Source organism: Pseudomonas agarici, assembly GCF_900109755.1.
GTDB lineage: Bacteria > Pseudomonadota > Gammaproteobacteria > Pseudomonadales > Pseudomonadaceae > Aquipseudomonas > Aquipseudomonas agarici.
On record NZ_FOAR01000012.1, the window covers coordinates 112,556 to 164,231 of the forward strand.

The 51,676-nt window shown below is 61.5% G+C and carries 55 protein-coding genes and 1 riboswitch (1 of these 56 only partly in view); of the genes, 26 read left to right on the forward strand and 29 right to left on the reverse strand.

The window, feature by feature from the left end:
• A protein-coding gene (rpoH, locus tag BMX68_RS13260; RefSeq protein ID WP_017124869.1) for an RNA polymerase sigma factor RpoH crosses the window boundary here: on the forward strand, positions 1 to 32 show its 3' end. Its footprint begins 823 nt before the window's first position; only the last 32 of its 855 coding nucleotides appear in the window; its start codon lies off the left edge, out of view; its stop codon occupies positions 30 to 32.
• A 63-nt stretch (positions 33 to 95) separates the two neighbouring features.
• Here the strand turns inward: rpoH and mtgA are convergent, their stop codons facing one another.
• The gene (gene mtgA / locus BMX68_RS13265; protein WP_026013019.1) at positions 96 to 818 is read right to left on the reverse strand and encodes a monofunctional biosynthetic peptidoglycan transglycosylase; all 723 of its coding nucleotides are present in this window, start codon (positions 816 to 818) and stop codon (positions 96 to 98) included.
• 70 nt (positions 819 to 888) lie between these two features.
• Here mtgA and BMX68_RS13270 point away from each other — a divergent pair, with 70 nt between their 5' ends.
• From BMX68_RS13270 to trmB, 4 genes are all read left to right on the forward strand, one after another.
• Complete coding sequence (locus BMX68_RS13270) at positions 889 to 1,260, forward strand: DUF423 domain-containing protein (RefSeq protein WP_017130488.1); 372 nt, start codon at positions 889 to 891, stop codon at positions 1,258 to 1,260.
• A gap of 90 nt (positions 1,261 to 1,350) precedes the next feature.
• The gene (gene thiS / locus BMX68_RS13275) at positions 1,351 to 1,551 is read left to right on the forward strand and encodes a sulfur carrier protein ThiS (RefSeq protein WP_017130487.1); all 201 of its coding nucleotides are present in this window, start codon (positions 1,351 to 1,353) and stop codon (positions 1,549 to 1,551) included.
• 211 nt (positions 1,552 to 1,762) lie between these two features.
• Entirely contained in the window at positions 1,763 to 2,557 is a 795-nt protein-coding gene (locus BMX68_RS13280; RefSeq protein ID WP_017130486.1) for a thiazole synthase, read from the forward strand.
• A gap of 9 nt (positions 2,558 to 2,566) precedes the next feature.
• Complete coding sequence (gene trmB / locus BMX68_RS13285; protein ID WP_017130485.1) at positions 2,567 to 3,292, forward strand: tRNA (guanosine(46)-N7)-methyltransferase TrmB; 726 nt, start codon at positions 2,567 to 2,569, stop codon at positions 3,290 to 3,292.
• 196 nt (positions 3,293 to 3,488) lie between these two features.
• On the opposite strand, the gene BMX68_RS13290 is transcribed toward trmB, so the two are convergent.
• The 9 genes from BMX68_RS13290 to BMX68_RS13330 all read right to left on the reverse strand — a co-directional run bounded on the left by BMX68_RS13290 (position 3,489) and on the right by BMX68_RS13330 (position 10,158).
• Complete coding sequence (locus tag BMX68_RS13290) at positions 3,489 to 3,812, reverse strand: DUF3392 domain-containing protein (RefSeq protein ID WP_017130484.1); 324 nt, start codon at positions 3,810 to 3,812, stop codon at positions 3,489 to 3,491.
• 9 nt (positions 3,813 to 3,821) lie between these two features.
• Positions 3,822 to 5,021, reverse strand: coding sequence for a radical SAM family heme chaperone HemW (hemW, locus tag BMX68_RS13295; RefSeq protein ID WP_017130483.1), 1,200 nt, complete (start codon positions 5,019 to 5,021; stop codon positions 3,822 to 3,824).
• Positions 5,018 to 5,614: an RdgB/HAM1 family non-canonical purine NTP pyrophosphatase gene (gene rdgB, locus BMX68_RS13300; RefSeq protein WP_017130482.1), complete on the reverse strand. Its 597-nt coding sequence runs from the start codon at positions 5,612 to 5,614 to the stop codon at positions 5,018 to 5,020. The genes hemW and rdgB overlap by 4 nt, the downstream gene beginning before the upstream one ends.
• Entirely contained in the window at positions 5,611 to 6,045 is a 435-nt protein-coding gene (locus tag BMX68_RS13305; RefSeq protein WP_017130481.1) for a DUF4426 domain-containing protein, read from the reverse strand. The genes rdgB and BMX68_RS13305 overlap by 4 nt, the downstream gene beginning before the upstream one ends.
• Positions 6,046 to 6,071: 26 nt before the next feature.
• Positions 6,072 to 6,692 (reverse strand): methionine biosynthesis protein MetW, encoded by a 621-nt coding sequence (gene metW / locus BMX68_RS13310; protein WP_017130480.1) that lies wholly within the window; start codon positions 6,690 to 6,692, stop codon positions 6,072 to 6,074.
• Between the two features lie 7 nt (positions 6,693 to 6,699).
• Positions 6,700 to 7,839 (reverse strand): homoserine O-succinyltransferase MetX, encoded by a 1,140-nt coding sequence (gene metX, locus BMX68_RS13315; protein ID WP_017130479.1) that lies wholly within the window; start codon positions 7,837 to 7,839, stop codon positions 6,700 to 6,702.
• 171 nt (positions 7,840 to 8,010) lie between these two features.
• On the reverse strand, positions 8,011 to 8,601 hold the full coding sequence (locus tag BMX68_RS13320; protein WP_017130478.1) for a YggT family protein: 591 nt from the start codon (positions 8,599 to 8,601) through the stop codon (positions 8,011 to 8,013).
• Positions 8,602 to 8,619: 18 nt separating this feature from the next.
• A complete protein-coding gene (proC, locus tag BMX68_RS13325) occupies positions 8,620 to 9,438 on the reverse strand; it encodes a pyrroline-5-carboxylate reductase (protein WP_074862265.1) in 819 nt (272 codons plus the stop codon).
• Positions 9,439 to 9,471: 33 nt separating this feature from the next.
• On the reverse strand, positions 9,472 to 10,158 hold the full coding sequence (locus tag BMX68_RS13330; protein ID WP_017130477.1) for a YggS family pyridoxal phosphate-dependent enzyme: 687 nt from the start codon (positions 10,156 to 10,158) through the stop codon (positions 9,472 to 9,474).
• Between the two features lie 56 nt (positions 10,159 to 10,214).
• On the opposite strand from BMX68_RS13330, the gene BMX68_RS13335 reads away from it, so the two are divergent.
• The gene (locus BMX68_RS13335) at positions 10,215 to 11,249 is read left to right on the forward strand and encodes a type IV pilus twitching motility protein PilT (RefSeq protein WP_017130476.1); all 1,035 of its coding nucleotides are present in this window, start codon (positions 10,215 to 10,217) and stop codon (positions 11,247 to 11,249) included.
• 64 nt (positions 11,250 to 11,313) lie between these two features.
• Here the strand turns inward: BMX68_RS13335 and BMX68_RS13340 are convergent, their stop codons facing one another.
• Positions 11,314 to 11,970: a C40 family peptidase gene (locus BMX68_RS13340; RefSeq protein ID WP_060781991.1), complete on the reverse strand. Its 657-nt coding sequence runs from the start codon at positions 11,968 to 11,970 to the stop codon at positions 11,314 to 11,316.
• 251 nt (positions 11,971 to 12,221) lie between these two features.
• Between BMX68_RS13340 and BMX68_RS13345 the strand changes: the two genes are divergently transcribed.
• Positions 12,222 to 12,641 carry a TM2 domain-containing protein gene (locus BMX68_RS13345; RefSeq protein WP_017130474.1) on the forward strand — a complete coding sequence of 140 codons (420 nt, stop codon included), beginning with the start codon at positions 12,222 to 12,224 and terminating at the stop codon, positions 12,639 to 12,641.
• A gap of 69 nt (positions 12,642 to 12,710) precedes the next feature.
• Here BMX68_RS13345 and BMX68_RS13350 read toward each other — a convergent pair whose 3' ends face one another.
• The 7 genes from BMX68_RS13350 to gshB form a co-directional block, all read right to left on the reverse strand.
• Positions 12,711 to 13,982 (reverse strand): dihydroorotase, encoded by a 1,272-nt coding sequence (locus tag BMX68_RS13350; RefSeq protein WP_017130473.1) that lies wholly within the window; start codon positions 13,980 to 13,982, stop codon positions 12,711 to 12,713.
• Positions 13,979 to 14,983 (reverse strand): aspartate carbamoyltransferase catalytic subunit, encoded by a 1,005-nt coding sequence (locus BMX68_RS13355; RefSeq protein ID WP_017130472.1) that lies wholly within the window; start codon positions 14,981 to 14,983, stop codon positions 13,979 to 13,981. The genes BMX68_RS13350 and BMX68_RS13355 overlap by 4 nt, the downstream gene beginning before the upstream one ends.
• A 23-nt stretch (positions 14,984 to 15,006) precedes the next feature.
• Positions 15,007 to 15,513, reverse strand: coding sequence for a bifunctional pyr operon transcriptional regulator/uracil phosphoribosyltransferase PyrR (gene pyrR / locus BMX68_RS13360; protein WP_017130471.1), 507 nt, complete (start codon positions 15,511 to 15,513; stop codon positions 15,007 to 15,009).
• 68 nt (positions 15,514 to 15,581) lie between these two features.
• Complete coding sequence (gene ruvX / locus BMX68_RS13365; RefSeq protein ID WP_017130470.1) at positions 15,582 to 16,019, reverse strand: Holliday junction resolvase RuvX; 438 nt, start codon at positions 16,017 to 16,019, stop codon at positions 15,582 to 15,584.
• The gene (locus BMX68_RS13370; protein WP_017130469.1) at positions 16,019 to 16,588 is read right to left on the reverse strand and encodes a YqgE/AlgH family protein; all 570 of its coding nucleotides are present in this window, start codon (positions 16,586 to 16,588) and stop codon (positions 16,019 to 16,021) included. Before BMX68_RS13370 ends, ruvX begins: the two co-directional genes overlap by 1 nt.
• A 330-nt stretch (positions 16,589 to 16,918) precedes the next feature.
• A complete protein-coding gene (locus BMX68_RS13375) occupies positions 16,919 to 17,812 on the reverse strand; it encodes an energy transducer TonB (protein WP_017130468.1) in 894 nt (297 codons plus the stop codon).
• Positions 17,813 to 17,889: 77 nt separating this feature from the next.
• Positions 17,890 to 18,846 carry a glutathione synthase gene (gene gshB, locus BMX68_RS13380; protein ID WP_017130467.1) on the reverse strand — a complete coding sequence of 319 codons (957 nt, stop codon included), beginning with the start codon at positions 18,844 to 18,846 and terminating at the stop codon, positions 17,890 to 17,892.
• A 251-nt stretch (positions 18,847 to 19,097) separates the two neighbouring features.
• Between gshB and pilG the strand changes: the two genes are divergently transcribed.
• The 15 genes from pilG to madM all read left to right on the forward strand — a co-directional run bounded on the left by pilG (position 19,098) and on the right by madM (position 36,624).
• Positions 19,098 to 19,505, forward strand: coding sequence for a twitching motility response regulator PilG (gene pilG, locus BMX68_RS13385; RefSeq protein ID WP_017130466.1), 408 nt, complete (start codon positions 19,098 to 19,100; stop codon positions 19,503 to 19,505).
• Positions 19,506 to 19,551: 46 nt separating this feature from the next.
• On the forward strand, positions 19,552 to 19,917 hold the full coding sequence (pilH, locus tag BMX68_RS13390) for a twitching motility response regulator PilH (RefSeq protein ID WP_017130465.1): 366 nt from the start codon (positions 19,552 to 19,554) through the stop codon (positions 19,915 to 19,917).
• Between the two features lie 12 nt (positions 19,918 to 19,929).
• A complete protein-coding gene (locus BMX68_RS13395) occupies positions 19,930 to 20,469 on the forward strand; it encodes a chemotaxis protein CheW (protein WP_017130464.1) in 540 nt (179 codons plus the stop codon).
• A gap of 50 nt (positions 20,470 to 20,519) precedes the next feature.
• Positions 20,520 to 22,577 carry a methyl-accepting chemotaxis protein gene (locus tag BMX68_RS13400; protein WP_060781988.1) on the forward strand — a complete coding sequence of 686 codons (2,058 nt, stop codon included), beginning with the start codon at positions 20,520 to 20,522 and terminating at the stop codon, positions 22,575 to 22,577.
• A gap of 7 nt (positions 22,578 to 22,584) precedes the next feature.
• Complete coding sequence (locus BMX68_RS13405) at positions 22,585 to 28,503, forward strand: Hpt domain-containing protein (protein WP_017130463.1); 5,919 nt, start codon at positions 22,585 to 22,587, stop codon at positions 28,501 to 28,503.
• Positions 28,496 to 28,951 carry a chemotaxis protein CheW gene (locus BMX68_RS13410; protein ID WP_017130462.1) on the forward strand — a complete coding sequence of 152 codons (456 nt, stop codon included), beginning with the start codon at positions 28,496 to 28,498 and terminating at the stop codon, positions 28,949 to 28,951. Before BMX68_RS13405 ends, BMX68_RS13410 begins: the two co-directional genes overlap by 8 nt.
• A 251-nt stretch (positions 28,952 to 29,202) precedes the next feature.
• Positions 29,203 to 30,879, forward strand: coding sequence for a malonate decarboxylase subunit alpha (mdcA, locus tag BMX68_RS13415; RefSeq protein WP_017130461.1), 1,677 nt, complete (start codon positions 29,203 to 29,205; stop codon positions 30,877 to 30,879).
• A complete protein-coding gene (locus BMX68_RS13420) occupies positions 30,880 to 31,872 on the forward strand; it encodes a triphosphoribosyl-dephospho-CoA synthase (protein ID WP_060781986.1) in 993 nt (330 codons plus the stop codon).
• Positions 31,872 to 32,171, forward strand: a complete 300-nt coding sequence (locus BMX68_RS13425; RefSeq protein WP_017130460.1) for a malonate decarboxylase subunit delta — start codon at positions 31,872 to 31,874, stop codon at positions 32,169 to 32,171. The genes BMX68_RS13420 and BMX68_RS13425 overlap by 1 nt, the downstream gene beginning before the upstream one ends.
• The gene (locus tag BMX68_RS13430) at positions 32,164 to 33,015 is read left to right on the forward strand and encodes a biotin-independent malonate decarboxylase subunit beta (protein WP_017130459.1); all 852 of its coding nucleotides are present in this window, start codon (positions 32,164 to 32,166) and stop codon (positions 33,013 to 33,015) included. The genes BMX68_RS13425 and BMX68_RS13430 overlap by 8 nt, the downstream gene beginning before the upstream one ends.
• Entirely contained in the window at positions 33,012 to 33,815 is an 804-nt protein-coding gene (mdcE, locus tag BMX68_RS13435; protein ID WP_017130458.1) for a biotin-independent malonate decarboxylase subunit gamma, read from the forward strand. The genes BMX68_RS13430 and mdcE overlap by 4 nt, the downstream gene beginning before the upstream one ends.
• A 6-nt stretch (positions 33,816 to 33,821) precedes the next feature.
• The gene (locus BMX68_RS13440) at positions 33,822 to 34,451 is read left to right on the forward strand and encodes a malonate decarboxylase holo-ACP synthase (protein ID WP_017130457.1); all 630 of its coding nucleotides are present in this window, start codon (positions 33,822 to 33,824) and stop codon (positions 34,449 to 34,451) included.
• A complete protein-coding gene (mdcH, locus tag BMX68_RS13445; RefSeq protein ID WP_017130456.1) occupies positions 34,448 to 35,377 on the forward strand; it encodes a malonate decarboxylase subunit epsilon in 930 nt (309 codons plus the stop codon). The genes BMX68_RS13440 and mdcH overlap by 4 nt, the downstream gene beginning before the upstream one ends.
• A gap of 64 nt (positions 35,378 to 35,441) precedes the next feature.
• Entirely contained in the window at positions 35,442 to 35,858 is a 417-nt protein-coding gene (gene madL / locus BMX68_RS13450; protein WP_017130455.1) for a malonate transporter subunit MadL, read from the forward strand.
• Position 35,859: 1 nt separating this feature from the next.
• Positions 35,860 to 36,624 (forward strand): malonate transporter subunit MadM, encoded by a 765-nt coding sequence (gene madM / locus BMX68_RS13455; RefSeq protein ID WP_017130454.1) that lies wholly within the window; start codon positions 35,860 to 35,862, stop codon positions 36,622 to 36,624.
• A gap of 4 nt (positions 36,625 to 36,628) precedes the next feature.
• On the opposite strand, the gene BMX68_RS13460 is transcribed toward madM, so the two are convergent.
• The 3 genes from BMX68_RS13460 to BMX68_RS13470 all read right to left on the reverse strand — a co-directional run bounded on the left by BMX68_RS13460 (position 36,629) and on the right by BMX68_RS13470 (position 38,733).
• On the reverse strand, positions 36,629 to 37,543 hold the full coding sequence (locus tag BMX68_RS13460; RefSeq protein WP_017130453.1) for a LysR family transcriptional regulator: 915 nt from the start codon (positions 37,541 to 37,543) through the stop codon (positions 36,629 to 36,631).
• A 65-nt stretch (positions 37,544 to 37,608) separates the two neighbouring features.
• On the reverse strand, positions 37,609 to 38,151 hold the full coding sequence (locus BMX68_RS13465) for a chromate transporter (protein WP_017130452.1): 543 nt from the start codon (positions 38,149 to 38,151) through the stop codon (positions 37,609 to 37,611).
• A gap of 3 nt (positions 38,152 to 38,154) precedes the next feature.
• Positions 38,155 to 38,733: a chromate transporter gene (locus BMX68_RS13470; protein WP_017130451.1), complete on the reverse strand. Its 579-nt coding sequence runs from the start codon at positions 38,731 to 38,733 to the stop codon at positions 38,155 to 38,157.
• Between the two features lie 304 nt (positions 38,734 to 39,037).
• On the opposite strand from BMX68_RS13470, the gene trhA reads away from it, so the two are divergent.
• Positions 39,038 to 39,655, forward strand: coding sequence for a PAQR family membrane homeostasis protein TrhA (trhA, locus tag BMX68_RS13475; RefSeq protein ID WP_017130450.1), 618 nt, complete (start codon positions 39,038 to 39,040; stop codon positions 39,653 to 39,655).
• A gap of 28 nt (positions 39,656 to 39,683) precedes the next feature.
• Here the strand turns inward: trhA and BMX68_RS13480 are convergent, their stop codons facing one another.
• A complete protein-coding gene (locus BMX68_RS13480; RefSeq protein WP_017130449.1) occupies positions 39,684 to 40,403 on the reverse strand; it encodes a 16S rRNA (uracil(1498)-N(3))-methyltransferase in 720 nt (239 codons plus the stop codon).
• Positions 40,404 to 40,495: 92 nt separating this feature from the next.
• Entirely contained in the window at positions 40,496 to 41,902 is a 1,407-nt protein-coding gene (locus BMX68_RS13485; RefSeq protein ID WP_017130448.1) for an adenosylmethionine--8-amino-7-oxononanoate transaminase, read from the reverse strand.
• A 342-nt stretch (positions 41,903 to 42,244) separates the two neighbouring features.
• Between BMX68_RS13485 and BMX68_RS13490 the strand changes: the two genes are divergently transcribed.
• Positions 42,245 to 42,796 carry a cytochrome b gene (locus tag BMX68_RS13490; protein WP_017130447.1) on the forward strand — a complete coding sequence of 184 codons (552 nt, stop codon included), beginning with the start codon at positions 42,245 to 42,247 and terminating at the stop codon, positions 42,794 to 42,796.
• A gap of 31 nt (positions 42,797 to 42,827) precedes the next feature.
• Positions 42,828 to 43,415: a YceI family protein gene (locus BMX68_RS13495; protein ID WP_017130446.1), complete on the forward strand. Its 588-nt coding sequence runs from the start codon at positions 42,828 to 42,830 to the stop codon at positions 43,413 to 43,415.
• Between the two features lie 196 nt (positions 43,416 to 43,611).
• Here the strand turns inward: BMX68_RS13495 and rhlE2 are convergent, their stop codons facing one another.
• From rhlE2 to ahcY, 5 genes are all read right to left on the reverse strand, one after another.
• Positions 43,612 to 45,471, reverse strand: a complete 1,860-nt coding sequence (rhlE2, locus tag BMX68_RS13500; RefSeq protein ID WP_017130445.1) for an RNA helicase RhlE2 — start codon at positions 45,469 to 45,471, stop codon at positions 43,612 to 43,614.
• Positions 45,472 to 45,769: 298 nt separating this feature from the next.
• Complete coding sequence (locus tag BMX68_RS13505; RefSeq protein WP_017130444.1) at positions 45,770 to 46,561, reverse strand: substrate-binding periplasmic protein; 792 nt, start codon at positions 46,559 to 46,561, stop codon at positions 45,770 to 45,772.
• Between the two features lie 46 nt (positions 46,562 to 46,607).
• Positions 46,608 to 47,690 carry a hypothetical protein gene (locus BMX68_RS13510; protein ID WP_017130443.1) on the reverse strand — a complete coding sequence of 361 codons (1,083 nt, stop codon included), beginning with the start codon at positions 47,688 to 47,690 and terminating at the stop codon, positions 46,608 to 46,610.
• 61 nt (positions 47,691 to 47,751) lie between these two features.
• A complete protein-coding gene (gene metF, locus BMX68_RS13515; protein WP_017130442.1) occupies positions 47,752 to 48,597 on the reverse strand; it encodes a methylenetetrahydrofolate reductase [NAD(P)H] in 846 nt (281 codons plus the stop codon).
• Between the two features lie 156 nt (positions 48,598 to 48,753).
• Positions 48,754 to 50,163: an adenosylhomocysteinase gene (gene ahcY, locus BMX68_RS13520; protein WP_074862268.1), complete on the reverse strand. Its 1,410-nt coding sequence runs from the start codon at positions 50,161 to 50,163 to the stop codon at positions 48,754 to 48,756.
• 21 nt (positions 50,164 to 50,184) lie between these two features.
• Positions 50,185 to 50,291: riboswitch (S-adenosyl-L-homocysteine riboswitch) on the reverse strand.
• A 362-nt stretch (positions 50,292 to 50,653) separates the two neighbouring features.
• On the opposite strand from ahcY, the gene BMX68_RS13525 reads away from it, so the two are divergent.
• On the forward strand, positions 50,654 to 51,061 hold the full coding sequence (locus BMX68_RS13525) for an acyl-CoA thioesterase (protein ID WP_017130441.1): 408 nt from the start codon (positions 50,654 to 50,656) through the stop codon (positions 51,059 to 51,061).
• Positions 51,062 to 51,193: 132 nt separating this feature from the next.
• Here BMX68_RS13525 and BMX68_RS13530 read toward each other — a convergent pair.
• The coding region (locus BMX68_RS13530; RefSeq protein ID WP_256218789.1) for a DUF6396 domain-containing protein at positions 51,194 to 51,676 on the reverse strand (483 nt) is incomplete at its 5' end.

Sequence of the window (51,676 nt, forward strand, 5' to 3'; positions counted from 1 at the left end):
TGAACAAACTCAAACTGTCGATTGCCGCGTAGCCGACGCAATAATAGTTGTGGCGTTCCGACAAGCGCGCTCGCCACACGCTGGCTGGCGCTCGGTTATAGCGCCCAGGGCGTCTTGCGTGAAGTGTTCAGTCCCGTTAGGTGGCTACTGCCACCCAACTGGCTCATTTGTTGGCGAATCCAGCCGGCACGCCGTGCCACGTAGGTGCTTGGATGGCTCGCACTCCATTTGCGGGGATTGGGCAGCACTGCCGCCAGCAAGCTGGCCTGCTGACGCGACAAGGCCGCCGCACTGACGCCGAAGTGGTGCCGCGCCGCCGCTTCGGCGCCAAACACCCCGTCATCCCATTCAGCGCTATTGAGGTACACCTCGAGAATCCGCTGCTTGGGCCACATGACTTCGATCAGCATGGTAAACCAGGCTTCCAATCCCTTGCGCAGGTAACTGCGACCGGACCAGAGAAACAGGTTCTTCGCCACCTGCTGACTGAGGGTGCTGGCGCCCCGGATCGAACCGCCACGTTCGTTATGGGCCAAAGCAGCCTGGATCGCGCCGAAATCGAAGCCCCAGTGCTCGGGAAACTTCTGGTCCTCGCCGGCCATCGCCGCTACCTTGAGGTCGTCGGAGATCTGGTTCCAGGGTTTCCAGGTGCGTTGCAGGTCGATCGGCTCGCCCTCGGTCCATGACTCGATCTTGCGCTCGATCATCAGCGCGGTGCCTGGCGGCGGCAGCCAACGCAATAGCAACACCAACAGCACGCTCGCAATAGCGAACCACTTCAAGACGATGGTGAGGCGACGGAAAAGAAAACTCAGCATGGAGATGGCTTGGCCGGGGCGTTGGAGCGGGCCATTATACAGACCCTGTGTCCCCTGAATGGAGTTCGTCATGTTGCGTGCTTTTCTGCTGCTCGCCGGATTTTTCGGCTTCACCGGTGTCGCCCTCGGCGCCTTCGCCGCCCACGGCCTGAAGAACCGCCTGAGCGCGGACTACCTGGCGATCTTCCATACCGGCGTCAGTTACCAGTTGATCCATGCCTTGGCATTGTTCGGCGTCGCCTTGCTGGCTGCGCATATCCCTGGGCGGCTGGTGACGTGGGCTGGCGCGGCGTTTACGGCAGGCATCCTGCTGTTCTCCGGCAGTCTGTACCTGTTGACCCTGACGGGTGTGAGTAAGCTTGGCCTCATCACTCCATTGGGTGGCCTGGCGTTTCTCGGGGGATGGTTCTGCCTGGGTCTGGCCGCTTGGCGTCTGGCTTGACTGCCAGGTCCATTTGAAGACGAATGGCTTGGGTCGCCCTGGCTGATCGGGCTAGAATGCGGGCCCCTAAAAATGATGGCAGCCCGGCGCATGCACATTCAATTGAACGGCGAATCCTTTGAACTGCCCGACGGCGAAACCGTCGCGGCATTGCTGGCCCGGCTTGACCTGACCGGGCGGCGAGTGGCGGTGGAGCTGAACCTGGATATCGTCCCGCGTAGCCAGCATGGCGAGACCGCCCTGCAGGAAGGCGATCAGGTCGAAGTGGTGCAGGCCATTGGCGGCGGCTAGTGGCTTGTACGGTGAGTTCGTTAGCTCAAGTTCGGATGCCATAAGTCCATGGCCAAGGCGCTGTGACGAGTCATAGCCGGGCTATGGCGAGGAACAGCAACGCAAGCCAGGGATTTAGGGCGCCGAAATGGACTCATAGAACTCACCACACAGGCCACTAGTTGTCCCTGACCCACTCTGCAAACCCTCAACCCTTCAAGAGGATTCCCGAATGAGCACTGTTCGCAGCGACAAGCCCTTCGTGCTGGCCGGTCGTACCTTCCAGTCCCGCCTGTTGGTCGGTACCGGCAAATACCGCGATATGGAAGAAACCCGGCTGGCCATCGAGGCCTCGGGTGCCGAGATCGTTACGGTGGCCGTGCGCCGCACCAACCTGGGCCAGAACCCCGGTGAACCGAACCTGCTGGATGTCCTGCCGCCGGATCGCTACACCATCTTGCCGAACACTGCCGGTTGTTATGACGCCATCGAGGCCGTGCGTACCTGCCGTCTGGCCCGTGAGCTGTTGGACGGTCACAACCTGGTGAAGCTGGAAGTCCTGGCCGACCAGAAGACCCTGTTTCCCAACGTGATCGAAACCCTCAAGGCCGCCGAAGTGCTGGTCAGGGAAGGCTTCGATGTGATGGTCTACACCAGCGACGACCCGATCATCGCTCGTCAACTGGCGGAAATCGGCTGCATTGCGGTCATGCCGCTGGCGGGCTTGATCGGCACCGGCCTGGGGATCTGTAACCCGTACAACCTGCAAATCATCCTGGAAGAAGCCAAGATTCCCGTACTGGTGGATGCCGGTGTCGGCACCGCCTCCGACGCCACCATTGCCATGGAGTTGGGCTGCGAAGCGGTGCTGATGAACTCGGCCATCGCCCATGCCCAGCAACCGATCCTGATGGCCGAGGCGATGAAACATGCCATCGTTGCCGGTCGCCTGGCCTACCTCGCCGGTCGCATGCCGAAAAAACTTTATGCCAGCGCCTCCTCGCCGCTGGATGGTCTGATCAAGTAAGAGCCATTGATGACTGAATCGAACGACACGCCAATCCAGACGGAAGAAGGCGAAGAGCGCCAGCACCGCCGCATCAAGAGTTTCGTGATGCGCGCCGGACGCATGACCGAAGGTCAGCAGAAAGGGCTGGAGCAGGGCACGCCGCTGTTCGTCCTGCCGCTGGCCGAGGCACCGGTAGATTTTGACCAGGTGTTTGGTCGCTCGGCGCCACGCTCGCTGGAAATCGGCTTCGGCATGGGCCATTCCCTGTTGGAGATGGCGGCGGCGGCACCGGAGCAGGACTTTATCGGCGTTGAAGTGCACCGTCCGGGTGTCGGTGCGTTGCTCAATGGCGTATTGACCCAGGGCCTGAAAAACCTGCGAGTCTACGACTGCGATGCGATCGAAGTGCTCAACCGCTGCGTGGCGGACAACAGCCTGGATCGGCTGATGCTGTTTTTCCCGGACCCTTGGCACAAGAGTCGTCATCACAAGCGGCGCATCGTCCAGGCGTCCTTTGCCGAGCTGGTGCGCAGCAAGTTGAAGGTCGGCGGGATTCTGCACATGGCCACCGACTGGGAGCCGTATGCCGAATACATGCTGGAAGTGATGAATGTCGCGCCGGGCTATCGCAACCTGGCCGCAGATGGCCAATACGTACCGCGTCCGGCCGAGCGTCCGATCACCAAGTTCGAACGTCGTGGCGAGCGTTTGGGGCATGGGGTGTGGGATTTGAAGTTCGAGAAGCTGAGCTGAGGTGCTGAACTGGGTTTGGACCGAGTGCCTACCCAGATCGCGACTCTGTAGGAGCCGATAAGCCGATTCCTACGGTGACCAGGCTTTAACTTTTTGCCCGTTAGGGGCTGTACGAAATGTTTTCGAGCGAAGGCCAGGCAAGGCGATCCGGTTTTCAACGCCGCATGAGCGAGCGCAAACACATTTCCTACAACGCCTAGCGCCGATCCGCCACCACCCCGATCAACACCAGAACCACCAACAACACCGGTGCCAGGCTGTAGTTGTTGAACTGGCTCAGGCCTCGCACCACCCAGGGCGTGGCGTAGATCAGCGCCGCGCCGCTGCCGATCATGCACAACAGCGCCAGCAGCGGTACACGCAGGGCGCCGGCGATGCTGCCCAGGCGTTGATCGATCCAACCCTTGATATCGGCGCCAAACAGCACCAGCAGGCAGCCCACCAACGCCAGGGCAATTTCCGACAGGTTGCTGCGGCTCCAGCGTGACACCGTGGCGAGCAGGTCGAGTAGCAGGTCCATGGGGTTTCCTTAGGTCAAGAAGTATTGCAGCAGGTCGTTGAGAAATAGCTGGCCACGGGCGGTCGCCGCCAGGCGTGTGGGTTCGACCTGCAACAGGCCGTTTTGTTCTGCTTCGGCCCGCCCTTCGTGCAAACGGTCGAGACTCAGTCCGGTGCGTTGCGCAAACAAGATCGCATCGACGCCCTCGGTCAGCCGCAGGGCATTCATCAGGAACTCGAACGGCAACTCGTCGTTACTCAGGGCTTTCTCCCCAGCCTGGAAACTTTTGGCCGGGTTCAGGTAGTCCTTGGGCAGGCGGGTTTTCCAGGTGCGAACGATGCGCCCGTCCGGGTGGCTGAGTTTGCCGTGGGCTCCGGCACCGATGCCGATGAAGTCGCCGAAGCGCCAGTAATTGAGATTGTGCCGCGCCGCACGCCCCGACTGGGCATAGGCCGAGACCTCGTATTGGGTATAGCCGTGTTCGGCCAGCAGGGCCTGCCCAGCTTCCTGGATATCCCACAGGGTGTCGTCCTCCGGCAGCGTCGGCGGCTGGTTCCAGAACACGGTGTTGGGCTCCAGGGTCAACTGGTACCAGGACAGGTGCGTCGGCTTCAGCGCGATGGCCTGGCGCAGGTCGCCGAGGGCGTCTTCCAGGGACTGGTCGGGCAAGCCGTGCATCAGGTCCAGGTTGAAGTTGTCAAAGCCGGCCCGGCGCGCCATGTCCGCCGCTCGCATGGCTTCGTCGCCGGTGTGGATGCGACCCAGAGCCTTGAGTTTTGCTGCCTGGAAGCTCTGGATACCAATCGACAGGCGATTGATCCCCAACTGCCGGTAGGCGACGAATTTCTCCTGCTCGAAGGTTCCCGGATTGGCTTCCAGGGTGATTTCGATATCGCTGGCGAACGGGATGCGCGCCTCGACACCCTTGAGCAAGCGCCCCAGTGCCTGGGCGCTGAACAGGCTCGGCGTGCCGCCGCCGAAGAAGATCGAACTCAGTTCACGGCCATGGACGGCCAACAGATTCTGGTCGAGGTCGGCCAGCAGCGCGTCGACATACGCTTGCTCCGGCAATACCGGGCTGGCGGCGTGGGAGTTGAAGTCGCAATACGGGCATTTGCGCACGCACCAGGGGATATGGATGTACAGCGCCAAGGGCGGCAGTTGCGCCAGGGGCGCCCGAGGAGGTTGCGCACCGCCATGGATCAGCGGTAGCGAGGAGGTCCGAGTCATTGCAGGCCCAGGCGTTGGCGCAGCAGGACCATGGCGCGGGCGCGGTGACTGAGTTGGTTCTTTTCCACGGGGTTCAGCTCGGCGCTGGAGCAGTCGCGCTCCGGTACCCAGAACAGCGGGTCATAGCCAAAGCCCCGTTCACCGCGCGCGGCAGTCAGAATACGGCCGTGCCACAGGCCTTCACAGAGAATCGGCAGTGGGTCGTCGGCGTGTCGCACCAGCGCCAGGACGCAGACGAACTGGGCGCCACGCTCGGCCTGCGGGACATCCCTGAGGGCCTCCAGCAGCTTGGCATTGTTCGCCGCGTCGCCCTGACCGTCGGCATAACGGGCCGAGTAGATCCCTGGCGCACCGCCGAGGAAGTCCACCGCCAGGCCAGAATCGTCGGCCAGCGCCGGCAAACCGCATATACGTGCGGCATTGCGGGCCTTGAGGATGGCGTTCTCGACAAACGACAGACCGGTTTCTTCCGGCTCGACACTGCTGAACTCGCCGATCGAGCGCAGTTGCACCGAATCACCGAGCATGGCCTGGAGTTCTTTGAGTTTGCCAGCGTTGTGGCTGGCCAGTACCAGTTGAGTGAAGTTCATCATTCGCCAGGGAAGAGCTCTTGGTTGAAGCTGAATTTATGCGGTTGGCCGCCGGTGGTGACGCTGATTTCGAAGGTCCGGGTTTCCTGCTGGGGAACCGGGTACTGGGCGATATAGTAGACCGCGCCCTGCTCGGTGATCTGTTTGAAGGTCAGCGGCAGGCTGGCGCTGGTCAAGTCCTTGATGGTGCCGCTGACCTGAGCGACCACGGGCTTGTTGCCCTTGAGCACCGAAATATTGATCACGCCCATCTGCTTGCCGCGCAGCAACTTCGCCGCCTTGGCAATATCCGGCTGCAGGTAGGTGGAATTGAAGGTGTTGTAGTGTACGGCGATGTCACCGAACACTTCCCGGCGCTCGCCCTTGATGATGTCCGCGGCCATGGCCGAGACGCCCAGGCAGGCAGTCAGCAGGAAAATCGCTAGACGACTCATGATCATGCTCCTTGAAGTCAGGTGATTCATACCGCGATCTTGTGTTCCAGCCTGCTGGGGCTGCTGACGCGGTAGATGCCAATCTCACCTAATAGATTAGGCCATAGCTTGCTTGCCCACCCGTGGCGGTGCTGTTGATCCACCGCCAACCGATCAATGACCTTGGCGGCACGTTCGCGACACAGCTCTTCAAAGTCCTCGAACGTGCAAAAGTGGATATTCGGCGTGTTATACCAAGTGTACGGCAGGAATTCCGAAACCGGCATCCGTCCCTTGCTCGCCAGGTACCAGCGGCAGCGCCAATGACCGAAGTTGGGGAAGGTGATAATGCACTGGCGTCCGACCCGAAGCATTTCGTCGAGGATCTTGTCCGGGTAATGCACGGCCTGCAAGGCTTGGGTCATGACCACGATGTCGAAGCTGTTGCTGGCGAAATTGCCCAGACCTTTGTCCAGATCCTGCTCGATGACGTTAATGCCGTTGGCCACGCACTCGGCAATGTTGTCGGGGTCGTTTTCCAGGCCGTAACCGGTGACTTGCTTGTTGTCGCGCAGCCAGGTCAGCAGTTCGCCGTTGCCACACCCGAGGTCGAGCACGCGGCTGCCGGCGGGGATCCACTCTTGGATGATTTCCAGGTCGGCTCTCATGGCGTTCTCACACTTCAACTCGGTTCATGTAGTTAGCGAATGCCTGCAGATAACGCGGGATCGGAATCAGGAAGGCGTCGTGGCCTTGCGGGGCGTCGATTTCCAGGTAACAGACGTCCTTGCGGGCCGCCATCAGCGCGTCGACCAGTTCCCGCGAACGGGCCGGGGAAAAGCGCCAGTCGGTGGTGAAGGACATCACGCAGAACTTGGCGCGGGCGTTGGCGAAGGTCTTGGCCAGGTCGTCGTCGAAGTTCGCCGCCGGATCGAAGTAATCCAGGGCCTTGGTCATCAGTAGGTAGGTGTTGGCGTCGAAGCGCCCGGAAAACTCTTCACCCTGATAGCGCAGATAGCTTTCGACCTGGAATTCGACGCTATGGAAGTCGTAGTTGAGCTTCTCGCTCTTGAGCCCGCGACCGAATTTCTCGCCCATGGAGTCGTCGGACAGGTAAGTAATGTGCCCGACCATCCGCGCCAGCATCAGGCCGCGCTTGGGAATCACCCCACGCTCCTGGAAGGAACCCCCATGGAACTCTGGGTCGGTGAGGATCGCCTGGCGTGCCACTTCGTTGAAGGCGATATTCTGTGCCGACAATTTCGGTGCCGAGGCGATAGCCAGACAATGGCGCACGCGATCCGGGTAGGTGATGGTCCATTGCAGGGCCTGCATGCCCCCCAGGCTGCCGCCGATCACCGCGGCCCATGAGCCGATGCCCAGGCGATCGGCGAGACGGGCCTGGCTGTGGACCCAGTCTTCCACGGTCAGCACCGGGAAGTCGGCGCCGAACGGTTTGCCGGTCTCGGGGTTGATGCTGCTTGGGCCGGTGGAACCGTTGCAGCCGCCGAGATTGTTGAGGCTGACGACAAAGAACTTGTGGGTGTCGATGGGCTTGCCGGGGCCGATGCAGCTATCCCACCAGCCGGGTTTGCGCTCGTCGGCGCTGTGATAGCCCGCTGCGTGATGATGGCCGGACAGGGCATGGCAGATCAGTACGGCGTTGCTCGCCGTGGCATTGAGGCTGCCGTAGGTTTCGTAGATCAGGTCGTAGGCGGGCAGGGAGCGACCGCAGGCCAGGGCCAGGGATTCGCTGAAATGCGCCGTTTTCGGCACGACCAGCCCGACGGAATCGTGGGGAAAGACAGTGGACATCAACCCTGCTCGCGCTTAAATGAGGCGTAAGTCTAATGAGCGGGGGAGTCAGCGGCAAGCAAAGGTCGGACTGGAGGTTATTAGGCGCCAAACAGGGGCTTGTGGCGCAGAGCTTGTGCGGCGATCCGACAAGCTCCGCTCCGACAATAAGCGCCACACTTGGGCGCCCGATCAGATCAGCCGAAACAATACTTCCGGCATGCCGCTCATCACCGCCAATGGGGGAATCACGTAGCTCTGCAGCAGCTGGATGACCAGGAACGCGAGGATCGGCGAGATATCCAGTCCGCCCAGGTTTGGCACGATCTTGCGAAACGGTGCCAGGGCCGGCTCGCTGATTTGGAACACCAGCTCAGCGGCGGGACTGTGGCTGTTCGGGGCCACCCAGGAGAGGATGACGCTGATGATCATGGCGAAGAAGAACACCTTGAGGAACAGCGAAGTGACGCCGATGATCGCCCAGATCAACAGGAGACCGATATGGCCGGTCACGCCGTAGCTCAACAGCAGGATCACCGCCATCAGCAGCATCTGGACGATGATCGCCAGCACCAGCGAGGACATGTCCAGGCCGAACAGGCTCGGAATGACCCGGCGCAGCGGCTTGAGCAGCGGTTGGGTGGCTTTGACGGTGAACTGGCAGAGCGGGTTGTAGAAGTTCGCGCGCACCAGTTGCAGGATGAAACGCAGCAGAACCACCAACAGATAGAGGCTGCCCAGGGTCTGGATGACAAAAATAGCAGCGCTATTGAGTGCAAACATTAAGTGTTTCCTCGAGGATTACTGACCGAGTTGCTCGGCCATTTCAGCCGAACGCCGGGCGGCGGCGCCGAGCGCCTGTTCTACCAGGGCTTCGAAGCCACCGGCCTGGAATGTCTTGATCGCGGCTTCGGTGGTGCCGGCTGGCGAGGTCACCCGACGGCGCAGCTCGCCTGCGTCGACGTCGCTGGCGACGGCCATGTGAGCCGCACCGAGGGCGGTCTGCTGGCTCAGTTGGACGGCGACTTCACGCGATAGGCCGAGTTTCTCGCCGGCGGCGCTCATGGCCTCGATCAGCAGGAAAAAATACGCCGGGCCGCTACCGGATACTGCCGTGACCGCATCCAGTTGCTGTTCTTCGTCCAACCACAGGGCGGTGCCGACGGCGCCGAGCAAGGTCTGTGCCTGCTGGCGTTGCTCGGCGGATACTTGCCCGGTGGCGAACAGGCCGCTCACGCCCTGGCGCAGCAGTGCTGGGGTGTTGGGCATGCAGCGCACGATCGGCTGGGCGCCGAGCCAGTTGTTCATGCTCGCGCAGGTGATGCCGGCGGCAATGGACACCACCAGTTGTTGAGGTTTCAGGTTCGGGCGCAAGGCTTCGCACACGGCTTTCATGGCCTGTGGCTTGACCGCCAGCACTACCACGTCAGCGCCTTCGATGGCTTCGGCGTTGTCGGCGAACACTTCGATGCCGTGCTCGGCCTGGACCCGTGCGCGGGCCTCGGCGCCCGGATCGCTGGCGCGAATCAGCGCGGCGTCCAGACCTTCGGCCCGCAGGCCGCCAATCAGGCTGGCAGCCATGTTGCCAGCACCGATGAAGGTGATTCGATTATTGCTCATGACGGATCCTTTGAACGAGTGTGTAAGGCCATTTCAGCCCTGGCCGTAGTCGCGGGCACCAAACAGCGCGGTACCGATCCGCACCCAAGTGGCACCCTGGGTAATGGCCGACTCAAGATCATGGCTCATACCCATGGAAAGTGTGTCGAGCGGCAGGTGGAGGCTGTCCTGCAACGTCCGCACCGTGGCGAACGCGGCGTCTTGGGCTGCGCGCTCCTCGGTGGGCTCGGGAATCGCCATCAGTCCACGCAGCACCAGGTTCGGCAAGGCGCCGATGGCGGTGGCCAGGGCCGGTAAGTCCGCTGGCGTGCAGCCGGATTTGCTGGCTTCGCCGCTGACATTGAGCTGAATGCAGATATTCAACGGTGGCAGGTTGGCCGGGCGCTGTTCGGACAGGCGCTGCGCGATTTTCAGGCGATCCACGGAGTGTACCCAGTCGAAATGCTCGGCGATGGCGCGAGTCTTGTTCGATTGAATGGGGCCGATAAAGTGCCAACACAAGGGCAGATCGGTCAATTCGGCCTGTTTGCCGAGGGCTTCCTGCAGATAGTTCTCGCCGAAATCGCGCAGGCCCGCGGCATGGGCTTCGCGCACGGCGCCGGCGGGCTTGGTCTTGCTCACGGCGAGCAGGCGAATGTCGGCGGCGTTACGGCCACAGGCTTGAGCAGCAGCGCTGATACGGGCTGCAACGCAAGTAAGGTTGTCTGCTATCGTGGTCATTGAATTTCGCCAGCAGGTCAAAAGTCTGCGGCATTCTACCTGTATTGGGGAGTCTCATGGATATCACCGAGCTGCTAGCTTTTAGCGCCAAACAGGGAGCGTCGGACTTGCACCTCTCGGCCGGGCTGCCGCCGATGATCCGGGTCGATGGCGACGTGCGCCGGATCAACCTGCCGGCACTGGACCACAAACAGGTCCACGACCTGATCTACGACATCATGAATGACCGCCAGCGCAAGGACTTCGAGGAGTTCCTGGAAACCGATTTTTCCTTCGAGGTGCCGGGTGTGGCGCGTTTTCGGGTCAACGCTTTCAATCAGAACCGTGGTGCGGGCGCGGTATTTCGCACCATCCCGACGAGAGTCCTGACCATGAGCGACTTGGGCATGGGTGAGGTGTTTCGCAAAATTACCGAGGTCCCCCGTGGTCTGGTACTGGTGACCGGGCCTACCGGTTCGGGCAAGTCGACCACCCTGGCGGCGATGATCGACCACCTGAACAACAACAAGCATCACCATATCCTGACCATCGAAGACCCGATTGAATTCGTTCACGAGTCGAAGAAGTGCCTGGTCAACCAGCGTGAAGTGCACCGCGACACCCAGAGTTTCTCCGCTGCCCTGCGCTCGGCCCTGCGGGAAGATCCGGATGTGATTTTGGTGGGCGAGATGCGCGACCTGGAAACCATTCGCTTAGCGCTGACCGCCGCCGAAACCGGCCATTTGGTGTTCGGTACGCTGCACACTACCTCCGCGGCGAAGACCATCGACCGGGTGGTCGACGTGTTCCCGGCGGAGGAGAAATCCATGGTCCGTTCGATGCTTTCCGAATCCCTGCAAGCGGTGATTTCTCAGAGTCTGCTGAAAAAAGTCGGCGGTGGGCGGGTCGCGGCCCATGAAATCATGCTTGGCACCCCGGCGATCCGTAACCTGATTCGCGAGGATAAGGTGGCGCAGATGTATTCCTCGATCCAGACCGGCGGATCCCTCGGCATGCAGACTCTCGACATGTGCCTCAAGGATCTGCTGACCAAAGGGTTGATCACTCGCGATAACGCACGCGAGAAGGCGAAGATTCCGGACAATTTCTAGTGCGGTGTTTCTGAAGCACCACACCAGGCCTGACGAAGACTGCCCGCTCGCCAAACCGATACGATCAGCGCTGGACAACCCGCAGGTGGTTGTTCTGTTCTTTCGGGATCACTCGTTTGGCGATCGTGTAGTGGCTGTCCCAGTAGGGTTTCTTCAGCGTGTCGATAGTCACGGCCTTGCCCCGGCGCGGCGCATGGATGAATCGGTCGTTGCCCAGGTAGATGGCGACGTGGTTGACTTTGCGGCTCTTGATGTTGAAGAACAGCAGGTCGCCCGGCTTCAGGTCCTTGCGATCGACTTTCAGCCCATGGCCGGTAGCCATGGCGTTGGAGGTGCGCGGCAGATCTGCGGCGGCCACGCCGTTGAAGGCATACTTGACCAGCCCGCTGCAATCGAAGCCCTTGCTCGGACTGCTGCCGCCCCAGCGATAAGGCGTGCCCAGCACATTCACCGCACGGCTCAGCACGGTACTGCTCTGCTCGGCGTTCGGTGCTGCGGCGACAGCCGTGGTGAGCACGCTGTGGCGCACTTTGAGCGAGTTGTTGCGCTTGCCAGGCTGCCTGCTGATTGGCGCGCTGATCTCGGATAATTTGGCAACGGTTGCAGGTGACTTTGCAGTATGACCGTTGATGGATGGAAGACGTTGTTCACGATTAGTGGCCTGAGCGGCCAATGGCATCAAAAGGCAAAGGGTCAGCCATGTCTTGAAAAATGATCGCATTAAGCAAGGCTCGTATAGGATAGCGCGCAACTTTATAACAGCTTTTAGGTCATTTCTGAGGCCGTTTGTCGATTCTATACAGCGGTCAAAACTGCTTCGAGACCGCAAAAGCCGACCCATGAGTCACGTGCAGCTCAGGCTCCACAAGGCTTTCAGCGATTTTCAGTAAGAGTCTGTTACACGTTTTGAGGCAGTAAAAAAGTCACACGAAATGACGAAAAATTTATCTATCGAGCTCAAGGAGGTCATTTATGAATAGCTATCGGCAGGATGGAGCGACGGTAGGTACCCACAATGTTCTACTCGGGTATTTGCTGTGGATTTTCGGCTTTACCGGTTCTCACCGCTTTTATTACGGTAAGCCGATCACTGGCACGATCTGGTTTTGTACCCTGGGGCTTTTGGGAATCGGTTGGCTGATCGATGTGTTCCTGATTCCGGGCATGGATCGTGATGCTGATCTGCGATTTACCACCGGGCCACTCAGCTATAACGTCGCCTGGCTGCTGTTGACATTCCTCGGCATCCTGGGTGTCCATCGGATGTACCAGGGCAAATGGTTGACCGGGCTGCTTTACCTGGTGACGGGTGGGCTGCTGGGGTTGGGCGTGCTGTATGACTTCTGGACGTTGAATGACCAGATATCGCTGAAGAACAGCGGGCGAGTCTGAAACGCACACGGGTGGCGAGCGGGTCGGAACGCCACTCGCCACGGTTGTGGTGATAGCCACGCGACAGTGTCACGCCCGGTGAGTGATCCGCCCATCCATCAAGGTATAACGCACCGTTCCCGGCAACGTATGGCCGATGAACGGGCAGTTCTCGCCACGGGACAACCAATGCTCGCCAGCCACGGTGCAGGCGCCTGGATCGAACAGCACCAGGTCCGCCGCTACCCCCACCGCCAGCTTGCCCGCCGGCAGACGCAGGGCATCGGCCGGGCCGGCGCTCAGGCGCGCGAGCAGGGTCGGTAGGTCCAGCAGGCCATCCTCTACCAGGGTCAACGCCAGCGGCAGTAGCAGCTCGACGCTGCTGATACCCGGCTCGGTCGCGCCGAAAGGGGCCAGCTTGGCGTCCCGTTCATGCGGCTGGTGATGGCTGGAAATCGCCTGTATCACCCCGGATTTCAGCGCTGCACGCAGGCCGTCGCGGTCGGCGCGGGTGCGCAGCGGCGGCTGCACGTGATAGAGGCTGGAGAAATCGATCAATGCTTCGTCGGTCAGGATCAACTGGTACAGCGCCACGTCGGCGGTAACCCGCAGACCCCGCGCCTGCGCCTGCGCGATCAGCGCCACGCCACGGGCGCTGGTCAGTTGGCTGAAATGTGCGCGTACACCGGTTTGCTCCACCAACAGCAGGTCGCGGGCCAGGGCCACCGTTTCGGCGGTTTCCGGGATGCCCGGCAAACCGAGGAAGCTGGCGGTCGCGCCTTCGTGGGCCAGGCCGCCTTCGGCCAGGTCATGGTCCTGGGAATGGAACACCACCGTCAGGTCGAAGGTCGCCGCATAATCCAACGCCCTGCACAAGGTGCGACTGTTGCGAAAACTGTCCAGGCCGTTACTGAAAGCCACGCAACCGGCATCACGCAGCGCAACCAGTTCCGCCAGTTGTTCGCCGTCCAGGCCCTTGCTCAGTGCACCGATGGGGAACACCTTGGTATTACCGGCCTCGCGGGCACGGTCGAGGATCAGTTCGGCCACGGCCGAAGTGTCCAACACCGGTTTGGTGCGTGGTGGACAACACAGGCTGGTGACACCGCCAGCGGCGGCGGCACGGGTTTCGCTGGCGATATTGCCTTTGCGGCTGTAACCGGGTTCGCGCAGGGCCACGTTGAGGTCGACCAGCCCAGGGGCGGCAACCAGGCCCTTGGCGTCGATGGTTTCACTGGCCGCGAAACCCACCGGGGCGGCGCCGATGGCAATGATCTTACCGGCCTCCAGGTGCAGATCGGTCACTTGATCCAGGCCGCTGCTTGGATCGATGACGCGGGCGCTGAGAATGCTGAGCTTCACTGGGCGTTCTCCTGCTCGAATTGGCGCTGGGCGGTCTGCCCGCTCATGGCCATGGACAGCACGGCCATGCGCACGGCGATACCATAGGTGACTTGATTGAGGATGACCGAGCGCGGACCGTCGGCCACCGCCGACTCGATCTCCACGCCGCGGTTGATTGGACCTGGGTGCATCACGATGGTATCCGGCCTGGCGCCGGCCAGGCGTGCGGTGGTCAGGCCGAACAAGCGGTAGAACTCACCTTCGCTGGGCAGCAGGCCGCCGGTCATGCGTTCACGCTGTAGGCGCAGCATGATCACCACGTCGACATCCTTCAGACCCTCGGCCATGTCGGTGTAAACCTTCACGCCGAATTGCTCGATTCCGATGGGCAGCAGGGTTTTTGGCGCGATCACGCGGATATCCGGGCAGCCCAGGGTCTTCAGCGCCAGCATGTTCGAGCGGGCGACCCGCGAGTGCAGGATGTCGCCGACAATGGCCACGGAGAGGTTTTCGAAGCCACCCTTGTGGCGACGGATGGTCAACATGTCGAGCATGCCCTGGGTCGGGTGTGCGTGCCGGCCATCGCCGCCGTTGATGATCGCCACCCGTGGGCAGACGTGCTCGGCGATGAAGTGCGCGGCGCCGGAATCGCCGTGGCGCACCACGAACATGTCGGCGGCCATGGCCTCGAGGTTGCGCAGGGTGTCGAGGAGGGTTTCACCCTTGCTTGCGGACGAGGTCGACACGTTCAGGCTGATCACGTCCGCCGACAGCCGTTGGGCCGCCAGTTCGAAGGTGGTCCGGGTGCGAGTGGAATTCTCGAAGAACACGTTGCACACGGTCTTGCCGCGTAGCAGCGGGACCTTCTTCACCGCCCGAGCGCCGACCTCAAGGAAGGAGTCGGCGGTATCGAGGATCTCGGTGAGCAACTCGCGAGGTAAACCGTCAAGTGACAGGAAGTGGCGCAACTGGCCCTGATCATTGAGCTGCAGGGGGCGCTTGGCGTCTGGAGGCGTCATCGCTAGGGACTCTTTTTAAGTGCTTAAAGGGCCAGGTCTTGAAGTTCAAGTTGGAACGGTGCAGGGCCGGACAACTTTACCCGTTCCGTGGGCGCCAGTGACAGGGTCGCGCCCACTACATTCGGTCGGATCGGCAATTCGGCGGCGTCCAGGTCCAGTAGACAGACAAGGGTCACGCTGGCCGGGCGACCATAGTCGAACAGTTCGTTGAGGGCGGCGCGAATGGTCCTTCCACTCATCAGCACATCGTCGATCAGCACCAGGTGCTGACCTTCGATCTCAAACGGCAGCTCGGAGGGGCGCACCTGTGGGTGCAGGCCGTTCTGACTGAAGTCATCGCGGTAGAAGGAGACATCCAGGATGCCTAGCGCCGAATCGCTGTCCAGCGCCTTGAGCAACGCCTGGGCGACCCACACACCGCCGGTACGGATGCCGATATAATGTGGGGTATCGATGGCGCGTTGTTCAAGGTGGGCCTTGAGACGGATGGCCATCTGGTCGATCAGTTCGGTGGGATTGGGCAGGCTCATGGTGGCTCCTTCAAGGCCCTCGCCCGGCAAGCGCGGCGGGGGCTGAAACGGTGGGGCGTCAAACGCCTTCAGAGTTGGGGTGCAGGGTTTTCTTCGATCCAGCTTTGCAGTAACAGCTTGGCGGCGATAGCGTCCACCGGGTTATCGCGATAGGTGCCTTTCTGCCCGCCCTTGGCCAGGCGCTCACCCTTGGCCTCGAAAGTGGTCAAGCGTTCATCCTGGGTGAAAAAAGGCACGTTGTAGCGACCGTTGAGCCGGCGGGCGAATTTTTCCGCACGAGCGCACATCTCACTGGGTGTGCCGTCCATGTTCAAGGGCAGGCCGACCACCACGGCATCGGGTTGCCACTCCTTGATAAGGGCTTCGACCTGACTCCAATCGGGAATGCCGTTCTGCGCCTTGAGGGTACACAGCTCGCGGGCTTGGCCGGTGATCATCTGGCCGACGGCGACGCCGATCTGCCGGGTCCCGTAATCGAAGCCCAGCAATAGGCGGATAGTGGTCATCAGGCGTGGCCCGCCTGACTGGTGAGCAGACTGAGGTTGACGCCCAACTGGGCGGCGGCGGCGGCCAGGCGGGCATCGCTGTCGGTTTCGAAAAGGATATCGGGGGAGAACGGGCAGGTCAGCCAGGCGTTATCGGTCAGTTCGGCTTCCAGTTGCCCAGCTTCCCAGCCGGCATAGCCAAGGGCGATCAGGCTGCGTGGCGGGCCGATACCGTCGGCGATGGCGAACAGCACATCCTGGGATGTCGACAGCGCCAGGCCTTCGAGTTCGACGGTGGCCTGATAGGTCTTGCCGATTGGGTGCAGGACAAAACCGCGATCGGTCTGCACCGGACCGCCGGAGTAGATCGGCACATGCTGGCAGAGTCCTGGCGGATCGATATCCGGGCGCAACTGTTCGAGAATATCGGCCAGGTTCAGGGACTGTGGACGGTTGATAACCAAGCCCATGGCACCGTTCGCGGTGTGCTCGACGATATAGGTCAAGGTCTGCGCGAAATTCGGGTCGGCCATATGCGGCATGGCGATCAGGAAGTGATGCTTGAGGTAAGTCGGGGTGAGATTTTTCATGAACTCTAGTGTGGCGTTGGGCGGGCGAGCTGACAAGCCCGCTCACCACCGGGGCAGTGGGGACCTTGGACATAATAAAAAGAAAAGAACAGCCAAAGTGAAAAATACCGAAACAGAATGTGGTGGTTTAATTTTCCCGGACACCCCGATGGGTGGAAAATGCACCTATCGCGGCGTTTTTCATGACCGACAAGCTCAGGATGATTACCGATTGTGGCGAGGGCATTTAGGTTGCTCAAACGCTCGCCAAGTGGGGTTCGCTCTAATAACCACGGATGTCGGTGATTCAACATTCCGTACCCCGGCACGCGGACAAACAGTACTGATGCATCAATTGCTGGACAGCTTGTCGCCTCGGGCAAAACGCCAGGTGCGGATGATTTCCAGGCGGTCGATGTCCGCTAGATCGCCGGTAAAGGGCGCGAAGGGCGCCGCCAGCCTCACGATGCGCTGGGCCGCCTGGTCCAGCAGGGGTTGCCCGGACGACTCCAGCACCAGCACCTCATACAGCGAACCGTCATGGTTGATCGAGACCATCAGCCGCAGGTTGCCGTAGATCTGCTGACGCCGCGCTTCTTCGGGGTAGTTGAGGTTGCCGATCCGCTCGACCTTCTTGCGCCATTCGTCCTTGTACCAGGCTCCCTTGTCGCGCATGGTAGAAGCCGCGCTCAGGCGATGGATACGCGGACGCTTGGCGTACAACTGCTGTTCCTGGGCCAGTTCGGCTTCCAGGCTGGCGATATCGTCGGACAGTTGTGAGCTGTCGAACGTTGGCGTCTGGGCCTTGGGCGCGGCTTGCACCTTGGCTTCTTCGCGGGTGACGGTTTTTTTCGGCTTCGGCGTGACGGTGGCGACAGCCGCCTTGGGGGTGGCTTTCTCGACTTGCTGCTTGACCGGCGGCGGAGTTACCTGGTTGACGGTGTTGTCCTGGAACGGCGCGACCGAGGTGGTAGTGGGGATTGCCTTCTTGTCCAGGGTGCCGCTGCCTTGCTGGTTCTCCTGGGCGATAAAGTCGGCCTTTTTGGGCTGGGTCTCGCTCTTGAACGTGGCCAGGGTGATTTCCAGGGTCCGGCTGATCTGTTTGGGCTCGACGAAGCTGAAGCCGATGCCGAGAATCAGCGCGAGGTGGATCAAGGCCGCGATAAACAAGGTAAAACCCAGCCGATCGGCTGGACGCACGCCGGTGCGGGAGAGTTCGGAGGGCAGATCGGCGGGGAGTGTCATGACCAGAAAACCAACATCACGCGTATCAGGGCCGATGCATGATAACGCAATGTTGGTTTCATCTCGGCGGTTCTATATCAACGGCTTTTGAGCTTCTGCTCGATGGCATCCATCAGCAGGCCGCCGATGTTGGTGCCGAAGGCATTGTCGATTTCGCGAATACAGGTGGGGCTGGTGACGTTGATTTCCGTCAGGTGCTCGCCGATCACGTCGAGGCCGACGAATAGCAGGCCTTTTTCGCGCAAGGTCGGGCCGACCTGGGCGGCGATCCAGCGGTCGCGGTCGGTCAACGGGCGGGCTTCGCCACGACCGCCAGCGGCCAGGTTGCCGCGGGTTTCGCCGGCAGCCGGGATCCGTGCCAGGCAATACGGCACCGGTTCGCCATCGATCATCAGGATGCGCTTGTCACCGTCCTTGATCCCTGGCAAGTAGGCCTGGGCCATGATCTGTTGAGTGCCGAGGACGGTCAGGGTCTCGAGGATCACCGACAGGTTCGGGTCGCCAACCCTGTGGCGGAAGATCGAGGTGCCGCCCATGCCGTCCAGCGGCTTGAGGATCACGTCGCCGTGCTGGGCGGCAAACTCGCGCAGGACATCCGCCCGACGGCTGACCAGGGTCGGCGGCGTGCAGTGCGGGAACTGGGTGGCGAACAGTTTTTCGTTGCAGTCGCGCAAGCTTTGGGGCTTGTTCACCACCAGTACACCGGCGCGCTCGGCCTGTTCCAGCAGATAGGTGGAGTAGACGAATTCCATGTCGAACGGCGGATCCTTGCGCATCAGGATCACGTCCAGCTCGCCCAGGGCTGCGTCGGTCTCGGCTTCCAGCTCAAACCAGTGCTCGGGGTTGGTAAACACCTTCAAGGGTTTCATCCGCGCCCGGGCCACGCCGCCGGCATCCTGATAAAGGTCTTGCTGTTCCATGTAGAACAATGTCCAGCCGCGCTCCTGGGCAGCCAGTAACATGGCCAGCGAGCTGTCCTTCTTATAGGAAATGCTGGCGATGGGGTCCATGACAATCCCGAGACGAACGCTCATGGGCTATATCCTCTGTTGGCCGCGACGGCCGCAATGGCTTGAAAAAGGGCTGTCAGAGTGGCGCTCCGGCTGTTTGCGGTCAAGGAAAAACCGCCTGTGGCTCTGGCTCCGAGGCCGCTCATGGATTGCGGGGGGAGACTGTGCTAAAAAGGTGCGCATCCTGTACGAAGTCCCTCCACATCCAGGGTGTCGCGCCCGAAAAAAGCGGGAGCCTGTAGAAAACCAGTCGCTGTGGCGAGGGTAGAACAGATATGGAACAGCACTCCAGCGCTTTGAAAGTTATGATCATCGATGACTCCAAGACGATTCGTCGCACCGCCGAAACGCTGCTCAAGCATGTCGGTTGTGAAGTCATCACGGCCGTCGACGGTTTCGAGGCGTTGGCCAAGATTGCCGATCATCATCCGGATATTATCTTTGTCGACATCATGATGCCGCGTCTGGATGGTTATCAGACCTGTGCCCTGATCAAGAACAACAATGCGTTCAAATCGACCCCGGTGATCATGCTGTCCTCCAAGGACGGTTTGTTCGACAAGGCCAAGGGGCGCATCGTCGGCTCGGATCGGTTTTTGACCAAGCCGTTTAGCAAAGAGGAGTTGCTGGAGGCAATCAAGGCCCATGTACCGGGGTTCGGGGCAGTGGAACAAGTACGTTGACGGGTGGCCGGTGGGTCGTCCGTTTTATAAGAATAGAGGGAACACCATGGCACGCATCCTGATCGTCGATGATTCGCCGACTGAAATGTACAAACTGACCGGCATGCTGGAAAAACACGGCCATGAAGTCCTCAAAGCCGAGAATGGCGCCGACGGCGTGGCCCTGGCCCGCCAGGAAAAGCCCGACGCGGTCCTGATGGACATCGTCATGCCTGGCCTTAACGGCTTCCAGGCGACCCGCCAGTTGACCAAGGATCCGCAAACTACGGCGATCCCGGTGATCATCATCACCACCAAGGATCAGGAAACCGACAAGGTCTGGGGCACGCGCCAGGGCGCCAGGGACTACCTGACCAAGCCGGTCGAGGAAGAGACCCTGCTCCAGACGCTGAACAACGTCTTGGCCGGTTGACGGCCGACGCCCATGGCTGATTCGCAGACCGCCTTCCAGTTGCTGCTGGAAATCGACCAGCGCTGCCGGCTGCTGGCGGCGGGCTTGCCGTCCCAGGAAAACCGCCCGGATACTTGGAGCGGCATCGGTTTTCGGCTTGGCGAGCAGTGGTACGTGGCACCGATGGGCGAAGTGGCCGAGGTTCTCCATGAACCTCGCTACACCCTGTTGCCAGGGGTGAAGCCCTGGGTCAGAGGCATTGCCAACCTGCGCGGGCGATTGTTGCCGATCATGGACCTGTGCGGTTTCTTCGGCCATGAGTCGTCGGTGTTGCGCAAACAGCGACGGGTGCTGGTGGTGGAATACAAGGAGGTGTTCGCCGGCCTGCTGGTGGATGAGTTGGCGGGCATGCAGCACTTTCCCCAGGGCAGCTTGCAGATGCATTCAGCCGAGAGCCCGGAGCGGATGGTGGCACCGTTTGTACAGGGCTGTTTCGAACGAGAGCGCAATTGGTGGATCTTCAGCCCGTTTGTCCTGGCACAGGCGCCGGGCTTTCTCGATGTGGCGGCCTGACGCCATGGACGTCCGTTCAGTCTCGACGGTACAGGCGGGGAGCCTGATCGATGATTAAAGCCCACACCAGCGAGCCCCGGGGGGCTTCGCGCAGTCGTTCGCAGATCATCGCGCTGTTTATCGCGCTAATTGTGTTCATCATGTTGTTGTTTGCCAACTTCGCCTACCTGAACACTCAGTCCAACTACGACAAGCAATACATCAGCCACGCCGGCGAACTGCGGGTGTTGTCTCAGCGTATCGCCAAAAACGCCACCGAGGCGGCTTCCGGCAAGGCTGCGGCGTTCAAGTTGCTCGGCGATGCGCGCAACGACTTCGCCCAGCGCTGGGGCTACCTGAAGAAGGGTGACCCGGCCACCGGCTTGCCCGCGGCACCGTCCGTCGTGCGCAGCGAAATGTGGGCGGTGCAGCAGGATTGGGAGAGCCTGCTGAAGGACACCGACGCGATCCTCGCCAGTGAACAGACTGTGTTGTCTCTACACCAGGTGGCCGCGACCCTGGCCGAAACGGTGCCGCAGTTGCAGGTCGAATACGAAAAGGTCGTGGAAATCCTTCTGCAACGCGGCGCACCGGCGACCCAAATAGTGATGGCCCAGCGCCAATCATTGCTTGCGGAACGTATTCTCGGTGCGGTGAACACCGTGCTAGCCGGCGGGGAAGCCGCGTCCCAGGCTGCCGATGTCTTCAGGCGTGATGCGGTGCGCTTCGGTCAGGTGCTCAACGGCATGCTGCGGGGCAATGCGGCGCTGAAGATTTCCCAGGTCGAAGACAAGGACGCCCGCGCCCGTCTCGGGGATATTGCCGAACTCTTCGAGTTTGTCTCCGGCTCCGTCGACGAGATTCTTCAGACATCGCCGGAGTTGTTTCAGGTCCGCGAGTCCGCCAGCAATATCTTCAGCCTTTCGCAAACCCTGCTGGACGAAGCTTCGCAGCTAGCCAATGGTTTCGAAAACCTCGCCAGCGGGCGCTCCCTCGACACCCTCGGCGGTTATGTCCTGGGCCTGCTGGCGCTGGCCTCGATCATTCTGATCGGCCTGGTGATGGTTCGCGAAACCAACCGGCAACTGCACGAAACCGCCGAAAAAAACGAGCGCAACCAGCATGCGATCATGCGCCTGCTGGATGAAATAGAGGACCTGGCCGCTGGCGACCTGACCGTGACTGCCTCGGTGACCGAAGACTTCACCGGGACCATCGCCGATTCGATCAACTATTCGGTGGACCAGTTGCGCGACCTGGTCGCGACCATCAACCTCACCGCAGGCCAGGTGGCCGCCGCCGTGCAGGAGACTCAGGCCACCGCGATGCAATTGGCCGAAGCCTCCGAGCATCAGGCCCAACAGATCAGTGAGGCGTCCGCCGCCATCAGCGACATGGCCAAATCCATCGATCAGGTGTCGGCCAACGCCGCTGAATCCTCGGCGGTGGCCGAGCGTTCGGTGGAAATCGCCAATAAGGGTAACGAAGTGGTGCACAACACCATCCATGGCATGGACAATATTCGCGAACAGATCCAGGACACCGCCAAGCGTATCAAGCGCCTCGGCGAGTCTTCCCAGGAAATCGGCGATATTGTCAACCTGATCGACGACATTGCCGAGCAGACCAATATCCTGGCTCTCAACGCGGCGATCCAAGCGTCCATGGCTGGCGACGCCGGGCGTGGCTTCGCGGTGGTCGCCGATGAAGTCCAGCGCCTGGCCGAGCGGTCTTCCGCCGCGACCCGGCAGATCGAGACCTTGGTGCGGGCGATCCAGGCCGACACCAACGAAGCGGTCATTTCCATGGAACAAACCACCACCGAAGTGGTGCGCGGCGCTCGGCTGGCGCAGGATGCCGGGGTGGCTTTGGAAGAAATAGAAGGTGTCTCGAAAACCCTGGCGGCGCTGATCCAGAGCATTTCCAACGCGGCGCAGCAACAGACCTCGTCGGCGGGGCAGATTTCGCTGACCATGAACGTGATCCAGCAGATCACCACCCAGACTTCATCCGGCTCAACCGCCACCGCCGACAGCATTGGTAACCTGACGAAAATGGCCAGCCAACTGCGGCGTTCGGTCTCCGGCTTCACTTTGCCCCAGGCGCAAGATGCGCGTGAAATCCGGTAGTGCAAGCATGAGCGACCCGCACGACTATGTGGCCCTCGAATGGGTCAAGGGCGAAATCGCCGATACCTTGAAACAGGCCCGTCAGGCCCTGGATGCCTTCGACGAGGCAGGACGTTCGAGCCAGGACATCGGCCAGTGTCTGGCCTGCATTCACCAAGTGCACGGTAGCTTGCTGATGGTCGAGTTCTACGGCGCAGCCCTACTGGCCGAAGAAATGGAACAGTTGGTGCTGGCCATGCAGCAGGGCCGGGTCGCCGAACAAAAAGAAGCCGTGCGCCTGTTGCACCAGGCCTTCGGTCAACTGCCGTTGTACCTGGACCGTGTGCACAGCGCCCGGCGCGAGCTGCCGTTGGTGGTGTTGCCGCTGCTCAACGACCTGCGCAGTGCCCACGGTGAAAGCCTGCTCTCGGAAACCAGCCTGTTCAGCCCGACCCTCCTCGAAGTCCCCCCTCTGGATGATGTGGCTCTGGCCCGTCTGGCCCCGCCGGAGCTGCCGAACTTGCTGCGCAGGCTGCGGCAGACGCTGCAGATGGCATTGGTCGGGTTGCTGCGTGAAAAGGACGATCCGATCAACTTTGGTTATATGGCCAAGGTCTTCGCTCGCCTCGAAAGCCTGTGCCGGAACGCTCCGCTAGGCCCACTCTGGCAGGTCGGCTCGGCGTTGGTCGAAGGCATTCTCAGTGGTGCTATCGGCAACAGCCCAGCCTTGCGCAGCCTGCTCAAGGATTCCGACAAGGAACTCAAGCGCTTGCTGGAACAGGGCATCGCCGGCATCAACCAGGCGGCGCCGGACGAATTGCTCAAGAGCCTATTGTTCTATATCGCCAAGGCCGAGCGGCCTACCGCGCAGATGCTGGTTCTTAAGGCGCGTTACGGCCTGGACGAGGCGTTGCCGGATACTTCCACGGTGGACGAAGAGCGCGCACGCCTTGCCGGCCCTGATCGGGATGCCATGCGTTCGGTGGTCTCGGCGCTCTGCGAAGAGCTGGTGCGGGTCAAGGAGCGGCTCGACCTGTTTGTACGCAGCGACCGCCTGCACACCGATGACCTGGCCAGCCTGCTGGCGCCGTTGCGGCAGATCGCCGATACCTTGGCGGTGCTCGGCTTCGGCCAGCCGCGCAAGGTTATCATCGACCAACTGGCGGTGGTCTTGGGCCTTGCCCAGGGGCAGCGCGAACCTAATGATGCGGTGCTGATGGATGTCGCCGGAGCCTTGCTCTATGTCGAGGCGACGTTGGCCGGGATGATCGGTACGGTGGAACCGCCAAGCCGTGAAGAAAGCCGCCTGCCGACCACTGATCTGACCCAGATTCACCGGATCGTCATCAAGGAGGCACGGATTTGCCTGCAACAGGCCAAGGATCTGATCGTCGAGTGTGTCGATGCCGGCTGGGACCGCGAGCGCCTGATGCCGCTGCCCGAGCTGGTGACGCAAGTCCGCGGCGCTCTGTCGATGATTCCCCTGAACCGTGCGGCGAGCCTGCTGGAAACCTGCAACCGCTATGTCCGCGAGCACTTGCTGGTGGACCCGACGGCGCCGTCCTGGCAACAGCTCGACTGCCTGGCCGATGCGCTGACCGGCATCGAATACTACCTCGAACGCTTGACCGAGGACCATGAGGCTCCCGGCGAACGGGAGCTGGACAAGGCCGAGGAGAGTCTCGATGCGCTAGGGTATGTGCCGGTCGAACTGGACGTGCCGTTGCTCGAGGAAGTGCTGAGCCCAAGCGAAGCCATGGTCATGCAGGGCTCGCAGGCACTGGACGATCCGCGAGTGGCGCAGTCCCTGGCCGATGTGCTGGCCAGTCCGGTCTCGGCGCTCAACCCACCGGCCCGGCAGATGCCAGGAAGCCTGTTACCGCCACCGACCGGTGAAGCACCCGTGGATGATGAGTTGCGAGAAGTCTTTCTTGAGGAAACCGAGGAAGTCCTCGATGCGCTGCGCGATTACCTGCCGCGCTGGCGCGCCGATATCGAGAGCAAATCGGCCTTGGCCGAGTTGCGTCGAGCCTTCCATACCTTGAAGGGCAGCGGACGGATGGTTCGTGCGTTGGTGCTGGCCGAACTGGCCTGGGCTGTGGAAAACCTGCTCAACCGGATTCTTGAGCGCAGCGTCGAGCCTGGGCCGGCGGCACGGCAACTGATCGCCGAGGTAGTAGCGCTGCTGCCGGAGCTGATCGCTGAGTTTGCCGCGAATGTCCAGCGCCAGCGCGACGATGTCGACTCGCTGGCGGTTTGGGCTCATGAGCTGGCGAGTTCGGATGGGGACGAGGCTGATGGCACCGACGAGATCGATGATCTCGATCCGCAGTTGCTGGAGATCTTCCGCAACGAAGCTGGCGCTCACCTCGATAGCCTCAACCGTTTTCTCGAGCAGGTCGCCGAGCACCCGCCGCTGCAGGTCAGCGATGAATTGCAACGGGCCTTGCACACCCTCAAGGGCAGCGCCTATATGGCCGGGGTCCTACCGATGGCCGAGCTGGCCGCGCCGCTCGACCATCTGACGCGGGAGCTCAAGGCCCACCTGCTGGCGCTAGGGTCGGAAGAAATCGAATTGTTGTCGCAGGCCGAAGGCTTGTTTCGTCGTGGTCTCAAGCAATTGACCGACGGTCCGCTGGCCACCATCAGCGGCGCATCGGAACTGATCCAACGGACCGAGGCGGTGCTGGCAAGGCGCCTCGACGCGCTGTTGAGCGAGCCTGGCGGCACCCAGCGAACCAAGCGCGATCCGCAACTGATCAACAACTTTCTTGCCCAGGGCATGGATATCCTGCTGGATGCCGAGAACCTGCTACTGCGCTGGCAGCAGCACCCCGGCGAGCGCCAGGAGCTCAACGACCTGCTGGACGAACTGACCGTCCTTAGCCAGGGCGCACATATCGCCGACCTGGAGCCGATGGATGAGTTGTGCGAAGCCTTGCTGGACCTTTATGGCGCCGTCGAAGAGAGCAGCCTGGCGGTCAGCGAGCGGTTTTTTCATGAGGCCCAGCAGGCCCATGAAGCCTTGATCAACATGCTCGACGAGTTGGCCGCAGGTCAAGAAATCAACCCGCAACCGGAGCGTGTCCGCGCCTTGCGCGAGTTGCTCGACGCAGCCCTTGACCCGTCCGCCACCGGGCTAATCAGGACCGACGGCAGCCGTTCCTTGAGCATCACCGAGCTGTCGACGGCCACCGCCGAGGCGGCCAGGGTTGAAGGCGCAGTGGGTCTGGATGACGAGATCGTGACGATCTTCCTCGAGGAGGCGGTGGATATTCTCGACAATGCCGGTCTGGCCTTGCTGCGCTGGCTCGAGGAACCCGACAACGCCGCGCCGCTGTTGTCCCTGCAACGCGACCTGCACACCCTCAAGGGCGGTGCGCGGATGGCCGAGATCGGCCCTGTCGGCGACCTGGCCCACAATCTGGAAAATCTTTATGAAGACCTGGTGGATCGGCGTTTCAGCCATTCCCTGGCCTTGGCGCGGTTGCTGCAAAAGAGCCATGATCAGCTCGCCGTGTTGCTGAAGCAACTGCAAGGTCAACAGCCCCTGAGCGATCCGACAGCTTTGATCGAGAATATCCGGGCGTTTCGACAGCAGGCGGGGCAATCCGAGTCCGTCGAACCCACGGGACCGGCCCAGCTGGCCGCGACGGTCGGCGATCCGGAATTACTGGAGGTGTTTCTCGAGGAAAGCTTCGACATTATCGAAAGCTCTACCGCAGCGCTACGGCGCTGGCAGGCCGACCCCTCGAGCCGCCAGGAAGTGGAAACCCTGCTGCGCGACCTGCATACCCTCAAGGGGTGCGCGCGGATGGTCGAGATTGCGCCCATCGGCGACCTGGCTCATGAGCTGGAATTTCTCTACGAAGGCGTGTCGACTCAGCTACAGCCTGGCGAGGCGTTGTTCGAATTGTTGCGCAGTGGTCATGACTGCCTGGCGCAGATGCTTGATGCGGCACGCGACGCACAACCGGTGTTGCCCGCCAATGCCTTGATTGCCGAGATACAGGCGTTTGCTCGCCAGCCTCTGGTCGCGTTGCCGGTGACGCCGGAGCCCGCGCCTTCGGTGCCGGTCAAGCGTGAGGCGGCGTTGCCCGAGGCTGAGCGTGCGCCCCAGGACATGGTCAAGGTTTCGGCGGATGTCCTGGAAGATCTGGTCAACCTGGCGGGAGAAACCTCGATCTTCCGTGGTCGCATCGAGCAGCAGGTGAATGACGCCAAAGTCGCGCTCAGCGAAATGGAAACTACTCTCTCGCGCATGCGCGATCAACTGCGGCGGATGGATAGCGAAACCCAGGGGCGGATCCTCAGCCGCCAGCAGGTGGAGGCCGAACGCCTGGGCTACGAAGAGTTCGACCCACTGGAGATGGACCGCCATTCTCAGTTGCAGCAGTTGTCCCGGGCTTTGTTCGAGTCGGCCTCCGACTTGCTGGACCTCAAGGAAACCCTGGCCGAACGCAACCAGGATGCGAAGAATCTGCTGCTGCAACAGGCGCGGGTCAATACCGAGTTGCAAGAGGGCCTGATGCGCACGCGGATGGTGCCGTTCGGGCGTTTGGTACCGCGCCTGAAACGCATTGTCCGGCAGGTCGCTGGAGAGTTGGGTAAGGACGTCGAGTTTATTGTCGGCAATGCCGAAGGCGAGATGGACCGCAATGTCCTCGAACGCATGATCTCGCCCCTTGAGCACATGCTGCGCAACGCCGTCGACCACGGCCTGGAAAGCGCGCAGGTGCGACTTGCCGCCGGCAAGCCGGAACAGGGACGGATCACTCTGGACCTGTCCCACGAAGGTGGCGACATCGTCTTCGATATCCGCGACGACGGTGCCGGGGTTCCGCTCGATGCCGTGCGGCGCAAGGCGATCAAGCGCGGGATGATCGAGGAAAACACGCCGATCAGCGACCGCGACGTGTTGCAATTCATCCTCCAGCCGGGCTTCTCCACCGCCGAGCGCATCACCCAGATCTCCGGGCGCGGCGTCGGCATGGACGTGGTCCATGAGGAAGTGCGGCAACTGGGCGGGACCATGACCATCGACTCCACCAAGGGGCAGGGCGTGCACTTCCAGATCCGCCTACCGTTCACCGTCTCGGTGAACCGCGCATTGATGGTGCAGTGTGGCGATGAGCAGTATGCGATCCCACTGAACACCGTCGAAGGTATCGTGCGGGTCCTGCCCAACGAGCTGGAGAGCTATTATCAACTGAGCCCGCCGCGTTACGAGTACGCCGGGCAAATCTACGAACTGCGCTACCTGGGCGAATTACTGCAAACTGTCAGCAAGCCCAAGTTGCTCGGCCTGAGCCAGGCCTTGCCGGTACTGTTGGTGCACTTCAACGAGCAGCGGGTGGCGCTGCAGGTGGACACCCTTGCCGGTACCCGGGAAATCGCGGTCAAGAGCCTGGGGCCACAGTTTGCCGGGGTAGCGGGGTTATCCGGCGCGACGATTCTCGGCGATGGCCGAGTGGTGTTGATTCTCGACCTGCTGGCCCATCTGCGCAGGTCTCAAACCTGGGTGCCGGTGCCACGCGCGGTGAGCGACTTGACGGTGGATTACATGCCGATGCGTTCGACGCTGGTCATGGTGGTGGACGACTCGGTCACGGTGCGCAAGGTCACCAGCCGGCTACTGGAGCGCAACGGCATGAATGTGATCACCGCGAAAGACGGCGTGGATGCGCTGACCCTGTTGCAGGAACACACCCCGGACCTGATGCTGCTGGATATTGAAATGCCGCGCCTGGACGGCTTCGAAGTGGCGACCCAGGTACGCAACCATCCGCGCCTGAAGGATTTGCCGATCATCATGATCACTTCCCGTACCGGCCAGAAACACCGAGACCGGGCCATGGCCATTGGCGTCAACGACTACCTGGGCAAGCCATACCAGGAGTCGGTGCTGCTGGAGAGTATCGCTCATTGGAGCTCTGTTCATGTATGAGCATCGAGCGAGCAGCCTGACCGGACTGATGCTGCCATTGGCTGACCGCTACCTGCTGCTGCCGAACGTCGCGGTGGCCGAACTGATCGACTACCAACGCGGCGAACCTGCCAGCGATGCGCCGCCATGGTACCTGCGGCCCATCACCTGGCGTGACCGACAACTGCCGCTGATCAGCTTCGAGGCGGCGTGTGGCGGGGCTATCGCGGTCGGCGAGCGGTCGCGGATCGTGGTCCTCAATGCTCTGGGCGGACGGGCGCAACTGAAGTTTATCGCCTTGGTGATCCAGGGCATTCCGCGCTCGTACAAGCTCGACAGCCAACTGAGCTTTGTCGATGTGCCGTTGTGCCACCTGGAAAAGGCCGCGGTGCAGGTTGCCGACCTGGTGGCGAAGGTACCGGACTTGCTGGGGTTGGAGCGCCTGGTGCTGGAGTCGGGGCTGGCCTGAGCGATGTGTGACGGCGGCAGGCGTCTTCACCAGCAATCCGACTCCCACAACGTCCGATCAATTCACAAGATTGCGGGATAACGAGTGGCCCCTCACTGAGACTGTTGTCGAAAAATTCATGGCCGAGCTTTATTCAGGCTGAATCGGCACGATCATTAACCTGGGCGTAACAATCCACCACTGGGCTTGATTGATGCACCGTCGATTCACTCCTACTGTCTACTCCACGACAGCGAACCCGTGGAGTGAGCATGACAACCGCCAATTTCCTCGACTCGCGCTGGACGCGGCGGCGTGCCGAGAAGCAGCGCCGTCTCGAACTGGTGCGGGCCCTCGCCGATGGCGTGGTGTTGCCGACCGAGAAGATCGTCACTGCCCTGGAAGCCCTGATCATGCCGGGCGACCGGGTGGTGTTGGAGGGCAATAACCAGAAGCAAGCGGATTTCCTGTCCCGCTCCCTGGTGCAAGCCGATCCGGCCAAGCTCCACGATTTGCACATGATCATGCCCAGCGTCGGTCGCGCCGAGCACCTGGACCTGTTCGAGCGCGGTATCGCCCGCAAGCTGGACTTCTCCTTCGCCGGCACCCAGAGCCTGCGTATCAGCCAGTTGTTGGAAGACGGCCTGCTGGAAATCGGCGCCATTCATACCTACATCGAACTCTATGCGCGGTTGGTGGTGGACCTGATCCCCAACGTGGTACTCAGTGCCGGCTTCATGGCCGATCGCGCCGGCAATATCTACACTGGCGCCAGCACCGAGGACACCCCGGCGCTGATCGAGCCGGCGGCGTTCAGCGACGGTATCGTGATCGTCCAGGTCAATCAGTTGGTCGATGATGTCAGCGAGCTGCCCCGGGTGGATATCCCGGCGTCTTGGGTCGACTTTGTGGTGGTGGCCGACCAGCCTTTCTATATCGAGCCGCTGTTCACTCGCGACCCGCGCCATATCAAGCCTGTGCATGTACTGATGGCGATGATGGCGATCCGTGGAATCTACGAAAAACACAACGTGCAGTCCCTCAACCACGGGATCGGTTTCAACACCGCCGCTATCGAGCTGATCCTGCCGACCTACGGTGCATCGCTGGGCCTCAAGGGCAAGATCTGCCGCAACTGGACGCTCAACCCCCACCCGACCTTGATTCCCGCCATCGAAAGCGGCTGGGTCGAAAGCGTGCATTGTTTCGGTACGGAATTGGGCATGGAGCACTACATCGCCGCCCGGCCGGATGTGTTCTTCACCGGGCGCGACGGCTCGTTGCGTTCGAACCGGATGTTCTGTCAATTGGCCGGGCAGTATGCGGTGGACCTGTTTATCGGCGCGACCCTGCAAGTCGACGGTGACGGTCATTCCTCCACCGTGACCCGTGGGCGTCTGGCTGGCTTTGGCGGGGCGCCGAACATGGGGCATGACCCACGCGGTCGCCGCCATGGCACCCCGGCCTGGCTGGATATGCGCCTCGATACCGGCGACGCGCCCCAAGCCCTGCTCGAACGCGGCAAGAAGCTGGTGGTGCAGATGGTCGAGACCTTCCAGGAGGGTGGTAAGCCGACTTTCGTCGAAACCCTCGATGCCGTGGACGTGGCGAAAAAAAGCGGCATGGCGCTGGCGCCGATCATGATCTATGGCGACGACGTCACCCATCTGCTGACCGAAGAGGGCATCGCCTATCTGTACAAGGCGCGCTCCCTGGAAGAACGCCGGGCGATGATCGCTGCCGTGGCCGGTGTCACCGCCATCGGCTTGCGGCATAACCTCAAGGATACGGCGCGGATGCGTCGCGAAGGCCTGATCGCGCTGCCCGAGGACCTCGGTATCCGCCGCACCGAGGCCCGCCGTGAGCTGCTGGCAGCCAAAAGCGTGGCCGACTTGGTGGAGTGGTCGGGTGGCCTCTACGCCCCGCCCGCCAAATTCAGGAGCTGGTAAATGCACGCCTTCAATCTGCAAGCCCAACCGTGGTTTCTGGCCGAGCGCCTGGCGGATTTCGCGGTGCGGGCGCTGATCGACGAAGCCGACCTGTCGCCCAAGCCAGCGTTGGTCGATCGGCGTGGCAACGGTGCACACAGCGATCTGCACTTGGGCTTGATGCATGCCTCGGCCCTGTCGCTGTGGCCGATGTTCAAGGCAATGGCCGAGGCGGCGATAGCCAGCCCAATTGCTGTCGACGCGGGGTATCAGGCAGACCGCACCGCGTGGATTGACAACGGTTGTGCCGCCGAGCGCAGGCAAGCCGGCTCGGCACAATATCCTGGTTTGCCAAGACCGGCAGCTTTGCCGCCTTCATCCAACGTCATCGACCTGTCGCTACGTGAGGCCCTGGGCCGTATCGGTCGTGAAGGCGAGCAGACGATGTTGCAGACCACCGGCGGGGTGAATACCCATCGCGGGGCGATCTGGGCCTTGGGGCTGCTGGTGGCTGGCGCGGCGCTGGACCCGCGCCGTGTCGGCGCCAATGCTATCACCCGGCGCGCTGCGTGCCTGGCCTTGCTGGAAGACCGTTACGCGCCTGATAGCGCCAGCCACGGTAGGCAGGTTGCCCAGCGCTATGGCGCTCGCGGTGCGCGGGAAGAAGCGCAGTCGGGCTTTCCGGCGGTGACCCGGCTTGGCCTGCCGCAACTGCGGCGCAGCCGGCTTGCCGGTCACGGCGAACAGCATGCCCGGCTGGATGCCTTGCTCGCAATGATGACCACTCTGGCCGACACCTGCGTGCTCTACCGTGCGGGCATGGCGGGCCTGCAGGCCATGCAACGGGGCGCTTGCGCGGTGCTGGCGGCGGGCGGCAGCGCCAGCCTGGCCGGACGGCGGCGCCTGCATGAATTGGATCGACAATTGTTGGCGATGAACGCTTCACCGGGCGGCGCCGCGGATCTACTCGCCGCCTGCCTGCTGATCGACCGCCTCGAACAGGAAGCCTTGTGATGGAAAAGCTGTTCTTTGAATTCCCCGCCGGGCAACCGCCAAAAGGCCGTGCGCTGGTGGGCTGCGTCGGCTCGGGCGATCTGGAAGTGCTGCTCGAGCCCGGCCACCCGGGTCGATTGTCGATCCAGGTGACGACCTCGGTGAACGGCAGCTCGGCGCGTTGGCAGCACCTGTTCGAGCGACTCTTTGCTGACCAACTGCCGCCGGCGCTGAGCATTGATATCCATGATTTCGGCGCCACTCCCGGTGTGGTTCGCTTGCGTCTGGAGCAAGGTTTCGAGGAGATCGGCCATGACTGACAGCGAGCGTTTATTGCACAAGCACAGCTTCGTCGAACTCGGTGCCCGCCAGCGTGCTCGGGCGCTGCTCGACAGCGGCAGTTTTCGCGAACTGCTCGATCCCTTTGAGCGGGTCATGTCGCCCTGGCTTGAACGCCAGGGCGTCGTGCCCCAGGCCGACGACGGTGTAGTGATCGCCAAAGGCGCTATCGACGGCCTGCCGGTAGTCATCGCCGCCATCGAAGGCGTATTTCAGGGCGGCAGCCTCGGCGAAGTGGGCGGTGCGAAAATCGCCGGGGCCCTGGAGCTGGCAGCCGAAGACAACCGCAAGGGCATTGCAACTCGTGCTGTGTTGCTGCTGGAGACCGGCGGCGTGCGGTTGCAGGAGGCCAATCTGGGGTTGGCGGCCATTGCCGATATTCATGCGGCGATTGTCGACCTGCGCCGTTATCAGCCGGTGATCGGCGTGGTGGCCGGCAGTGTCGGTTGCTTTGGCGGTATGTCCATCGCGGCGGGGTTGTGCAGTTATCTGCTGGTGACTCAGGAAGCCCGGTTGGGCCTCAATGGCCCACAGGTGATTGAACAGGAAGCCGGGTTGCAGGAGTACGACTCCCGTGATCGGCCGTTTATCTGGAGCCTGACCGGCGGTGAACAGCGTTTCGCCAGCGGCCTGGCGGATCGCTATGTGGCCGATGATGTGGCGTTGCTCCGCGAGCAGGTCGCGGGCTTGCTGGCGGCTGGGGTGCCCGACGTGCAACGCAGCCGGCAAGCGGATCGGTACCTGCGGCGGTTGACCGAATTGGATGCCGGTCCACAGATCGAGCCGGCGACGGTACGCCGTCTGTTCCAAGGAGATCGCCCATGAACGCTTATTCCCTGCGCGGTTTGCGCTGGTTTCAGGCCCTGGCGGCAGGTGCTGGCGAAGTGTCCCGCCTGGCGCCTTCACTGAAGGTCGCGGATATCGAGCTTGGCGGGCGGTCGGCTCGGTTGCTGGCAGTGGTGGCCGACCCGGCCAATCGGTTTGTCCGGGCCCGCAATGGCGAGGTCGGGTTGCTGGAAGGTTGGGGACTGGCCAAGGCCGTAGACGAAGTGATCGAGGCTGACAGCGCCAACGCGGACAAGCGCGCCCTGATCGCCATTGTCGATGTGCCGAGCCAGGCTTACGGGCGTCGTGAAGAAGCCCTGGGCATTCACCAGGCCCTGGCCGCGGCGGTGGACAGCTATGCTCGCGCTCGTCTGGCGGGACATGCGGTGATTGCGCTGCTGGTGGGCAAGGCGATGTCCGGGGCATTTCTCGCCCACGGCTACCAGGCCAACCGGCTGATTGCCCTGCGCGATCCTGGAGTGATGGTCCACGCCATGGGCAAGGCGTCGGCGGCGCGGGTGACGTTGCGCAGCGTCGAGGAGTTGGAAGCCCTGGCCGCCAGCGTGCCGCCGATGGCCTATGACATCGACAGCTACGCCAGCCTCGGACTGTTGTGGAAAACCCTGAGCGTGGAACAGATCGAACAGCCGACGGTCGCCGATGTAGCACAGGTAGAGGACTGTCTGATCGAGGCCATCGGCGATGTGGCGGCCAAGGGTACTGACTTGAGTGGACGCCTGGGCGCGAGCAATCGGGCGGCGTCCAGTCGGGTTCGGCAACTGTTGCGCGAGCAATGGTGAACGGCGATGTGTGCTGACGACGATTTTCTCCCCCACGACCTGCTCTGGGGGTTGAGCCCAGTGCAGTTGCCGGACGATGCGCCGGCCTGGGTGGGTGAGACGCTGAGTCTCGGCCAGCCGGTGGTGGTGCGTCGGGCATTGGCGGCACCGGATCAGGTGCCGGTGGGGGTGCGCGGGGCATTGCGTGAGCAGCGTTTCGCCACGCTGCTGCCGCGAACGCTGGTCAAGCGTCGTGTACGGCCCGAAGACCTTATCGATATTGCCGATTGCGGGCGCGACTGGCCGGCATTGCAGGCGCTGCATTACCTGCGCCCCTTGCTGAATGCCTCGGGCATGGCGTGGGGAGTCGGCGGCAGTGCTGGTTTTGAATTGGCCAGCGGTTTGCCGATCCTGCATCAACAGAGCGACCTGGACTTGATCGTGCGTGCACCGCAAGCGTTGTCGCGTGGTCAGGCCGCTGGCCTGCTGCGCCAACTCGACAATCCGTTCTGTCGCGTCGACCTGCAATTGCAGGCGCCACGGGGCGCGGTGGCACTGGCGGAGTGGGCGGGCACGGCACGCCGGGTCCTGCTCAAGCGGGCCGAAGGTGCGGTATTGGTAGTCGACCCTTGGGCTGTCCGGGAGTGGGCGGCATGAGCAGCCTACTGGTATTTCCCGGCCAGGGCGCGCAACAGCCCGGCATGCTGCGGCGGTTGCCCGATGCCGCTGTCGTGCGTGATTGCTTGCGGGAAGCGAACGATGCGCTGGGCGAGCATATCGAGGAGTTGGATACGCCACAGGCCCTGGCTTCGACCCGTGCGGTCCAGCTCTGCCTGTTGGTTGCCGGTGTCGCGGCTACCCGGTTGTTGCAGGAAAACACCGCGCCGCCGCGCTATGTCGCTGGCCTGTCCATCGGCGCCTACCCGGCGGCGGTAGTCGCCGAATCACTGGACCTGGGCGATGCCGTGCGGCTGGTGAGCCTGCGTGGCGAGCTGATGCAACAGGCTTATCCTCAGGGCTATGGCATGACGGCCTTGATTGGGCTGGAGTTGGCGGCTGTCGACCAACTATTGGCTCAGGTACACAGTGAGCGCACGCCGGTCTATCTGGCGAATATCAACGCCGATAACCAGTGTGTGATCGCCGGTAGCGAGTCGGGCATGAATGCGCTGGTCGCCTTGATGAGCGGGAACGGCGCAGCGCGGCGCCTGGCAGTCAGCGTGCCGTCCCATTGTCCGTTGCTGGACGAGCCTGCCCAGGTATTGGCTGAGGCGTTTGCCAAGATATCGATGCGGGCACCGCGCTTGAGCTACCTCAGCGCCAGCAGCGCACGGCTGCTGCGCACCGCCGAACAGATCCGCGATGACCTGGCATTCAACATGTGCCGGGTGGTCGATTGGCGCGGGACCGTGCAAAGCGCCTATGAGCGTGGCGCTCGCCTGCAGATCGAATTGCCTCCCGGTGCGGTATTGACCGGCTTGGCGCGCCGGGTGTTCGAATCAGGCACCGTCATCGCCTTCGATGGTTCCCGGTTGGACAACCTCAAGGCGCTGCTGGATGAGGAGGGACGCCGTCACCGATAAACACCGGCTGCTGCTTCGAAGGACAAAAACAACAACTTCGACAATGCGATGCGAGGACGACAAAATGATTATCTACGGTGTGGCGCTGTTGGCGATCTGTACGTTGGCAGGGGTGATTTTGGGAGACATGCTCGGCGTGTTGCTGGGCGTGAAGTCCAATGTCGGCGGGGTCGGGATCGCGATGATCCTGCTGATCTGTGCGCGGTTGTGGATGCACAAGCACGGCGGCATGACCAAAGACTGCGAGATGGGTGTCGGTTTCTGGGGCGCCATGTACATTCCAGTGGTGGTCGCCATGGCCGCCAATCAGAACGTGGTCACGGCGCTTCATGGCGGGCCGGTGGCGGTACTGGCGGCGATTGGTTCGGTGGTGGTCTGCGGTTGCACCATTGCCCTGATCAGCCGGACTTACAAGGGCGAACCGTTACCGGATGAGCCGGTGGATGTGCTGCCCGTCGCTCCTGTCGCAGGAGGACGCTGATATGTGGGAACTCATCGAGAAGGGCCTGGAACACAATGGGCTGGTCACGGCGTTCGCCTTCGTCGGCGTGGTGATGTGGGTGTCGGTGGTGGTGTCCAAGCGCCTGACCTTTGGCCGGATTCACGGCTCGGCGATCGCCATCGTCATCGGCCTGGTGCTGGCCTGGGTCGGTGGCACCCTGACCGGCGGGCAGAAAGGCCTGGCGGACCTGACGTTGTTCTCCGGCATCGGCCTGATGGGCGGGGCAATGTTGCGCGACTTCGCCATCGTTGCCACGGCCTTTGAGGTGCAGGCCAGCGAGGCGAGGAAGGCGGGGTTGATCGGTGCGTTGGCGTTGCTGCTGGGCACGGTGTTGCCGTTTATCGTCGGGGCAAGCATGGCCTGGGCCTTCGGTTATCGCGATGCGGTGAGCATGACCACCATCGGCGCCGGGGCAGTGACCTATATCGTCGGTCCGGTGACCGGTGCGGCGATTGGCGCGAGTTCTGATGTGGTGGCGTTGTCGATTGCGACAGGGTTGATCAAGGCGATCATTGTGATGGTCGGCACGCCGGTGGCGGCGCGCTGGATGGGCCTCGACAACCCACGTTCAGCGATGGTCTTCGGTGGCCTGGCGGGTACGGTCAGTGGTGTGACTGCTGGCCTGGCGGCGACGGATCGGCGCCTGGTGCCTTATGGCGCGCTGACGGCGACCTTCCATACCGGCCTGGGTTGCCTGCTCGGGCCTTCGGTGCTGTTCTTCATTGTGCGGGGTCTGATGGGCTGACCCGTCAATTCAGCCGGTTGGCATACATCCGGCATTCCGCGAGGAGCGCCAACAAATTGGGATCACGCTCCTTGGCCTTGAGGAACACCACGCCGATATGCTGTTGCAGGTGATAGTGCGCCTGCAACGGGATCAGCTTCACCCGGTTCTCGTACACCATCGCAATCCGCCCTGGCAGCAAGGCATAGCCGACGCCGGAACTGACCATGCTCAGGAGGGTGAAAATATCGTTGACCTGCATCGCCACCTTCGGTTCGAACCCTGCCTGCTCGAACACGCGGTTGCCGTCGCGGTGGGTGGCAAAGCCCTGGGTCAGCGTGATGAAGGTCATGTCCCGCAGGTCCGCCAGGTCGACTTCATCCTGTTGGGCGAAGGGCGAGTCGGCGGGGGTCGCGAGGAAAATATCATCGGCGAACAGCGGCAGATGCTCACAGTCCGGGTCGTGGGTGCTGTTATCCAGCGACACCAGGATCGCGTCCACTTCCATGTTCTTGAGCTTGTACAGCAGGTCGAAATTGGAGCCCAGAATCAGGTCGATATTCAGTTCGCTGCGGCGGATCTTCAGGCCCATGATCAGTTGCGGCACGGTCTTCACGGTCAGCGAATAGAGCGATCCGAGCTTGAAGCGTTCGGCGAAGAAACCGGCGGCCTCGCGGGTCATGCGCACACTTTCGATCACGTCCTGGATCAGTTTCTGTGCGCGCTCTTCCAGGACATAGGCGCTTTCCAGGGGTGTCAGGTTGCGGCCTTCGTGCTTGAACAACGGGCAACGCAAGGCGTTTTCCAGGGAATGGATGGCCCGGTGTACGCTGACGTTGCTGGTCTGCAACTCGGCCGCCGCCCGCGCCAGGTTGCCGGTGCGCATGAAGGCCAGGAACACCTCCAGCTTCTTCAGGGTCAACTCTTCGTCGATCAGCATGGCACCGGCTCTTTTTTGGAGGTCTCGATTGTGCCCAAGTCCTGGGGTTTTGGCTGAAGCTTTTTTCAGAACCAGTTGGCTCCCAGGGCGCTGCTCAGCAACCCGAGGGCGGTGCCGGCGATGATCAACCAGATGGCATTGACCCGGCTGAAATACACCACGGCGGCGCTGACCAGTGTCAGCAGCAAACTCAAGGTACTGGTTTCCATGCTACGAATCAGGATGTAGCTGGCGGCGAGGATCAACCCCATCGAGATCGGCAACAGGGCGCGCTTGATCCGCTGTACCCACGGTGTTTCGGTGTGTTTCTCCAGCCAACCGGCACCGAACCAGGTCAGCATCGAGCACGGCAGCAGCTTGGCCGCCAGGGCGACCATGGCGCCGGGCAGGCCCGCGGCCTGCTGGCCGATAAACACCAGGAACATGCCATTGGGCCCCGGCAGCGCTTGGGATAAGGCGAAGAAGGCGATGAACTGGGCATCGTTGACCCAGTTCATCTGAGTCACGGTGTAGCGGTGGATGTCACTCAGGGCCACGGTGTTGCCGCCGATGGACATCAATGACCAGAGCGCGCATTGGATCATCAGTTGAAACAGTACGGTCTGCATGGCTCAAGCTCGCTTGTCGACAAAACGCAGGGCAATCGACAGCGGAACACAAATCAACAGGACGCTCCATAGCGGCTGCACCAGCACGCCCATCAGGATAAAGGTCAGGCCAAAGGCGCAGTAGTTGGCGAGGTTGCGTGGCATGGCCTTGAGCAGGCGCAGGGTGGTGCCGAGCATCAGCCCGGTGGCGATCGGCATGATGGCACCGAACACCTGTTGCACCGCATCGATGTTCCACCAACGGGCGTAGGCAAAGCCCGCCAGCACGGTGATGATCGAGGGGAACAGATAGAGTCCCAGCAGCGCCACGCAAGCTCCCGGCAGACCGTGATGGCGCCGACCGTAGATGATGCTGACGTTGCCGATATTCGGTCCGGGGAAAAACTGCCCGGTGGTCAGCAGTTCGTTGAAGCCTTGTTCATCGACCCAGCGCCGACGGTCCACCATCATCTGCCGTGCCCAGGGCATCACGCCGCCGAAGCCGAACAGGCCGACCATGGCGAAGTTGTAGAAGAGTTGCCAGAGACTGGGTGACGGGAGAAGTGCGCTGGTCGGTGCGGTGGTGGGCGCCGTGACGGACATCAATGGGCTCCTTGGAACAGGTGAGGGCCGTTGCGAATTGGCAATGGGTCTTCAGTAAAACCGGTTCGGCGCTGTCACACCAGATGCCTGTCGATCAATTACCGGTCGCCGGGCATTGTCTTCCGGGCCGCGAGAGCTGAGGCCTGGTGGCCTGTGTGGCTGCTTCTGTCAGTCGATTTCGGCGCCACAAGCTCCTGACCTGCGTTGCAGAGCCTCGCCATGGACTTCTGGCATCCGCACTTGAGCTAACTAGCCGTACAGGTTATTAGTGAACAGTGTTCTGATCAATGGAGGTGAGCGGCAGATGTATCACGGGGAACGGTTCAACGCCTGGACCCACCTGGTGGGGGCGGTTCTGGCGTGCATCGGCGCCATCTGGCTGTTGGTGCTGGCGAGCCTGGATGGCAGCCCGTGGAAGATTGTCAGCGTGGCGATCTACGGCGTCACGCTGCTGGCCTTGTACAGCGTGTCGACGGTTTATCACAGTGTGCGCGGACGGGCGAAGGTGATCATGCAAAAGGTCGATCACCTGTCGATCTACCTATTGATTGCCGGCAGTTATACGCCGTTCTGCCTGATCACCTTGCGCGGGCCCTGGGGTTGGACCCTGTTCGGTATCGTCTGGGGGTTGGCAGTGCTCGGCATGCTGCAGGAGATCAAGCCACGCTCCGAAGCTCGGGTGCTGTCGATCGTGATCTATGCGGTGATGGGTTGGATTGTGCTGGTCGCTATCAAGCCGTTACTGGCAGCACTGGGCATGGTCGGCTTTATCTGGCTGGCCACGGGCGGCGCGCTGTATACCCTGGGGATCATCTTCTTTGCCCTCGATCACCGGCTGCGCCATGCCCATGGGATCTGGCATCTGTTCGTGATCGGCGGCAGTGTCCTACATTTCGTGGCGATCTCCTGGTTTGTGATCTGAAACCTTTGTGGCAGACCACTACAGGCCACTAGAAGTCACCCCACAACTGCTGGGCCAGCGCCAGCGCCACCACCGGTGCGGTTTCGGTGCGCAGAACCCGTGGACCGAGGCGCGCCGATAGGTAACCGGCCTTTGCCGCCTGCTCGACCTCGCCATCGGACAGGCCGCCTTCGGGGCCGATCAGAAACGCCAGAGTGCCCGGCTTCGGGTGGCTGGCCAGCGGCTCGGCCACCGGGTGCAGCACCAGTTTCAGGTCGGCCTCGGCCTGTTTCAGCCACTCGTTCAACAGCAGCGGCGGATGAATCATCGGCAACGTAGAGCGACCGCACTGTTCACAGGCGCTGATTGCGATCTGTCGCCAGTGGGCCAGGCGCTTGTCGGCGCGTTCGTCCTTGAGGCGCACTTCGCAGCGCTCGCTGACAATCGGTGTGATTTGGTTGACACCCAGCTCGGTAGCCTTCTGGATCGCCCAGTCCATCCGCTCGCCACGGGACAGACCCTGGCCGAGATGGATGTGCAGCGATGAATCGGCTTGCCCGGCGAAGCGTTCGGTCAGTTGGATACGCACGTGCTTCTTGCCGACTTCCAGCAGGGTGCCGAGGAATTCGCTGCCCGAGCCATCGAACACTTGCAACGCGTCGCCTTCGCCCATGCGTAGCACGCGACCGATATAGTGCGCCTGGGCCTCCGGTAGCAGGTGTTCGCCAAGGCTCAGCGGGGTGTCGATAAAAAAGCGGGACAGGCGCATTTGAAGTCTCTATTGAAAGTCGTATGCGTGAAGGACAATGATCTGTGCGTGACAAGCGCGATTGCCCGCTCGCCACAAATCTGCATGATCCTTTAGCCCGGATCACGAAAGTCCGGGTGGAAGTTGGCCGGCACCGCCACGCGGATGTCGCTGCGGGTGGCGATGTCGATGCCTTCGCTGGCGACCTCGGCCAGAAAGTCGATCTGCTCTGGCGTAATCACATAGGGCGGTAGGAAATACACCACACTGCCCAGCGGACGCAACAGCGCGCCGCGCTCCAGCGCGTGCTGGAAGACCTTCAGGCCACGGCGCTCCTGCCATGGGTAGGCAGTCTTGCCGGCCTTGTCCTGGACCATTTCGATGGCCAGGGCCATGCCGGTCTGGCGCACCTCGCCCACATGGAGGTGATCCGCCAGGTGTGCGGTGGCACTGCCCATGCGTTGGGCCAGGGCTTTGTTGTTCTCGATGACGTTGTCCTGCTCGAAAATATCCAGAGTCGCCAGTGCCGCCGCGCAGGCCAGGGGGTTGCCGGTGTAGCTATGGGAGTGGAGGAACGCGCGCAGGGTCGGATAGTCGTCGTAGAAGGCGCTGTAGACCTCTTCGGTGGTCAGGCAGGCCGCCAGCGGCAAGTAGCCACCGGTCAGGGCTTTGGACAGACACAGGAAATCCGGGCGGATACCGGCCTGTTCACAGGCGAACAGGGTGCCGGTGCGACCGAAGCCCACGGCGATTTCATCGTGGATCAGATGCACGCCGTAGCGGTCGCAGGCCTCGCGCAGCAACTTGAGGTAGATCGGATGGTACATGCGCATGCCGCCGGCGCCTTGGATCAACGGCTCGACGATCACGGCGGCGACGCTGTCGTGATGCTCGGCCAGCGCCTGTTCCATGAGCAGGAACATGTTGCGCGAATGCGCTTCCCAGCTCATGCCTTGCGGGCGTAGGTAGCAATCCGGGCTAGGAACCTTGATGGTGTCCAGCAGCAGGGCCTTGTAGGTCTCGGTGAACAACGGCACATCACCCACCGACATCGCCGCCACGGTTTCGCCGTGATAGCTGTTGGTCAGTGTGATATAGCGCTTCTTTTCCGGGCGGCCACGGTTGAGCCAATAGTGAAAGCTCATCTTCAACGCGACTTCGATGCAGGATGAGCCATTGTCGGCGTAGAAGCAGCGAGTCAAGCCTTCGGGTGTCATTTTCACCAGACGCTCGGACAGCTCAATCACTGGCTGATGGCTGAAGCCGGCGAGAATCACGTGCTCCAGCTGATCGAGCTGGTCCTTGATGCGCTGGCTGATCCGCGGGTTGCAGTGGCCAAACACGTTGACCCACCACGAGCTCACGGCGTCGAGATAGCGTTTGCCGTCGAAGTCTTCCAGCCAGACGCCTTCACCGCGCCTGATCGGAATCAACGGCAGCACTTCGTGATCTTTCATCTGGGTGCAGGGGTGCCACACGACCTCGAGATCGCGTTTCATCCACTGGTTGTTCAGGCTCATTTCCACTCTCCCGCGGGCGGCTCGCGACAGGCGCGGGCAAACAATCGGCAAGCCTATGCAATGCTGGGCCGTGGGACAACCCTTTGGGGGCATTTACCCGATCCGCAGTCGACCGCTGAGCTTGTAGGGCGCAGGCTATGACGGTTTTTTGCGATTGTGGCCCTGGTAGTTCGACTAGAGGCGTTTCCCAGGCTGTTCTAGCTGAGCGGTGACCTTAATATTTTCTTAACCCACTCGTCTCAGATTTATGATCGTATTTCTCGATATTTCGAAAGTGAAATTTCCGCTTCAACTCGATAGATAAATCATTAATCTTGGACGCAATACTTGCAGGATTCGGCGATGCAGCTACGTAATTCATCTTCTCGCTACGGTGCGATCAGCATGCTTCTGCATTGGGGCGTGGCGCTGATGGTCTTCGGCCTTTTTGCGCTGGGTTTGTGGATGGTCGGTCTCGACTACTACAGCGAATGGCGCAAGGCCGCTCCGGACCTGCATAGAAGTATCGGCTTGAGCCTGTTTGCGGTGATGGTCCTGCGGCTGATCTGGCGCTTTATCAGCCCACCGCCGCCAGCCCCGTCCCATCATGGCCGCCTGACCCGCGTGAGCGCCAAGCTTGCCCACGGGGTGCTCTATCTCGCTCTGTTCACCCTGATGTTTTCCGGATACCTGATTTCCACCGCCGAAGGTGTCGGGATTACGGTGTTCAAACTGTTCGACGTGCCCGCCTGGATTTCCAGTATCCCCGATCAGGCGAATGTGGCGGGTACGGTGCATTTGTACTTGGCCTGGACGGTGGTGATCTTTGCCGGTCTCCACGGCCTGGCGGCCCTGAAACATCATTTTATCGACCGTGATGCGACCTTGACTCGCATGCTGGGTCGCGAAGCCTGATGCTCAACCTCGACTTAAAAGGAATAGAAACATGTTGAAAAAAACTCTCGCCGCTCTCGCCGCTCTCGCCGTCGGTGCCGCTCTGCTGTCCGTGGGGCAGGCGATGGCTGCCGATTATGTGATCGACAAGGAAGGCCAGCACGCCTTCATTGACTGGAAGATCAGCCACTTGGGCTATAGCTTCGTTCACGGCACTTTCAAGGACTGGAGCGGTAAGTTCAGTTTTGACGCTAAGGCTCCTGAAGCGAGCAAAATTGAGGTCGAGCTGAAAACCGCCAGCGTGTTCTCCAACCACGCCGAACGTGACAAGCACATCGCGGGCAAAGATGCTCTGGAAGCGGACAAGTATCCGCAAGCCAAGTTCGTTTCCACCGCCGTCAAGTCCACTGGCGAGAAAACCGCTGACGTGACGGGTGACCTGACCCTGCACGGTGTGACTAAGCCCGTGACTTTCAAGGCCACGTTCAACAGCGAGGGTCAGGATCCATGGGGTGAATACCGTGCCGGCTTCAACGGCACCACCACCCTCAATCTGAACGATTTCGGCATCAAGGGGCCGGGTCCGTTTGCCCAGACCCTGGACCTGGATATCTCGTTTGAAGGGGTGCGGACGAAGTAACCCCGAGACTGTGGCAGCAGGTGATCGGGGCTGGAGCGCCCGCACGGCTTTTGACGGGCTTCCGGTCCTTATCGCTGGCGAGCCGGCTCCCACGGTCATGCACCTATCCGCGCTGAACGGGCACCTATAATAATGCCCCAACAAAAACGCCCCCGGCTCTCACGAGCCGGGGGCGTTTTTTATCACCGATGCAAACTCAGCGATTGCGCGTCAACAGCGCCGGTTTTTCGCCACGCGGGCGGTTCGGCAACTGATCCAACTGCTCAGGCGTCAGGGAGCGATCGATCTTCGATTCCTTGTGCATGATCTTCGGCTGGTTATCGCGTGGGCCTTTGACGGCGGGCTCATGGCGCATTGGCAGGTCATCGCGCGCTGGACGCCGACTGCGTGGCTCTTCACGCCGTGCCTGACCGTCCCGTGGCGCACCGTTGCGTGGGTTGCCGCGCTTGGCCGGCGCAGTACCGGTGCTCGCGCCGCCGCCGTTACGCGGGGCGTTCTGGCGACCCTGGGAAGCACCGCCACCACGTGCCGGGGTAGCTGGCCCCGGAGCGCCCGGACGGCGACCACGACCCTGGTTCTTCGGCGCCTGCGGCACGTAGTCGACGCGGTTGCCGAAGTTGTCGATATCGTCGTCGAGAAATTCGTCCGGAGCACGATCCGCCGCTGCGCGAGGTACCGGACGTTGCTGTTCGCGAGGCGAGTTGTCACGGGTTTTCTGCTCGCGGGCCGGACGCTCACCGCGACCGCTGGCCGCTGGTTTTTCCTTGCCACCCTTGTCCTTGCCCTTGTCTTTACGACCACCACCACCGCCGCCGCCATTCGGGCCGTCGCCGCGTGGGCCACGTGGATTGCGTGGGTTACGTACATCCGGACGCTCGCGCACTTCCGGTTTCTCCGCTTCCACGGCACTGGCGTCAAAGCCCATCAGGTCGCCGTCGGCGATTTTCTGCTTGGTCATGCGCTCGATGCTCTTCAGCAGTTTTTCTTCGTCCGGGGCAACCAGAGAAATCGCTTCGCCCGAACGACCGGCACGACCGGTCCGACCGATACGGTGGACATAGTCTTCATCGACGTTCGGCAGTTCGAAGTTGACCACATGGGGCAACTGATCGATATCCAGGCCACGGGCGGCGATATCGGTGGCGACCAGGATCCGCACGTCGCCGGCCTTGAAGTCGGCCAGGGCCTTGGTGCGGGCGTTCTGGCTCTTGTTGCCGTGAATGGCGACGGCGCTCAGGCCGTGCTTGTCCAGGTACTCGGCCAGGCGGTTGGCGCCGTGCTTGGTGCGGGTGAACACCAGGACCTGTTCCCAGGCGCCGGCGGTGATCAGGTGCGCCAGCAGCGAACGTTTGTGGCTGGCCGCCAGGCGAAACACGCGCTGTTCGATGCGCTCTACCGTGGTGTTCGGCGGCGTGACTTCGATGCGTTCCGGGTTGTGCAGCAGCTTGCCGGCGAGGTCGGTGATGTCTTTGGAGAAGGTCGCCGAGAACAATAGGTTCTGTCGTTTGGCCGGCAGCCGTGCGAGAACTTTCTTCACGTCATGGACAAACCCCATGTCGAGCATGCGGTCGGCTTCGTCCAGCACGAGGATTTCGACGTGAGACAGGTCGACGCTGCCTTGGCCGCACAGATCAAGCAAACGACCCGGGCAGGCCACCAGTACGTCGACACCTCGGGACATGGCCTGGACCTGCGGATTCATGCCGACACCGCCGAAGATACAGGCGCTGACGAACTTCAGGTCGCGAGCATAGACCTTGAAACTCTCGTGCACCTGGGCGGCCAGTTCGCGGGTCGGGGTCAGGACCAGCACACGGGGTTGACGTGGGCCATGGCGCTGGGACTTGTCCGGGTGACCGTTGGGGAACAACCGCTCCAAAATCGGGAGGGCGAAGCCGCCGGTTTTACCCGTACCTGTCTGTGCCGCGACCATCAGGTCGCGACCTTGCAACACGGCGGGAATGGCCCGCTGTTGCACCGGAGTAGGCTCGGTATAGCCGGCTGCCTCGATGGCGCTGACTAAAGCCTCGGAGAGACCGAGGGAAGCAAAGGACATGAGTAATCCTGTTCAGTTAGGGCAAAGCCCGATGGGAATCTTGCCTGGCGCGAATGGCGTCTGGGGGCTGGACGAGCACGGCCGGCGTACAACACGGCGATTTTTCGTTCAGTCCTGAAGGACGCTATCCCGTCCGGTCCTGCTTGAACTTGAGGCTCTACGCACGGTGCGCGCGGGCCGTTGGGCGGCGCTGGTCATCGTGTCGGAATACCTGATGCAAGGTCGAGCGTCCGGGCGTGAGCCTGGCGGGAACGCCGGAGTATAACAGAGCAATCGGCGTGTGCTGCTTTCCTGCTGCTCAGCGGTTCACTGCTTTTTGCTTTCCTGGGGCATCGAGTGATTTTGCGGTCGATGCGGCTCCGGCATAGCGGGCGGTGAGCTCGGCGTAGGCCGGCTCGCGCTTGAAGCGCTTGAGTTCGGCATCGAAACGCTGCGCCAGTAGATCCATACCGGCGTTTCGACGCAGGGCCAGGTACTGGCCACCCTGGCGAATCACCGCCGGGTACTGGGCAATCCGTTCTCGCAGATGAAACTTTTCAAGCATGCGCTGGCCGACCCGGCGGTCGGTGATCAGCAAGTCGATGCGTCCCAAGTCCAGCTTGCCGAAGTTGGCTTCATGGGTGGGCGCGGCTTCGCGTCTGAACTGGGTCGAGTGGCTGAATGGCGTGCCATAGAAGTAACCGGGAGAGGTGCCGATGGTCAGCCCCTTGAGATCATCGAGGGTGTTGAAAGGGTGCGGGCGGGCCTTGGCGTAGAAGAGCACGAACTCCACTTTTGAGAGGGGCTCATCGGGATACAACAGCGTCGCCTCGCGTTCATTGTTGTGAAGGATATCCAGGGCGCCATCGGCCTGGCCCTGTTCGAGCATCGCCAGGCAGCGCTTCCATGGCAGGAATTGCCATTCCACTTCAACGCCCAGGCGTTGGAGGACGATGGCCGTGGTTTCGTAATCGAGCCCCAGTCTCCGACCGTTCTCTTCGTAGACATAGGGCGCCCAGGGTTCGGTGACAATACGCAGTTTTTCACCTCGAGCCGCAAAGCTCAGGCAGGCGAAAAGAACGGTTGTCAGAAGCTGGGCAATGATGGGCATTACCAAAGACTACGATGGAAAGGCTTGGGATAGAAGCTTTGAAGCTCTATTTATCGGGCAACCGCAGCAGGTGTTGGCAAATAGTTTGACGACGATTACCCAAGAGCAGGTGCACGGTGGTTCGATCAAACCACTGAGTCAGTTCTTCATCGGACAACGTCTTGCCCAGACGCTCTTCCAGGCTCTGTCGCGCTTTCTCCCACCAGACCGTGCCGCACGCCTGATCGAACTCGTTGGCGTGCTCATGGCAACCATAAAGGATTTCCCGGAAGAACTGACGCTGGTGTTTCGGCAAGATCCGGGTGGTTAGTTTGTTCAATAGCCTTCTTCCCCGGGGCGGACGTGGCAGGCGGTCTGTCACCTTACGGGTGTCGGCAAGGGCTTGATCGCTGACCGGGTTGCCGGCGTGCTTGTGTATCCAGGCCTTTACCTTGGCTCTGAACAATTGTTTGCGACCCCAATAGTGATGGATCAGGTCCGGGCACTCCTTGACGTTGACAGTGCGATAGGCCGCCACGGACAAGCAGAACTCTTCCAGAGTGTATGCGCCTTGGGCGAAGGGAAAGAGTTCATCCATCAGCGCTATCGAGCGGTCCAGGACGCCCACGTCTTGCCGGGTCAAGCCGATGACTCCGGAATTGAGCGTCATCATCTGGTCATCGGCTAGGTTCCTGCTCCTGAGGCGCTCGGAGAGCGCCGTGTACAGGGGCAATTTCTTGTTTGCTCCATAGGTGGTGTAAAAAGCGTTGCACAGGAGGGTGCCGGGCTCCACGCGTCGGAACAGCTCAATGGGTGAGCGTCGGAAGAAGGTATCCGTGTCGATCAGCAATGCCTGCTCGCATTCTGCGAGCACGGCGCGCAGCGCGACATGTTTAGTGCGAAAGTGATAGCCGTGGGGTTCGCACCAGCGTTTGCGCGTGACCTCTGCCAGGGCGTCGATCCGCACTGGCAGGTGCCGATAGGGCTCGGGGTTGTCGCTGAACACCCTGATATCGACTTCGGCCTCTGGGGTTTCCCGCAGGCACGCCAATGCACTGGCGATGCTGAAGACGGCTTCTTGATGGTAAGTCTCAGCCCCGAATACCAGATAAACCAGTTGCGGGCGGGTGGTGAGGATGGCGGTGGTCATGGCAACAAATTTCCGTGAACTGCAAGGCTGTGCATGCCCTCGGCGGCGCGAGGGCAGCTTTCTAGCGTGGCAGTCTCAGGTTGTTCCAGATTGCCAGGCTCGGTTCGGCTTGGTTCAGAGTATAGAAATGTAACCCTGGGGCACCGCCTTGCAACAAACGCTCACACATTTCACTGATCACTTGCTCGCCAAATGTCTGGATGCTCTGGCTGTCATCGCCGTAAGCCTCCAGTTGCTTGCGGATCCAGCGCGGAATTTGCGCGCCGCAGGCATCGGAGAAACGCGCCAGCTTGCTGTAGTTGGTGATCGGCATGATACCTGGCACGATCGGAATATTGACGCCCGCCGCCCGTACCCGGTCGACGAAGTAGAAATAGCTGTCGGCGTTGAAGAAGTACTGGGTGATCGCGCTGTCGGCGCCGGCATTGACCTTGTGCACGAAGTGTTGGATATCGTCTTCGAAATTACGCGCCTGCGGGTGCATTTCCGGGTAAGCGGCAACTTCGATATGGAAATGGCTGCCAGTCTCTTCGCGGATAAAACTGACCAGGTCGTTGGCGTGGCGCAGTTCACCGCTGGCCATGCCCATCCCGGACGGCAGGTCGCCGCGCAAGGCGACAATACGATTGATACCGGCGGCCTTGTACCGGGTCAGCAGGTCGCGCAGGTCGTCCTTGCTGTCGCCGACGCAGGACAAGTGCGGTGCGGCGGGAATCTTTACTTCGCTCTCGAGTTGCAGCACGGTGTTGATCGTGCGGTCGCGGGTCGAGCCACCGGCACCGTAGGTGCAGGAAAAGAAGTCGGGGTCGTGACTGGCCAACTGACGGGCAGTGGCCAGCAGTTTTTCATGCCCAGCATCGGTCTTGGTGGGGAAGAACTCGAAGCTGTAGCGACGATCTTGGGACATGGTAATACCCTTGTGAACTCATAAGCCTGTAAGGCTGGCGCATCCCAGGTGGGAGCGGGCCTGCCCGCCCGTCAGCACGGCCTGCATCGGTGTCGACCGTTATTGGGTTATCGCGGGCAAGCCTGCCCTCACGGGGAGAGCAGGCAATCCGGCCGATCAGTAGCGATAGGCGTGCGGCTTGAACGGACCTTCGACCGCCACGCCGATGTAGTCGGCCTGGGTTTTGGTCAGTTGGGTGACCACGCCGCCAAAGCCGCGTACCATTTCCAGGGCCACCTCTTCGTCGAGTTTCTTCGGCAGCACTTCAACGGTCAGGCGCTCGGTTTTCTGGGCGGGCGACAGGCTGGCGAACTTCTGGCCGAACAGGAAGATTTGGGCGAGCACCTGGTTGGCGAACGAACCGTCCATGATACGACTTGGATGGCCGGTAGCGTTGCCCAGGTTCACCAGGCGGCCTTCGGCCAGCAGGATCAGGTAGTCATCGTTCTGTGGGTCGAAATCGCCGTGGCCGGTGCGGTGGATCTTGTGTACCTGTGGCTTGACCTCTTCCCATGCCCAGTTCTTGCGCATGAAAGCGGTGTCGATTTCGTTGTCGAAGTGACCGATGTTACAGACCACGGCACGTTTCTTCAGGGCCTTGAGCATGTTCGCGTCGCAGACGTTGACGTTGCCGGTCGTCGTCACGATCAGATCGATTTTGCCCAGCAGGGCCTTGTCGATGCTGGCTTCGCTACCGTTGTTGATCCCGTCGATGAACGGCGAAACCAGTTCGAAACCGTCCATGCAGGCCTGCATGGCACAGATCGGGTCGACTTCGGAAACCTTGACGATCATGCCTTCCTGGCGCAGGGACTGGGCCGAACCCTTGCCCACGTCACCATAGCCGATGACCAGCGCTTGCTTGCCGGAAAGCAGGTGGTCGGTGCCACGCTTGATGGCATCGTTGAGGCTGTGACGGCAGCCATATTTGTTGTCGTTTTTGCTCTTGGTTACTGAGTCGTTGACGTTGATGGCCGGGATCTTCAGCTCGCCCTTGGCCAGCATGTCCAGCAGGCGATGGACGCCGGTGGTGGTTTCTTCGGTGACGCCGTGGACTTTTTCCAGGACAGCCGGGTATTTCTTGTGCAGCAACTCGGTCAAGTCACCGCCATCGTCGAGAATCATGTTGGCATCCCAAGGCGTGCCGTCCTTCAGGATGGTTTGCTCCAGGCACCACTCGTACTCTTGCTCGGTTTCGCCTTTCCAGGCAAATACAGGGATACCGGCAGCCGCGATGGCGGCAGCGGCCTGATCCTGGGTCGAAAAAATGTTGCAGGACGACCAGCGAACTTCGGCGCCCAGGGCAACCAGGGTTTCGATCAGCACGGCGGTCTGGATGGTCATATGGATGCAACCGAGGATCTTCGCGCCCTTGAGCGGTTGCTCGGCCAGGTACTTGCGGCGCAGGCCCATCAGGGCAGGCATTTCCGATTCGGCGATGATGGTTTCGCGACGGCCCCAGGCTGCCAGGGACATATCGGCGACTTTGTAGTCAGTGAAATCTGCAGGCGTGTTGACAGCGCTCATAGAGAGCCTCCATTCGTAGTGTGCGAATGGGCGCCGTTGTGCGTTTAGTCTCCGGAGCAACTGATACGACCGGAGAACGCCCCATCCGAGCCTGACAGGTTGAGCCTGCTGCAGCGCCCCTCGGACAGGTGGCGGGAAAACGGTATCAAGAGCGGATGACCGTTTTGAATCGGCGCCGATTATAGCGGCCCGCGGCTGACTTCCCAAGAGTTTCTGTCGCTTCGATGAAGATTATTCAAGGTGATCGTAGCGGCGCTCATGGCGTTTGATCGTGTGGTCTGCCGTGCTCGGTGGTGTGATGCCGGAGTGGCTTCGGCCTTGCATCGACACACAATCGTAAGGGCGAAGGGCTGTCAAACAGCCTCCTGGCCTGCGCGGTATTTTTCGGTGGATGATCGTGAGTGGTTGGAGTCGTCGGGCAAGCGTTCTAACATGAAGGTTCAGGCTTGCCGGATAGTTTCATCCGGTGACAGCACGGTCAGGAGAGCGCATGAATTTCCACACCCGCAAATGGGTCAAACCCGAAGACCTCAACCCCAACGGCACCCTGTTCGGCGGTAGCCTGCTGCGCTGGATCGACGAGGAGGCGGCAATCTACGCGATTGTCCAGTTAGGCAACCAGCGCGTGGTGACCAAGTACGTCTCCGAGATCAACTTCGTCAGCGCCTCGCGGCAGGGCGATATCATCGAACTGGGTATCACCGCCACCGAATTCGGTCGCACGTCGATCACCCTGACCTGTGAAGTGCGCAACAAGATCACCCGCAAAAGCATCCTGACCGTGGAAAAGATCGTCTTCGTCAATCTCGGCGAAGACGGCTTGCCGACGCCTCACGGACGGACCGAGATCAAGTATGTGAAAGACCAGTTCAAGGAAGACGAGACCGACGAAAGCTGATCGCCGCCCGCACTGAACATTCCTGGCCCCCCAAGTGCGGTAATAACCGTGCCTTGGGTTCCAGGAGCGGCAGGTGCGTTATTGGCCCACTGCAGTACCTGCGGCTCGCTAAGAGGGTGTAGGCAAAATAAACTAAGTGAATTGTGCCTTCGCAGGAACAGCCTTGAAATCATGCATCGAAGCGGACGACCGTGCGCGATTGCCACGGAGCAGCGCCTGCGAGCAGGGTTGGCCGCTGACGCAGGTCGGTGCGGGGGAATCGACCTTGAGGAATGCGGGAGAGCCGGGCATGGGTTTGCCAGTCGCCGGTTCAAGCAGCTTGGCCTTGGCTAACTGCTGAATCAGCGCTTCGTGGGGCTTTTGGGGCCGGACATTGGCCAGACGGGCCTCCAGCCATTGCAGCTTGCCGTCCCAGGCCGGTAGTTTGGCCGGTGGCAAAGGGAGAATCTCGTTGATCTCGGGGACGCTGGGATTGGCGTAGGAGTATCTTGCAAGCACACGCCAGATTATTTTATAGCGCTCGGCGCGCTCAAGGTCTTCTTGTTGGCCGAGGTAGTTCAGTTTATCGGTGACGGGAGGACCACGAAAACCATCTTCCAACCAGCCAGCAGCGTT

Coding starts and splice junctions, on each gene's coding strand:
- BMX68_RS13460 (WP_017130453.1), bottom strand. CDS start 37,543: ATGCTGATCGACGAAGAGTTGACCCTGAAGAAGCTGGAGGTGTTCCTG.
- BMX68_RS13405 (WP_017130463.1), top strand. CDS start 22,585: ATGAGCGACCCGCACGACTATGTGGCCCTCGAATGGGTCAAGGGCGAA.
- BMX68_RS13480 (WP_017130449.1), bottom strand. CDS start 40,403: ATGCGCCTGTCCCGCTTTTTTATCGACACCCCGCTGAGCCTTGGCGAA.
- thiS (WP_017130487.1), top strand. CDS start 1,351: ATGCACATTCAATTGAACGGCGAATCCTTTGAACTGCCCGACGGCGAA.
- BMX68_RS13485 (WP_017130448.1), bottom strand. CDS start 41,902: ATGAGCCTGAACAACCAGTGGATGAAACGCGATCTCGAGGTCGTGTGG.
- BMX68_RS13425 (WP_017130460.1), top strand. CDS start 31,872: ATGGAAAAGCTGTTCTTTGAATTCCCCGCCGGGCAACCGCCAAAAGGC.
- BMX68_RS13370 (WP_017130469.1), bottom strand. CDS start 16,588: ATGAAAAATCTCACCCCGACTTACCTCAAGCATCACTTCCTGATCGCC.
- ruvX (WP_017130470.1), bottom strand. CDS start 16,019: ATGACCACTATCCGCCTATTGCTGGGCTTCGATTACGGGACCCGGCAG.
- metF (WP_017130442.1), bottom strand. CDS start 48,597: ATGTCCCAAGATCGTCGCTACAGCTTCGAGTTCTTCCCCACCAAGACC.
- mdcA (WP_017130461.1), top strand. CDS start 29,203: ATGACAACCGCCAATTTCCTCGACTCGCGCTGGACGCGGCGGCGTGCC.
- BMX68_RS13440 (WP_017130457.1), top strand. CDS start 33,822: ATGTGTGCTGACGACGATTTTCTCCCCCACGACCTGCTCTGGGGGTTG.
- BMX68_RS13395 (WP_017130464.1), top strand. CDS start 19,930: ATGGCTGATTCGCAGACCGCCTTCCAGTTGCTGCTGGAAATCGACCAG.
- BMX68_RS13375 (WP_017130468.1), bottom strand. CDS start 17,812: ATGACACTCCCCGCCGATCTGCCCTCCGAACTCTCCCGCACCGGCGTG.
- BMX68_RS13320 (WP_017130478.1), bottom strand. CDS start 8,601: ATGTTTGCACTCAATAGCGCTGCTATTTTTGTCATCCAGACCCTGGGC.
- BMX68_RS13420 (WP_060781986.1), top strand. CDS start 30,880: ATGCACGCCTTCAATCTGCAAGCCCAACCGTGGTTTCTGGCCGAGCGC.
- metW (WP_017130480.1), bottom strand. CDS start 6,692: ATGAGAGCCGACCTGGAAATCATCCAAGAGTGGATCCCCGCCGGCAGC.
- rhlE2 (WP_017130445.1), bottom strand. CDS start 45,471: ATGTCCTTTGCTTCCCTCGGTCTCTCCGAGGCTTTAGTCAGCGCCATC.
- BMX68_RS13280 (WP_017130486.1), top strand. CDS start 1,763: ATGAGCACTGTTCGCAGCGACAAGCCCTTCGTGCTGGCCGGTCGTACC.
- pyrR (WP_017130471.1), bottom strand. CDS start 15,513: ATGAGCCTGCCCAATCCCACCGAACTGATCGACCAGATGGCCATCCGT.
- trmB (WP_017130485.1), top strand. CDS start 2,567: ATGACTGAATCGAACGACACGCCAATCCAGACGGAAGAAGGCGAAGAG.
- BMX68_RS13340 (WP_060781991.1), bottom strand. CDS start 11,970: ATGCGATCATTTTTCAAGACATGGCTGACCCTTTGCCTTTTGATGCCA.
- rdgB (WP_017130482.1), bottom strand. CDS start 5,614: ATGATGAACTTCACTCAACTGGTACTGGCCAGCCACAACGCTGGCAAA.
- BMX68_RS13400 (WP_060781988.1), top strand. CDS start 20,520: ATGATTAAAGCCCACACCAGCGAGCCCCGGGGGGCTTCGCGCAGTCGT.
- BMX68_RS13495 (WP_017130446.1), top strand. CDS start 42,828: ATGTTGAAAAAAACTCTCGCCGCTCTCGCCGCTCTCGCCGTCGGTGCC.
- BMX68_RS13330 (WP_017130477.1), bottom strand. CDS start 10,158: ATGACCACGATAGCAGACAACCTTACTTGCGTTGCAGCCCGTATCAGC.
- BMX68_RS13345 (WP_017130474.1), top strand. CDS start 12,222: ATGAATAGCTATCGGCAGGATGGAGCGACGGTAGGTACCCACAATGTT.
- proC (WP_074862265.1), bottom strand. CDS start 9,438: ATGAGCAATAATCGAATCACCTTCATCGGTGCTGGCAACATGGCTGCC.
- hemW (WP_017130483.1), bottom strand. CDS start 5,021: ATGACTCGGACCTCCTCGCTACCGCTGATCCATGGCGGTGCGCAACCT.
- pilH (WP_017130465.1), top strand. CDS start 19,552: ATGGCACGCATCCTGATCGTCGATGATTCGCCGACTGAAATGTACAAA.
- BMX68_RS13510 (WP_017130443.1), bottom strand. CDS start 47,690: ATGACCACCGCCATCCTCACCACCCGCCCGCAACTGGTTTATCTGGTA.
- BMX68_RS13270 (WP_017130488.1), top strand. CDS start 889: ATGTTGCGTGCTTTTCTGCTGCTCGCCGGATTTTTCGGCTTCACCGGT.
- BMX68_RS13290 (WP_017130484.1), bottom strand. CDS start 3,812: ATGGACCTGCTACTCGACCTGCTCGCCACGGTGTCACGCTGGAGCCGC.
- BMX68_RS13470 (WP_017130451.1), bottom strand. CDS start 38,733: ATGTCCGTCACGGCGCCCACCACCGCACCGACCAGCGCACTTCTCCCG.
- BMX68_RS13490 (WP_017130447.1), top strand. CDS start 42,245: ATGCAGCTACGTAATTCATCTTCTCGCTACGGTGCGATCAGCATGCTT.
- BMX68_RS13505 (WP_017130444.1), bottom strand. CDS start 46,561: ATGCCCATCATTGCCCAGCTTCTGACAACCGTTCTTTTCGCCTGCCTG.
- ahcY (WP_074862268.1), bottom strand. CDS start 50,163: ATGAGCGCTGTCAACACGCCTGCAGATTTCACTGACTACAAAGTCGCC.
- BMX68_RS13305 (WP_017130481.1), bottom strand. CDS start 6,045: ATGAGTCGTCTAGCGATTTTCCTGCTGACTGCCTGCCTGGGCGTCTCG.
- gshB (WP_017130467.1), bottom strand. CDS start 18,846: ATGAGCGTTCGTCTCGGGATTGTCATGGACCCCATCGCCAGCATTTCC.
- metX (WP_017130479.1), bottom strand. CDS start 7,839: ATGTCCACTGTCTTTCCCCACGATTCCGTCGGGCTGGTCGTGCCGAAA.
- madL (WP_017130455.1), top strand. CDS start 35,442: ATGATTATCTACGGTGTGGCGCTGTTGGCGATCTGTACGTTGGCAGGG.
- trhA (WP_017130450.1), top strand. CDS start 39,038: ATGTATCACGGGGAACGGTTCAACGCCTGGACCCACCTGGTGGGGGCG.
- BMX68_RS13335 (WP_017130476.1), top strand. CDS start 10,215: ATGGATATCACCGAGCTGCTAGCTTTTAGCGCCAAACAGGGAGCGTCG.
- BMX68_RS13355 (WP_017130472.1), bottom strand. CDS start 14,983: ATGACGCCTCCAGACGCCAAGCGCCCCCTGCAGCTCAATGATCAGGGC.
- pilG (WP_017130466.1), top strand. CDS start 19,098: ATGGAACAGCACTCCAGCGCTTTGAAAGTTATGATCATCGATGACTCC.
- madM (WP_017130454.1), top strand. CDS start 35,860: ATGTGGGAACTCATCGAGAAGGGCCTGGAACACAATGGGCTGGTCACG.
- BMX68_RS13410 (WP_017130462.1), top strand. CDS start 28,496: ATGTATGAGCATCGAGCGAGCAGCCTGACCGGACTGATGCTGCCATTG.
- mtgA (WP_026013019.1), bottom strand. CDS start 818: ATGCTGAGTTTTCTTTTCCGTCGCCTCACCATCGTCTTGAAGTGGTTC.
- mdcH (WP_017130456.1), top strand. CDS start 34,448: ATGAGCAGCCTACTGGTATTTCCCGGCCAGGGCGCGCAACAGCCCGGC.
- BMX68_RS13465 (WP_017130452.1), bottom strand. CDS start 38,151: ATGCAGACCGTACTGTTTCAACTGATGATCCAATGCGCGCTCTGGTCA.
- mdcE (WP_017130458.1), top strand. CDS start 33,012: ATGAACGCTTATTCCCTGCGCGGTTTGCGCTGGTTTCAGGCCCTGGCG.
- BMX68_RS13525 (WP_017130441.1), top strand. CDS start 50,654: ATGAATTTCCACACCCGCAAATGGGTCAAACCCGAAGACCTCAACCCC.
- BMX68_RS13430 (WP_017130459.1), top strand. CDS start 32,164: ATGACTGACAGCGAGCGTTTATTGCACAAGCACAGCTTCGTCGAACTC.